Annotated in this window: 35 protein-coding genes and 4 pseudogenes; 29 read left to right on the plus strand and 10 right to left on the minus strand. The window is 58.4% G+C overall.

The features are described 5' to 3' along the window. Window positions 1-223, plus strand: a pseudogene (locus F591_RS32335) (group II intron reverse transcriptase/maturase); the annotation flags it as partial. Between the two features lie 275 nt (window positions 224-498). Here the strand turns inward: F591_RS32335 and F591_RS33305 are convergent. After that, a complete protein-coding gene (locus F591_RS33305) occupies window positions 499-624 on the minus strand; it encodes a hypothetical protein (protein WP_281166706.1) in 126 nt (41 codons plus the stop codon). A gap of 72 nt (window positions 625-696) precedes the next feature. On the opposite strand from F591_RS33305, the gene F591_RS0116790 reads away from it, so the two are divergent. From F591_RS0116790 to F591_RS0116830, 9 genes are all read left to right on the plus strand, one after another. After that, complete coding sequence (locus F591_RS0116790) at window positions 697-4002, plus strand: DUF4838 domain-containing protein (protein ID WP_019535785.1); 3306 nt, start codon at window positions 697-699, stop codon at window positions 4000-4002. Window positions 4003-4328: 326 nt separating this feature from the next. After that, window positions 4329-5147, plus strand: coding sequence for a response regulator transcription factor (locus tag F591_RS0116795; protein ID WP_019535786.1), 819 nt, complete (start codon window positions 4329-4331; stop codon window positions 5145-5147). Then, window positions 5144-6931, plus strand: a complete 1788-nt coding sequence (locus F591_RS0116800; protein ID WP_019535787.1) for a cache domain-containing sensor histidine kinase — start codon at window positions 5144-5146, stop codon at window positions 6929-6931. The genes F591_RS0116795 and F591_RS0116800 overlap by 4 nt, the downstream gene beginning before the upstream one ends. A 100-nt stretch (window positions 6932-7031) precedes the next feature. Then, window positions 7032-7988, plus strand: a complete 957-nt coding sequence (locus F591_RS0116805; RefSeq protein ID WP_019535788.1) for an ABC transporter permease — start codon at window positions 7032-7034, stop codon at window positions 7986-7988. Next, window positions 7982-8842 (plus strand): carbohydrate ABC transporter permease, encoded by an 861-nt coding sequence (locus F591_RS0116810; RefSeq protein ID WP_019535789.1) that lies wholly within the window; start codon window positions 7982-7984, stop codon window positions 8840-8842. The genes F591_RS0116805 and F591_RS0116810 overlap by 7 nt, the downstream gene beginning before the upstream one ends. A 23-nt stretch (window positions 8843-8865) precedes the next feature. Continuing rightward, entirely contained in the window at window positions 8866-10368 is a 1503-nt protein-coding gene (locus F591_RS0116815) for an extracellular solute-binding protein (protein WP_019535790.1), read from the plus strand. A 113-nt stretch (window positions 10369-10481) separates the two neighbouring features. Continuing rightward, the gene (locus tag F591_RS0116820) at window positions 10482-11318 is read left to right on the plus strand and encodes a phytanoyl-CoA dioxygenase family protein (protein ID WP_019535791.1); all 837 of its coding nucleotides are present in this window, start codon (window positions 10482-10484) and stop codon (window positions 11316-11318) included. 365 nt (window positions 11319-11683) lie between these two features. Continuing rightward, window positions 11684-12466 (plus strand): carbon-nitrogen hydrolase family protein, encoded by a 783-nt coding sequence (locus F591_RS0116825; protein WP_019535792.1) that lies wholly within the window; start codon window positions 11684-11686, stop codon window positions 12464-12466. Continuing rightward, window positions 12463-12792 (plus strand): antibiotic biosynthesis monooxygenase family protein, encoded by a 330-nt coding sequence (locus tag F591_RS0116830; RefSeq protein WP_019535793.1) that lies wholly within the window; start codon window positions 12463-12465, stop codon window positions 12790-12792. The genes F591_RS0116825 and F591_RS0116830 overlap by 4 nt, the downstream gene beginning before the upstream one ends. 162 nt (window positions 12793-12954) lie before the next feature. On the opposite strand, the gene F591_RS0116835 is transcribed toward F591_RS0116830, so the two are convergent. Further along, complete coding sequence (locus F591_RS0116835; RefSeq protein ID WP_019535794.1) at window positions 12955-13761, minus strand: helix-turn-helix domain-containing protein; 807 nt, start codon at window positions 13759-13761, stop codon at window positions 12955-12957. A gap of 125 nt (window positions 13762-13886) precedes the next feature. Here F591_RS0116835 and F591_RS0116840 point away from each other — a divergent pair, with 125 nt between their 5' ends. Next, entirely contained in the window at window positions 13887-15098 is a 1212-nt protein-coding gene (locus tag F591_RS0116840) for an MFS transporter (protein WP_040741901.1), read from the plus strand. A 5-nt stretch (window positions 15099-15103) separates the two neighbouring features. Here F591_RS0116840 and F591_RS0116845 read toward each other — a convergent pair whose 3' ends face one another. Continuing rightward, entirely contained in the window at window positions 15104-17308 is a 2205-nt protein-coding gene (locus F591_RS0116845; protein WP_019535796.1) for an AraC family transcriptional regulator, read from the minus strand. Window positions 17309-17630: 322 nt separating this feature from the next. On the opposite strand from F591_RS0116845, the gene F591_RS0116850 reads away from it, so the two are divergent. The 8 genes from F591_RS0116850 to F591_RS0116885 all read left to right on the plus strand — a co-directional run bounded on the left by F591_RS0116850 (window position 17631) and on the right by F591_RS0116885 (window position 30033). After that, complete coding sequence (locus tag F591_RS0116850; RefSeq protein WP_019535797.1) at window positions 17631-21830, plus strand: polysaccharide lyase family 8 super-sandwich domain-containing protein; 4200 nt, start codon at window positions 17631-17633, stop codon at window positions 21828-21830. Between the two features lie 90 nt (window positions 21831-21920). After that, window positions 21921-22835, plus strand: coding sequence for an ABC transporter permease (locus F591_RS0116855; protein WP_019535798.1), 915 nt, complete (start codon window positions 21921-21923; stop codon window positions 22833-22835). A gap of 30 nt (window positions 22836-22865) precedes the next feature. Further along, the gene (locus F591_RS0116860; protein WP_019535799.1) at window positions 22866-23741 is read left to right on the plus strand and encodes a carbohydrate ABC transporter permease; all 876 of its coding nucleotides are present in this window, start codon (window positions 22866-22868) and stop codon (window positions 23739-23741) included. Between the two features lie 56 nt (window positions 23742-23797). Beyond that, on the plus strand, window positions 23798-25387 hold the full coding sequence (locus tag F591_RS0116865; RefSeq protein WP_019535800.1) for an extracellular solute-binding protein: 1590 nt from the start codon (window positions 23798-23800) through the stop codon (window positions 25385-25387). Between the two features lie 379 nt (window positions 25388-25766). After that, on the plus strand, window positions 25767-26138 hold the full coding sequence (locus F591_RS0116870) for a YkvA family protein (RefSeq protein WP_211217597.1): 372 nt from the start codon (window positions 25767-25769) through the stop codon (window positions 26136-26138). A gap of 1263 nt (window positions 26139-27401) precedes the next feature. After that, window positions 27402-28184 (plus strand): TrmB family transcriptional regulator, encoded by a 783-nt coding sequence (locus F591_RS0116875; protein WP_019535802.1) that lies wholly within the window; start codon window positions 27402-27404, stop codon window positions 28182-28184. Between the two features lie 86 nt (window positions 28185-28270). Further along, window positions 28271-28984, plus strand: a complete 714-nt coding sequence (locus F591_RS0116880; RefSeq protein WP_019535803.1) for an inositol monophosphatase family protein — start codon at window positions 28271-28273, stop codon at window positions 28982-28984. A 134-nt stretch (window positions 28985-29118) separates the two neighbouring features. Next, window positions 29119-30033: an NADP-dependent oxidoreductase gene (locus F591_RS0116885; protein WP_019535804.1), complete on the plus strand. Its 915-nt coding sequence runs from the start codon at window positions 29119-29121 to the stop codon at window positions 30031-30033. A 145-nt stretch (window positions 30034-30178) separates the two neighbouring features. Here F591_RS0116885 and F591_RS0116890 read toward each other — a convergent pair whose 3' ends face one another. Together F591_RS0116890 and F591_RS0116895 are read right to left on the minus strand one after the other, a co-directional pair. Then, window positions 30179-30811: a nitroreductase family protein gene (locus F591_RS0116890; RefSeq protein WP_026326682.1), complete on the minus strand. Its 633-nt coding sequence runs from the start codon at window positions 30809-30811 to the stop codon at window positions 30179-30181. Between the two features lie 59 nt (window positions 30812-30870). Beyond that, the gene (locus F591_RS0116895; protein ID WP_019535806.1) at window positions 30871-31797 is read right to left on the minus strand and encodes a DMT family transporter; all 927 of its coding nucleotides are present in this window, start codon (window positions 31795-31797) and stop codon (window positions 30871-30873) included. A gap of 179 nt (window positions 31798-31976) precedes the next feature. On the opposite strand from F591_RS0116895, the gene F591_RS0116900 reads away from it, so the two are divergent. Further along, window positions 31977-33326 (plus strand): aminotransferase-like domain-containing protein, encoded by a 1350-nt coding sequence (locus tag F591_RS0116900; RefSeq protein ID WP_019535807.1) that lies wholly within the window; start codon window positions 31977-31979, stop codon window positions 33324-33326. A 117-nt stretch (window positions 33327-33443) separates the two neighbouring features. Here the strand turns inward: F591_RS0116900 and F591_RS33575 are convergent. Beyond that, a pseudogene (locus F591_RS33575) lies at window positions 33444-34807 on the minus strand (alanine/glycine:cation symporter family protein). 140 nt (window positions 34808-34947) lie between these two features. Between F591_RS33575 and F591_RS0116910 the strand changes: the two are divergent. Both F591_RS0116910 and F591_RS0116915 read left to right on the plus strand, forming a co-directional pair. Continuing rightward, window positions 34948-35340 (plus strand): annotated as a pseudogene (locus F591_RS0116910) (helix-turn-helix transcriptional regulator); the annotation flags it as partial. 113 nt (window positions 35341-35453) lie between these two features. Next, window positions 35454-35786, plus strand: coding sequence for a metal-sensitive transcriptional regulator (locus F591_RS0116915; protein WP_040741909.1), 333 nt, complete (start codon window positions 35454-35456; stop codon window positions 35784-35786). A gap of 361 nt (window positions 35787-36147) precedes the next feature. Here the strand turns inward: F591_RS0116915 and F591_RS32910 are convergent, their stop codons facing one another. Beyond that, window positions 36148-36354 (minus strand): hypothetical protein, encoded by a 207-nt coding sequence (locus F591_RS32910; protein ID WP_083935517.1) that lies wholly within the window; start codon window positions 36352-36354, stop codon window positions 36148-36150. A 257-nt stretch (window positions 36355-36611) separates the two neighbouring features. Here F591_RS32910 and F591_RS0116920 point away from each other — a divergent pair, with 257 nt between their 5' ends. From F591_RS0116920 to F591_RS28300, 5 genes are all read left to right on the plus strand, one after another. Continuing rightward, entirely contained in the window at window positions 36612-39047 is a 2436-nt protein-coding gene (locus F591_RS0116920) for a heavy metal translocating P-type ATPase (protein WP_019535810.1), read from the plus strand. Window positions 39048-39134: 87 nt separating this feature from the next. Next, window positions 39135-40187 carry a hypothetical protein gene (locus F591_RS31530; RefSeq protein ID WP_156829600.1) on the plus strand — a complete coding sequence of 351 codons (1053 nt, stop codon included), beginning with the start codon at window positions 39135-39137 and terminating at the stop codon, window positions 40185-40187. Between the two features lie 405 nt (window positions 40188-40592). After that, on the plus strand, window positions 40593-41078 hold the full coding sequence (locus tag F591_RS0116935) for a GNAT family N-acetyltransferase (protein ID WP_019535813.1): 486 nt from the start codon (window positions 40593-40595) through the stop codon (window positions 41076-41078). Between the two features lie 267 nt (window positions 41079-41345). Next, window positions 41346-43067: an arginine--tRNA ligase gene (argS, locus tag F591_RS0116940; protein ID WP_019535814.1), complete on the plus strand. Its 1722-nt coding sequence runs from the start codon at window positions 41346-41348 to the stop codon at window positions 43065-43067. An 843-nt stretch (window positions 43068-43910) separates the two neighbouring features. Further along, a complete protein-coding gene (locus F591_RS28300) occupies window positions 43911-44228 on the plus strand; it encodes a YqzE family protein (RefSeq protein WP_019535815.1) in 318 nt (105 codons plus the stop codon). Window positions 44229-44717: 489 nt separating this feature from the next. Here the strand turns inward: F591_RS28300 and F591_RS28305 are convergent, their stop codons facing one another. The 3 genes from F591_RS28305 to F591_RS0116960 all read right to left on the minus strand — a co-directional run bounded on the left by F591_RS28305 (window position 44718) and on the right by F591_RS0116960 (window position 48870). Next, entirely contained in the window at window positions 44718-45656 is a 939-nt protein-coding gene (locus tag F591_RS28305; protein ID WP_019535816.1) for a hypothetical protein, read from the minus strand. A 170-nt stretch (window positions 45657-45826) separates the two neighbouring features. Further along, entirely contained in the window at window positions 45827-47080 is a 1254-nt protein-coding gene (locus F591_RS0116955) for a YqhG family protein (protein ID WP_019535817.1), read from the minus strand. Further along, entirely contained in the window at window positions 47077-48870 is a 1794-nt protein-coding gene (locus tag F591_RS0116960) for a DEAD/DEAH box helicase (protein ID WP_019535818.1), read from the minus strand. The genes F591_RS0116955 and F591_RS0116960 overlap by 4 nt, the downstream gene beginning before the upstream one ends. A 228-nt stretch (window positions 48871-49098) precedes the next feature. Between F591_RS0116960 and F591_RS0116965 the strand changes: the two genes are divergently transcribed. Then, window positions 49099-49950 carry a lipoate--protein ligase family protein gene (locus tag F591_RS0116965; RefSeq protein ID WP_019535819.1) on the plus strand — a complete coding sequence of 284 codons (852 nt, stop codon included), beginning with the start codon at window positions 49099-49101 and terminating at the stop codon, window positions 49948-49950. 249 nt (window positions 49951-50199) lie between these two features. Continuing rightward, window positions 50200-50561 (plus strand): annotated as a pseudogene (locus F591_RS30525) (transposase); the annotation flags it as partial. Window positions 50562-50975 lie beyond the last annotated feature (414 nt).

Here is a 50975-nt window from a genome sequence, read left to right on the forward strand (position 1 = left end):
GAACTACTACGCGAGCATAGACCCGACCATGGCAAACCGATTCCTGACCAAAGTGGACTGGCATATCCGCAGAAGAATAAGTCTGTGGTGGAACAGAAAACACAAGAAGAGGAGAGCCAGTCAGGTAAATGTGTTCGAATTACTTCGGATGGCGGGTCTGAAAACCGTCGCGATTTGGGGCAAACGTACTGTCCAAGGTGAAGAACGTCGGAAAGCCGTATGAGGGAAAACTTCACGTACGGTTTGATGAGGAGGGGCTGGTACCCCCAGCCCTTCACTCTACAAAAACGGGGCAATAAACCTTATTCGCGGCTCAATGTTGCAATTTGTGCAACATTTCGGGTGATGATCCACGACTTGAAGCCATTTTCGCCTAAATTGTTGCACAAAATACAACATTCCCCTTCCTTTGGTGCGAAGAGGCCGGAAATTGTTGTATTTTTTGCAGGATTTGTCGCCTCATGTACCTGGGGAGGGGCTGCGCACTCTGGGTTATTTTCAAGAAAGACGTCTTTGGCGAGCGATTCCTATCGTCATCGGCGTCACCTGCGGTGTTGAAAATTCGCCGAAGGACTTCGTTGAATTTTCAAGAAAGACGTCTTTGGCGAGCAAATGCTTCGTCATCGGTCGTCACCTGAGGTGTTGAAATTTTGGTCGGCGGACTACCGCCAAATTTTCAAGTTAGGGGATGAAGCGATGAATAAATCGATGCAAGGCTTGTTTGCCCGCTTGCTCATATGGGTGCTTGTCGCAGCCGTCTCGCTCCCGGGCTCCTTCGCGTATGCCGCCGTCGAATCCGAGGGGACGCAAGCGGCTGTTCTAACCGGCAAGCCGGATCGTCCCGGCAAACCGGGCACGTCGGGCAAACCGGGCAAGCCGGATCGTCCCGGCAAGCCCCATGCCGCGGCGATGATCGTCAAGAACGGATCGCCCAATGCGGATATTTTCATCGCGGCGGACGCGGGCGAGCTGGAGCTGCTGGCGGCGCAGGAGCTGCAGCAGACGATTCGGGCGGTCAGCGGGGCCGAGCTGCCGATCCTTCGCGGCGATTTGAGCCGGCAGGTCAGCATCGAGCTGCGGGAGAAGGAGCTGAAGGCGACCCGAAGCGGCAGCGTCGATGTGCAGATCGATATCGTCAATAACGGCCGCAGACCGATCCGAGTAGAGTTTGCGACGGCCGAAGGCAGCGATCTGCCGCTTCAGCAAGCCGCAGGCGTCACCGTCAAGCAGCGGGAGGCCGCAAGCGTCACCGGCTCGGTGTACTTGCCTGCTTCCCTCGCGGAAGGGAAGTACCTGGCGCTGATCGAACCGACCGTGGACGGCGTGCCGGCGGACCCGCTGGCCCTGTCGATCGAGCTGGACCGCAACATGCTGTTTAATCCGGGCTTCGAGCTTCCGGTCTCCGAAGGCTGGTACGGGCCGCCGGGCGTCGCTTATCAGGATGACCAGGTCAAGCACGGCGGCGCGTATGCCATGCGGATGAACGTCGGCACGGTGCGCACCAACCAGACCTTAAGGCTGGAGCCGAATCAAGACTATATGCTGAGAGCCTGGATCAAAGGCAGTTCGCCGGGAAAAGTGACCGTCGAGATTCGGGAGATGAAATCCCCTTTCGTGACCCAGCATACGTATACCCGAACGTTTCCCGTCAGCGAAGCGTGGACGCTGCTGGAAATGCCCTACACCCAGGAGGAGCGCGACTATGACTACAACTGGATCGTCTTCCGCCATCAAAGCGTTGGCAGCCCGGGCACGCTCTGGATCGACGATGTCAGCCTGACGAAAATGGAAGCGGCGGCGCTGGCGGGCCAGCAGGGGAACGGCCACGCCGCATATCCTGAAGGGCGGGGCAAGGGACGCCGCGCGAACGAGAGGCTTCGCATCGTGCTCGGCACCGATAAGCAAATCGGCTCTCTTGCGGAGGATTACCCGAACGATGTCGCCTATCTGCAGCAGTCCGACGGCTTCGCCATTCGTCAAAACGGCAACACGATTTATATATTCGGCACGGAGCCCAAAGGCGTGCTGAACGGAGCATACGATTTCCTGGAGGAGAACGCCGGGGTGCTCTGGACGCGCTCGACCGATGTCGGCACCTTGTACGAACCGATGGCCGATATCGCCGCAGCCAAGGTAAACTATCGGGAGAAATCGCCGCTGCCGATTCGCGGCTGGCTGACGCTTGGGGTGAACTCCAGCGGAGAGGGCGGGGATTTCGGAACAGAGCGGCTGTCCGCCCGCAACAAAGGTAACGCGATCTTCGCGATGGTGAGCGGCAGGCGTTTGTGGGACCGCTACCGCGATTCCGGTCTCGAGCCGGTGATGCTCGGCCATAACCTCGGCTTCTGGCTGCCGAACGAGCTTTATTTTGAGGAGCACCCGGAATATTACAACGAAGTGGACGGAGTCCCGGTTCCGGTCAGCGATTCCACGCAAATCAATTTCTATCATCCGGATGTGCCGATCATTATCGGCGAACGGGCCAAGTCGCTCATCGCCGCGACATCGTTGAAATATGTCGGCATCGGCATCAACGACAACTCCAACTTCAATCAGGGCGAGCTGAACAGGCAGCCGTTTACGACCGAGGACGGCGTCGTCGTGCAGCCGGACGATCCGGCGTACCGGTCGACGGTGTTCTTCTCCTTCCTGAACAAAGTGGCGAGAGTCGTGAAGGAAACGTATCCCGACGTGAAAATCGTCTCTTACGCATACGCCTTCACCGACACTCCGCCCAAAGTGGAATTGGATGACAATATCGTCATCGTGTATGCGCCGCTGTACGAGGATGCGAGAACGCCGCTTGACACCGATAACCCCGGCAATCCGAATTATGCCTACAATGAGAAGCTGAAGGGCTGGGCGGAGAAAACGAAGAACATCATCGTGTACAATTATTACGGCTCATTTCCTTCCGAAGCTTACGAACGGCCGATTGCCGCGAAGGTGCAGGCCGATATGCAATATTACCGGGATTTAGGAATATTGGGCGTCCTCCCCGAAGGGAAGATCGATGCCGGCGATCCGGGCTGGGGCGTCAACGCTTTGCAGTATTGGCTGTTCAATCAGCTGTTCTGGAATCCGGATGCGGACATCGAGGCGCTGAAGGCCGAATTTATCCGCAAGGCGTACGGAGCGGCGGCGGAGGCGATGACCCGCTATTACGATTTGATCGAGCAGGGCTGGAATTACGATCAGGCGCAGCAGAGCTGGGCGACCAGCGGCGAGACGCTGGTCCGCCAATATATCGTCAGGGCGGGCATCAAGGACGAGGCCCAGGCTGCGCTGAACGAGGCCTACGCCTTGGCCGACGAGCAGGCGAGAGCGAGAATCGAGCCGATCAAGCGCACCTTCGAGCGCATGGTCGAGCTTGTCGGGGACGGCGAGGAGCTGTCGGCGAACGCCAAGCGAACGACCGCATCGAAAGAACAAATTTTGGCTCCCCTCGACTTCCAATCCGGACCGTGGGCCGAAGCTGAGCCGATCTCCAACTTCCTCGACATGACGACGAAAGAGCTGCCGCGGGTGGAAACGAGGGCGTATCTCTTATGGGATGACGAATATTTGTATGTCGGGTACGAAAACTTCGACAACGACATTTCCCAAATCATCGTCAGCGAGACCGCTCCGAACGAGTGGTGGCTGAGCGGGAAGGACGATTCGGTCGAGACGTATTTGACCGGGGATCTCACGGGAAGCGGCCCGTATTACGCCTTCATGACCAATCCGATCGCGCTTAACCTCGACTACCAAGGCCCGGCGATCGATCCTTCCTTCGAAGCGGATTGGGCTTCGAACGCGGAAATTCGTTTTGACCGCTGGAATGTCGTACAGGCGATCCCGTTTGCGAGCATCGGCGTCAATCCGCAGGAGACGACGACGCTGAAAGGGCTGCTGTTCCGCAATTTCCACCGCACCGGCTACGGCCTCGGCCTGTACGGCTGGGGCGGAGGAGCGGTATGGAACCCGGCCGATTTCAATGAGATCCGCCTGGTGCCCTGATAGCCGCCGCTCGAGTCGCTGAATAAAGCTTGCGCTTGCCTGCGGCGTTTCGCTGCAGGCAGGCGCATTCTGATTTGGAGCAATATCGCCTTACGCGAAGATTGCCCAAGTCAGGTTTTTTGCTTTTTAACGCAGCAGAAGAACCGCGCCTGTCCGGTAAATCCCTTCGCAATTCGCTTGACGGCTCTTCTTTCCATGCTTGACACGAATTTCAAATCTGCCTTATCTTTGAGAGGATGGGGCGGCCGCCCGGGCTTTTTCTCGGTCAGTACCGATTCCGGGCAGCGGCAGGCGAATGATCGATAAGGAGCGGGAGGTAGGCGCTGATGGCACAGTGCAGTTATTTGCAAGTGCTGGTCGTTGACGATGAGCTGCCGCTTCGGCAGGAGCTGCGGTTATTTCCTTGGAGGGAGCACGGATTCGAGCTTGCGGGCGAGGCGGAGAACGGCAGGGCGGCCCTCGACTTGTGCCGCAGATGGAAGCCTGACGTCGTCATTGCCGACATCACCATGCCGGTTATGAGCGGTCTGGAGCTGCTGCGCGCGCTGCAAGAAGAGCTGCCGGCGGCGAAGGTGATTTTGCTGACCTGTCATTCGGACTTTGAATACGCCCGGGAGGCGCTGCGGCTTGGAGCCGTCGAATATTTGCTGAAGGTAACGATGGACCCCGAGGAGCTGGCGGGCGCTCTCGCCAAAGCCAAAGCGGCGCACTTCCGCGAGCAGGCGTTGGGAGGCAATTTGGCCCAAATCGAAATGAAAGCGCATTCCGAAGCGCCGCATCAAGACGCGGCAGACTCCGCGGTGCGCATGGAGATCAAGGAGACGATCCGCTTTGTCAACGACAACCTGCATCGTCCCCTTACGCTGAATATCGTGGCGGAGCGCGTCCATTTGAGCCCCCATTATTTCAGCCGGCTGTTCAAGGAAGAAACAGGCATTTCGCTGCAGCACTACATCTCCCGCAAAAGAATGGAGAAGGCTGCAGATCTGCTCAGAACGACGCCGCTGCGGGTGTACGAGGTGGCGCATGAGGTAGGCATTCCGAGCTACCGCTACTTCGCCACCCTGTTCCGGGAATATGCCGGCGTCTCGCCTACGGAATACAAGCGGAGCGGACCGCTGACGTCTGCCGGGCAGAAGGGGTGAGCCTGCTGCTGAACCGCATTCGCGATTGGAGCATGGCGACGAAGCAGTTCGTGCTCTTGTTCGTTGTGACGCTGTCCATCTTCGCTTTTCTTGCCGCTGCCAATTACCAGCAGACGTCCAGGCTGTTCAAGGAGCAGCTCATTCAGGACGCCCAGACGCTGATGAACCGAACCAATCAGTTTCTCGATTCCTATCTGGACAACGGGCAAAATATTTTGCTGCTGCTGTCTTCCCGCACCGACTACTTGCAGACGGCGGGGGAGCGGGAAATCGGCGATTTTCTGCGATCGGTCGCGGAGATCAACAGCGCGATAGTGCGAAGGGTCTATATCGTCCGCAACGACGGGAAAGTGTTCAGCAGCTCGCAGGTGCTGTACGATGTGCTCGGCAACCCGGCGCTGTCGGACATCTACGAGCAGGCCAGGCTGAACTATGCGGCGATGATCAGCGAGCCCTACTGGTCCCCGCAATCGGGACATACCGTGGCGATAGCGCGGCCGATGGCGGACCGGCGCAACGAACAGATCGGGGTTGCAGTCGTCGAGCTGGATCTGGAGAAGCTTCGCCAGAAAATGTCCGATATCTCGTCGTCCAATCAGACGTTCGCGCTCATCTCCGGCAAGCAGGAGATCGTGCTTTACGATCCCCGCAACGAGCTGCTGCCGATGGTGCGGACCGTCTATCCGCCGGCGCTGCCTGATCAGTTCGCTGCGGACATGGCGGCGCTCCCCTATGGCACGAGCGAATACGAGGGGGCCGCAGGCCGGCTTGTCGCTATGAAGTCAGGCCAGAACCGGCTGGGCTGGTCGCTCGTTCTGTTCATGAAGGAAAGCTACTTCTACCAAAGCCTGCAAGGACTGTACGACAGCTATATGACCGCTGGGCTGATCATGCTGGTCATGCTGCTGATCATGGCCTACGTCATGTCCCGCTGCTTCACGCGGCCGATCCGGCTGCTGGCGCTGAGGATGGACCGGGTGCGCGACATGCCGCTCGCTACCCGCCTGCAAACGACGCGCAGCGACGAAATCGGGCGGCTCGCCCGCAGCTTCCATGCGATGATGGAGCGGATTCAAAGCTTGCTGAAGGAGACGAAGGAAATGGAGGAGCGCAAGAAGGAGCTGGAGCTGAAAGTGCTGCAAAGCCAGATCGCTCCCCATTTTTTGTACAATACATTGACCTGTATCGGCAGCCTGGCGCGCCAGCAGCGAAGCGGCGAGGTGACGGCAACGATCCGCTCGCTAGTCGGACTGTTGAAATTCACGTTCGATCGCATGAGTGAATATGTGTCCCTGGAAGAGGAGATCGAGGGCTTGCATCAGTATATGCAGATTCAGCGGGCGCGCTATGGGGACAAGGTGCGGTTCGCCTGTCAAATCGCGGAGGAAGCTCTCCCTATGTCCCTGCTCAAGCTGACGTTGCAGCCTATAGTCGAAAATGCGATCTTCCACGGCATTCTCCCCAAAGAGGGCGAGGACGGGCGAATCATCGTCAGGGGAGGCGTTCGCCGGGGAAGGCTGCGCCTTGTCGTGCGCGACAACGGAGCGGGCATGGACCCCGGGACATGCCGGGAGCTCGGCTTGCGGCGCCCGCTCCCCCTTCCCCGAGATCGCTTTACCGGCATCGGCATGTCCAACGTCTACGAACGAATCCGGCTCCATTACGGCCCGCCGTTCGGCCTGCGAATCCGCAGCGTGAAGAACGTAGGCACCGTAGCCGTCATCACGCTGCCGGCCGAGCCGTTCAGGGAGAGCCGCCGGCCAACATGTACGGATTACGCCTAATTTCGTAAGATTACTGCATAGAGCCCCCCTGAGCGGCGCTGCTATAATGTGATTATCATCACACAGGCCAGCAGATCCGGACACGAAGGGGGGACTCTCGATGGATCAACCGATTGCAGCCGACGCTTCGCCACAGGTGAACGCCGGGAAGGCATGGCGGCACAAACGCATCTGGCAAGCGAAAACGCTTTATCTGATGCTGCTGCCCGGAATCGCTTATTATCTCGTCTTCAAATACGCGCCGATGTATGGCGTGATCATCGCCTTCAAGGATTTTCATATTTTGGACGGGATTTTAGGCAGCCCGTGGGCCGAACCGTGGAACAAGCACTTTCTCGCCTTTTTCGAGTCACCTTACTTTTACCAGCTGCTCCGAAATACGATTCTCATCAGCGTCTACAAGCTGATCTTCGGCATTTTTCCTCCCATTCTGATGGCGATCCTGCTGAACGAATGCCGCCTGCGATGGTTCAGATCGCTGGTGCAGACGCTGACGTACATGCCGCATTTTTTGTCCTGGGTCATTATTTACGGCATTCTCATCGCCCTGCTGTCCCAAACCTCCGGACTGATCAACCATTGGATCAAGCTGCTCGGCGGCGAGGCGATTCCGTTCATGACCTCGACGACGTACTTCCGCTCCATTCTCGTCGGCTCGGAAATTTGGCAAAATCTCGGTTGGGGAGCGATCATTTATTTGGCGGCGATGTCGGGCATCGACCCTACCTTGTACGAAGCGGCCCGCGTGGACGGCGCGAGTCGGTTGCGGATGATCTGGCACATTACGCTGCCGGGAATCCGGCCGGTCGTCATCATGCTGTTCATTCTGAACCTCGGCCATATTCTGGACGCCGGCTTCGGGCAAATTTACGTGCTGTACAACCTGCAGGTGTACCCGGTCGCCGATATTCTCGATACGTGGGTGTTCCGCACCGGGCTGCATCAATTAAACTTCAGCCTCGCCTCGGCGGTCGGCCTGTTCAAGTCGGCGATCGGTCTGGTGCTCGTGCTCATCTCCAACAAAATCGCCAGACGATGGGGGGAAGGCATATGGTAAGGGGCGCGGGAGACCGTCTGTTCAACGCGGCGGTCATTCTCATCCTGTCGCTGTGCGGCATTGCGGCCGTATTTCCGCTGCTGTACGTCGTCTCCGTATCGCTGACGCCGCTCGGCGAAGTGCTGCGCAGCGGTTCTTTTCCGATTATTCCCAGGGAGATCACCTTCAGCGCTTACGAGACGCTGCTGCAGGAGAGCGGCATGCTCCGGGCGCTCGGCGTCACAGCGTTCGTCACCGTGGCCGGCACGGCGCTGAATATGCTGTTTACCGTATTCATGGCTTATCCGCTCAGCCGCAAATGGCTTCCCGGCCGCAGCCTGTTTCTGATGATGGTGCTGTTCACGATGCTGTTCTCCGGCGGCATTATCCCCACCTACCTGGTCGTCAAAGCGCTGGGGCTGCTCGATTCGTTATGGGCGCTCATTCTGCCGACGCTGATCGGCAGCTTTAACGTATTCATTGTCAAAAGCTTCTTCGAGCAGCTGCCCGAGGAAATTTTCGAATCCGCCAAAATGGACGGAGCCGGCGAGTTGCGCCTGCTCGCGCAGATCGCGCTGCCCCTGTCGCTGTCGGTCATTGCGACGATCTCGCTGTTCTATGCGGTCGGTCATTGGAACGACTTCTTTCAGGCCATTATGTATATTACCGACCGGAATCTGTTCCCGCTTCAGGTTATCGTGCGCGAAATTTTGATGCAGACCCAGCAGCCCCTGGAAAATGTGGAGAGCATGACGCCGACGCAAACGCTGCAAATGGCGGCGGTCGTGCTGGCCTCGCTGCCGATCATCGTCGTGTATCCTTTTTTGCAAAAGTACTTCACAAAAGGGATGCTGCTCGGTTCGATCAAAGGTTGATTCCAAGGAAGGGGTGTTCGATCATGATGAAGCAGAGAAAAGCAGCCGCTCTGCCCTCGGCGCTTGTGCTGCTGTCGGCTGCGCTGGCCGGCTGTACGGCCGGCGGCGGCTCCGGCTCCGGCGAAGAAGGCTCCGGCCAGGCGATGAAGCTGGAGATTATGCAGAGCGCGAGCGGCCTGCCTGCGCCGGACAAAGATTTTATCAAGCAGGAGCTGGACAAAGCGCTTCAGGCGGATATTGCGCTGTCGGCGTACGGCAGCGCGGACGACTATCAGAATCAGCTGAACGTTCGCATGGCTTCCGGCAATCTACCCGATCTGTTCGGGGTGAACAAGGCGCAGCTCCAGCAGTATCAGAAGCAAAATCTGCTGCTCGATTTGACGCCTTATTTGGACCGGTTGCAGCCGGTGATCGATTTCGTCGGCGAGGATACGCTGAAGAAAGGCATGATCGACGGCAAGGTGTACGCCATTCCGAAGGCGCCGGGCATTCCCAGCATGTCGATCTGGGTCCGCAAGGACTGGCTGGACAATCTGAAGCTGGACGTTCCCGAGACGCTGGACGAGTTTTTCGAGGTGGCCCGAGCATTCACCGAGGACGATCCGGACGGCAACGGCAAACACGATACGGTCGGCTACACCGGGGGCTCGCTGAGCACCTTCGCTCCGCTGTACGGCTCGTTCGGCACGGTGAATCCAGGCGAATTTTTCGTCAAGGACGGCAAAATCGTCAATTCGCTGTACGATCCGGCGATGAAGGAAGCGCTGGCCTTTTTCCGCAAAATGACCAAAAGCGGCGTGGTCGATCCGGAGATTATGGCGAATACCGGGCTATTGCATCAGGAAAAAGCGATCAAGGGCCAGGCCGGCATGCTGTTCATCGACTGGGCGAATATCAGCAAGGACGACATCGTGGAGCAGATCAAGACGGTCAATCCGCAGGCGGAGTGGATGCAGCTGGCCACGCCGCGGGGGCCGGGCGGAGCCTACGCCAACTCTTGGGATATCGGCAACGCCGGGGCGATGTACGCCATTCCGAGGTCGCTGGAGAAGAACCCGGAGAAGCTTGGCAAGCTTTTCGAGCTGCTGAACTACGTCTCCAGCGGCGAAGGCTCGCGGCTGGTGCAGTTCGGCATTGAGGGCAGGCATTACCGTATGGAAGGGGATACCGTCGTTCCGACCGAGCTTATGGGCAAGGAAGCGGGCTATACGTGGCTGTACCAGTTCACGGGACGTCCGGAAAGGGAATATTTGAAGGTCAAGTTCAAAAATCAGGCGGATTACATCGAGTTTGCCAGCCATTTGCCCCGCATCGAGGTGCTGAACGGCTTCGTCAGCTATCCGGAAGGCTATAACCCGGCCGACGCCAACCGGTATCTGGAAGAGGAATTTACCAAATTCGTGTACGGCCAGCGGCCGCTCTCCGAGTACGACGATTTCCTGAAGATGATGGAAACGACGATGAATTACAAGCTCTACGTGGAGTCCGCGACGGAGCAGCTGCAGGCGCTGGGGTACGGAAAATAAAGGTTGACAATCGGATCTACACGAGTAAAATAAAAGATGAGAAAGGGAGATGGCGCGTCTCTCCCTTTTCTTTAAGCAAAAATTTACACGAGTAAATCGGAGGGCGAGCGAGCATGAGCGCACTGAATCTGGATATTCCGTCGTTGGTGAAGCGGTTTGACGAAGAGGGCTATCTGCTGCTGAGAAGCGTGCTGTCTGAGGAGAAGGTCGCGGCATTGAATGCGGCGATCGACCGGATCGTCGCGGAAGAGCCGGAATCTCTCGCTTATAATGTGTACAACAGCGTGGAGCGGGACCCCGCGATTTTGTCGCTCATCGATCATCCCGACCTGCTGCCGCTGATGGTCAACCTGCTCGGATACAACATTCAGCTTCATATTTCCCACCTGACGGTCCGCAAGCCGAATCCGAACGATGTCAAGACGGCTACCAACAGCTTCATCAATTGGCACCAGGACGGCCCGCATCCGCAGTTTCCGAGAATCGCCGGGCTCACCTCCACGTACTATGTGAAAATATGCTACATTCTCAGCGATATGTCAGAGCCGGACCGCGGCAATACCAAAATTATCCCCGGCAGTCACCGCATACCGGGCTTCCATCCGGTGCAGACCGATGTGGATGTGCCGCTGGACAGCGAGCTGGCGATTTGCGGCAAGCCAGGCGACGCATTTATTTTCGCGCAAAGCTTGTGGCACGCCGGCTCGCATAATCGCTCCAGCTACGAGCGGCGGCAGCTGTTCATTGGCTACAGCCCGCTGTGGATTCGGCCGATCGACTACCACAAGGCTTCGCCGCAGCTGCTTAAGGGCGCCGATCCGGTCAGACGCCAGCTGCTGGGGGATATCAGCGACAACTGCTTCAAATACTACGTGCCGGAGGAATCCATGGTCCCGCTCAAGCGGTACTGGCTCGGATTGACCAGGGAAGGTGCGGAAGAGTCCGTTTAATAAGTAAGCTGCGCAAGCACGCCGATGAGGCTTGAGATCATGGGGAACGCTCCTCTCCCTTATGCCGATGTGCCCTATCTTGAAAATTCGGCGAATCCCTTCGGCGAATTTTTCAACACCGCAGGTGACGACCGATGACGGAAGGAAGCGCTCGTCATAGGCGTCTATCTTGAAAATTTGGCGGTAATCAAGCCGACAAAATTTCAACACCGCAGGTGACGACCGATGACGGAAGGAAGCGCTCGTCATAGGCGTCTATCATCCGAAGTGTTTCCGTCTAACTGCTAACCGCACTGGATTATTGTTATAAACATTGGTATAACGGAGGAAGATACCGGATACGCGAAGGATGAGGAGGAGCGTTCATGAAAGAGATTGGCATCGCGATGGTGCAAATGCGCTGCGACAAGACGGAGATCGATCGGAATCTTCAGTCCATGCAGGAGTATATCGAGGCAGCGCGGGCGAATGGGGCGGATTTCGTCTGTTTCCCGGAAATGAACATCACCGGCTATATGGATCCGGCGAAGCACCCGCACGCCGCGCTTTCTCGGGATCACGAAGCGATCCGCCAAGTGGTCGAGTGGAGCGGCCGTTACGCCGTCTGCGTCATCGCCGGCTTCGCGGAATCGAATCCCGCAGGCAAGCCGCACATTACCCAAATGGCCGCTCACCATGGGGAATTGCTGGGGTTCTACCGTAAGCGGACGATTCCGGCCGACGAGGCGGATTCGTTCGTCGCCGGCGATAGCGATGCCGGGCCTGTTTTTAACGTGGAGGGGCTGTCGTTCGGGCTGTCCATCTGCGCGGATATCGACGATCCGCAGATTTTTCGCAGCTACGCGCGGCAAGGCGCGACTATCGTATTCGAAAGCGCCGCTCCCGGATTGTACGGGGAGCAGGCGACGCGAGACTGGGCGTCCGGGTTCGCTTGGTGGCGAGGCGAATGCATGACGAAGCTGAGGAAGTACGCCGCCGAGAATTCGCTGTATATCGCCGTAGCCACGCAGGCCGGACGGACGATCGACGAAGATTTCCCCGGCGGCGGCTACCTGTTCGACCCGCAGGGAAGATGCATCGCCGAAACCGGCGATTGGAGCGAGGGCATACTGTACGGCCGGATCGCGGCGGGGAAGGAAGCCCCATGAGTTCAATCGCACGTACCCCCAGACCGCCCTACTATGCCGTTATTTTTACATCGGAACGAACCGACGGGGACAACGGCTATGCGGAGATGGCCGGGGAGATAGAGCGGCTTGCTTCCGCTCAACCCGGCTTCTTAGGCGCGGAGAGCGCCCGGGACGGCATCGGCATCACCGTATCCTACTGGGAGTCGCTGGAGGCGATCCGCAATCGGAAGCAGAACGAGCGGCATTTGATCGCCCAACAGCGCGGCAAGGCCGAATGGTACGCCAGGTACACAACAAGAATTTGCAAGGTTGAACGGGATTACGAGTTCGAGACATCGAACTGACGGTTCATGATGGGAAGGCTCGGCCCGCCGCGGACGCGAAGGCAAGCTGACCCCGAACGAGGGGAGCGATCATCTCGATCAGCGATACGGTTCGGCCGGCGGCATGCTCTTTGGCGCAAGCCTGGCAAGGGCCGGCCTTTCTTTGTGCTGCTCTGAACCGGGTCAAGTGAGGCGCCGAAAGCGCTCCGGCGAAACGCCCGCAGCTTTGACGAACACCCGATAAAACTGACTGGCGCTGGAAAATCCGAGGCGGAAGGCGATCTCCGTGACCGTCTGCTTCGTGTGCCGCAGCAACCGCTTGGCCTCTTCGACCCGCAGGCGGAGCACATATTGGTACGGCGTCTCGCCCACCTCCGCCTTGAAGGAGCGGATAAAATGAAACCGGCTCTGCAAGGCGATGCCGGCCAACTCTTCAACCGTAAGCTCCTCCGTATAGCGCTCGTGAATATAAGCCAACACTTGTCGCATCATCGGATCGCGGCTGGAGAAAGCCGGAGAACAGCGCTCCGGCCAGGCAGCGCGCTGATGGCTGCCCGATAAGGTGCGGGTGAGGAAGGACAGCACCTCCGCTTCCAGCTCCTCTTCGGCCAGTCTGCGGGCGCTGTCGCTCTCCAGCAGGGCGATCATCCACCTGCGGAACTTGTCGCTCATCAGCGCAGGGTTAAGCTGCTGGCGCAGCGAAAATTCCAGGCTGTCCTGACCGGTGAATTCCCGCATCCGCTGCTGCCTGATGCGAATAATCAGCACGGCGGAGCCGCCATCGATGGCAAAATAATGCCGGTCCCGCGGATGCTGCACGAGCGCCGTTCCGCCCTGCAGGCTGTACTGCCTGCTCTCCTGCGTGAATTGAAAAGCCCCTTGCAGGGGCACTGTAATCTGATATTCATCCTCGTGAAGATGAGGGGTATTGGAGAACTCGCCTTCAATGCGGTACAGCTCCATCTGAGGAGTGCCGATTTGCACGATCATACGCAATCACCTTCGCACATTATAGCATAAATTGCGGCCATTCCCAGCAATTTTCGCGACGACAGGAGAGGGAGCCGCACTTTATGATGGGGGATATCCTATCCGAGAAAAGAAAGGTGATTCGTATGTCTCAACCCGCCGCGGCTGCAGCGACCGCCAGACAAACGGCGAATATGATGCTGCTCGCCGTCAGCCTCGCTCATTTGCTCAACGACCTTATGCAAAACGCGGTTCCTGCCGTGTTCCCCGTGTTCCAGCAAACCCTTAGGCTCAGCTTTGCGCAGATCGGCTGGATCGCCTTCACGCTGAATGTGACGGCATCGGTGCTTCAGCCGCTGATCGGCTACTATACCGACCGCCGGCCGACGCCGGGCTTGCTGCCGCTCGGCATGCTCTTTACGCTGCTCGGGATGGCTGGTCTGGCGTACTCCAGCGGGTTCGCCATGCTGATCGTCTCCGCTGCGCTCATCGGCGTCGGCTCGTCCGTCCTGCACCCGGAATCGTCCCGCGTCGCTCACCTTGCCGCAGGCCGGCAAAAAGGGCTGGCGCAGTCGATTTTCCAGGTCGGCGGCAATACCGGCCAGGCGCTCGCCCCGCTGCTTGTCGCGCTGCTGATTGTTCCGCTGGGGCAGCAAGGCTTCGTCTGGTTCTGCCTGTTGGCGTTGGCCGGCATTGCGATTCAGATGAAGGTAAGCAAGTGGTACGCCCGGAAAATCGGCGAAGCATCGCGGCAGACGGGCCGCGCCGCTGCCACAGACGGCCGCAGCTTGTCCAGAGGCTTCGTTTTGTTCGTCATGATGCTGCTGATTGTGCTGCTGTTCTCCAAATTCGTGTATATTGCCTGCATGACCGGCTACTATTCCTTCTACTTTATGGAGCGCTACGGATTGCCGCTGGAGCGGGCGCAAATCGCCTTGTTCGCGCTGCAATTCGCCGGGATGATCGGAACCTTGCTGAGCGGTCCGCTGGCCGACCGCTTCGGCCGCAAAAAGATGATCTGGTTCTCCATCCTGGGCACCGCTCCGTTCTCGCTCCTGCTGCCGTATGCTGGGCCGAATATGGCGATCCTGCTCTGCGTCCTGATCGGAGCGATCCTGATGTCGGGCTTTTCCGTCATCATCGTGTATGCCCAGGGAATGCTGCCTGGCCGAGTCGGGATGATCGCCGGTCTGCTGTTCGGGCTGTCGTTCGGTATGGCCGGCCTCGGCTCTGTCGTGCTCGGATGGCTGATCGACCAGACCGGCGTCGATGTGATGGTTCGGATCTGCGCTTACCTCCCGCTGCTCGGCATGTTCGCCATGCTGCTGCCGAAGGATACGAAGCTGATGGGGGAATAAAGCACTTAAGAGGCCTGATGCCGCTTCTGATACTGCTTCGGCGTCAGGCCGTACCGCTCTTTGAACACGCGGATAAAATGGGGTGTCGAGCGGTAGCCGAGCAGCTCCGCAATCTCCTGCACGGTGCGCTTCGTCTCGATGAGCAGCTGGGATGCCCGCTGCATTTTCATATCCGTCACATACTCGATGAACGTTTTCCCCATCACCGTATGAAACAGCTTGCTGACATAGTTCGGATTCATTCCCAGGTAATCCGATAAACTTTCCAGAGATATATCATTGCACAAGTTGTTCTCGATATATTGCCGCAGCTTTTCTTCCGTCAGCGCCTCGCCCGCGCTGCGGCTTGCGTCGACCGCCGCCGTACAAGCGTCGAGCACCTCGTCCATCCAGCTTACATAACGACGTAGGGAGAACAGCCCCGCGCCGTGCTGCACGATATCGTACCCGAAGAGCTGCTCCGCATCCAGGCGCACGCCCTTCAAGCCTTTGACGACGGCCGCAGCGCTGCCGCGCATCATGCCGCGGATGAAGGCGGCCGTGTAAAGGTCGGCGTGCATTTCGGCCGCGATGTCGCGGACGACCTGCTTCCCCTTATCGCCGCTTCCCGCCCGCACCGCTTCTTCGAGCTGGGCATACAGATGGGCGCAGCTGCCGCCTTCCCGCCGTTCGGCGAGGCGAAGACGGTCGCAGGCAATGACGGCGTTCTCGTCCAGCATGCTGTACTCCGCCGCCGCGGCCGCTTCCTTGTACGACCTTGCCGCATGCTCGGGATGGCAGGGATATACGGAGCCTGTCACGATATTATAGGCTTCGATCTCCTCTTGACAGCGCAAACTCTCCTGCATGCAGGCAAGCAGCTCCGCGGCATCCCGGCCCGCAAAATGCAGCATGCCGCTAATTCGCTGCGGGTCCTGCTCCGTATATACGGCGTATATGCTTCCCGGCTTGAGGCCGTTTTCCAGCCCTTCGATAATGCGGTACGGCAGCAGCAGCTCGTCGCGGGATGACAGCTCTTTCCAGCGCAGCACAATGATGAAGGACAGGCAGCTTTCCCGGTCAAAGCGAATATTCATCAGCCGCTCCTTCTCGCCCGAGGAGCTTCCCTGTTCCCAATAACCGTGCAGCACCTTCAGCAAATAGTCCTGCCGGATAATCGACTTATGCTTGTCCCAGCGTTCCTTCATCTCATCCAAGGCGGAATCGTACTGCTTGATGATTTGGCGGATCGGCCTGTGCGCCCGCTGCGTGAACACGATCGCAAACAGCAAATTTCCGAGCAGCAGCAAGGTGCCGACGGCAATCAGCGCATTGCGCAGCTCGTCCGACTGCTTGTACAGCTCCGCTGCGGGAACGATCGATATGTAGTAGAACGGGCTAAACTCCGATTTGGAGTAAGAGACGACGCTTCGCTGCCCGTTCAGGCTGGCGGTCAACAATCCTTCTTCGGCCCCCGAGTTCACAATGGAGGCAATCAGGCTGTCGTCGGGCAGCGGAACATCCCGGGAATGAGTCATGATTCCCGAGCCGTCCGAGCCGGAAGGGTCCAGAATAAAGAGCCGCTGCTCGCCGGATACATCGTAATTTTGCAGAAATTCCAGCAAATACGCCTCGTTCAGGTTGATGGCCATCATGCCCCGGCGCTCGGCGCTGCCAGCGAAAAACGGATATCCCCGCACATAGGTCACGATGCGTTTGACGGCCGAATCCTCCGTTGACCGGTACAATTTCCAGCCGACCGTCCCGTCGGACGAGTGAAACCGGTCGAACCAGTCCTGGCGGTAATTCAAGTCGCACTGGCGCAAATTCATGAAGCAGACATTGGAGCCAAGGAAAAACAGGTTTCCTTCCCGGTAATACATGTCGACGGATTCGACGAACGGGTAGGCGGCCGCCAATTCCTTCAAATAGTTCGCGGTCTGCATAATTCTTGTCGTATTCGAGCTGATGTCATGGGCGAACGGATAGATGAGCAGGTCGTTGCTTTGCCGGTCCGACAAGAGTACATCCGTCAGCCGAATGACGTCCTTGATCACGGCATTGTCCAGCGTGTTGCGGAATTCCTTCACGACTTGCCGGTTCAAATGGTGCAGCTGCCCGTTGATTTCGTTGTTGAACATGCGCCAGTAGACGGCGGTGAGCAGCAGCGAGCTGAAGATCAATAAGGCCATATTTACCAGAAGCAATCGGAGCAAAACCTTGTTCAACATAGCCCCTCCAGTCGCAATGTGCTTCGTAAAATGTGAAAAAACCAATATCTTAAAATTTCGTTACTTTTGCCAAAAGGGTGCCACTGCTTAAGAAAACGCTACAATTTTAAGTTTTTGTCAATTGCCGCTAGACCGGCCGTGCATTATCCTAACCTTTGAAAGCGTTGTCCGTTGCTGGTACAACGACGGCAGGAAAGGAGCGATAGCCCATGTCCTATTTTTAATTCCATTATTGTAAGGCAGATGCCGGGATAACGTCAATCAGGGATCAAGGGATCTGGGGAAAGATCGGGGAAAATCGGAAAAAGGCGGGGATGATGGATTGATCAGATCGCGTTGGTTGTCCGATGTCACGTTGGCCGTAGCCTGTACCTTGCTGGGGACGGCGCTGCTCGCTTTCCTGCCGACGTCCGCCGCATCGGCCGCATCGGGGGAACTGTTCGGGGAGCTGCGTCAGCGCAGGGTGGAATGGCTGACCGGCGGATCTAACATCGATAAGAACGATCCGGATTTGGCGGCCAAAATTGCGGCAGTTACCGAAACGGCGCAGGGTTACTGGGATTTGCTGGTGCCGCCGGACGATCCGCGGCGCGGCGAGATTTTGTTCGCGGATAAATCGCCGACGGTGACCTCGGGGCTCGTCGTCAATTCGTTCGAGCGCCTGCGCGACATGGCTGTCGCTTATGCGACGGAAGGTAGCGCGCTGCAGGGGAGCGAAGCATTGAAGGAAGCGATCCTGGACGGCTACGACTGGATGTACGCTCATCAGTACAACGAGACGGTCGTCGCCTCGGACAACTGGTTTCATTGGCAAATATCCGGCCCGCGGGCGTTCCTTGACGGCCTGATGATCATGTACCCGCATTTGACGGAGACGCAGCGCGCCAATTTTGCCAAAGCGGTTGCAAGGTTTTCGCCGGATCCGAACTTGGCCGACGCCGGCGTGATGACGGGTGCCAATCGGGCGCAAAAAGCGTTCGTGGTCATGCTGAACGCCATTTTGTCCGAGGACAGGGAACTGCTCGGGCAGGCTGCCCAGGCGATCAGCGACAGCTCGGCGCTGCCTTCGGCTACCTGGGGCACCCATGATTTGTTCCAATATGCGGACACGCCGGGGCAGGACGGCATGCACCGGGACGGAACGTTCCTGCAGCACGGCGCTCACCCGCAGCTCGGCAGCTACGGGGTGCAGTATTTGCAGCTGTTCCCCGAGGTGTTCGATCTTCTCGCGGGGACGGAGGTCGATATTCGAAGGCATCCGAACGCCGCCAACGTATACCGCTGGATCTACGACAGCTACGCGCCCGCCATGTACAAAGGCAGCATGACCGATCTGTTCCGCGGCAGAAATATCGCCAACGGCACAACGGGAAGTCATGTCGTCGGCCATTGGGTGATCGAGGCCGTCATCGCTCTGGCCCGCCATGCTCCGCCCGAAGACGCCATGGCGTTCAAAAGCATGGTCAAAGCGTGGATCACGCAGGACACGTACCGCAATTTCCTGGCGACAGCCAAGCTGTACCACGCCAGCCTGGCGAAGCAGTGGATCGCCGACCCGTCCATCCCGGCGTATCAAGCATCGTACAGCAAAATCTACACGCAAGGGGACCGGGTCATCCACCACCGCCCGAGCTTCAGCTTCGCCATTGCGATGTCCTCGTCCCGGGTGTACCGGTACGAATCGATCAACCGCAACAATGTCCGCGGATGGCATACGGGCGCGGGCGCCACGTATTTGTTCAACGGCGATTTGGGCCATTACGACGATCACTATTGGCCGACCGCGGACATGTACCGCCTGCCCGGCACGACGGTGACGACCCGGCGGTACGGCGCTGCGGAAGGGCAGAGCAGCTATAACCCGCACGACTGGGTCGGAGGCAGCACGAACGGCGAATTCGCCGCAGTCGGAATGCGGTATACGCCGCAGGGCACGGATTTGACGGCGACGAAATCGTGGTTTCTGCTCGACGACGCGATCGTCGCCCTGGGAGCGGGAATTACCGGAAGCGATCCGGTCCATGCGGCGGAGACCATCGTCGAGAACCGGATGATCGCTGGCGACGGAAGCGGCGCGTTTACGGTGAACGGACAGCCGCAGGACGTGGCCTTGAGCGGAGAAGTACAGACGTATCCGAGCGTCAGCTGGGCGCATGTGCAGGGACGCACGGCCAGCTCGGATATCGGGTACATTTTCCCGGATCGGCCTGCGCTGAGCGCTGTCAGAGAGACGCGCAGCGGCAATTGGAGCGATATTTGGACAGGGCCGAGCAACGTGAGCGCCAGCTATCAGACGATCTGGCTGGATCACGGGGTGAGCCCGCAGGATGCCGCTTATTCCTACGCCATCCTGCCGAATGCGACGGCGGCGGAGACGCAGGAGCACGCGGCGAACCCGCGCTTTCGCATTCTGCATAACACGAAGGAGCTGCAGGCCGTCTCCAAGCCGGCGCTTGGCTATGTGGGCGCCAACTTTTGGACGAATGCGCGGCAGACGGTTCGGCTCGGCCATAAGCCGTGGATCACAACCGGCGCTCCGGCCTCGGTGGTGACGATGCTGAACGCGAAAACGCTGGAGGTCGCCGTCGCAGACCCGACCCAGCGGCAAAGCGAGCCGTTCGAGGTGGAAATTCATCGCGCTGCGGTGGGCGTCACAAGCATAGATCCAGGACTGACCGTAATCCGGCTGAAGCCGACGGTCGTGATCAAGGTGGACCCGCAAGGCGCCCTGGGCGCGTCGATGAAGGCCGTCCTGCGGCTGGCCGCAGGCCCCGACCGTGCTGCGCCGACGGCGCCGGATGCAGTAACGGCGGAGCCGCTCTCGCCGGCATCGGTTCGGCTGGAGTGGACGGATGCGCGGGACGATGGCGGGATTCGGGCGTATCGCGTTTATCGCGACGGCAAGCTTCGTGCCGAGCTATTGTCCCGCACCTATGTCGATACGGGACTCGCGCCAGGCACAACGTACGAATACCGGGTCGAGGCGGTCGATGCCGCCGGGAAGCGCTCGAAGCGCAGCGCCGGGGTGCAGGCGACGACGCCGACCGGCTTCGAGACGTTCCCGGTGGATGACGATTTCGAGGACAAATTGGCCGGCGACATGCCGTTCGGTTATGTCGTCGATGGCGGGCAAGGCTCTGCCTCCGTCGCCCCGCTGCCTGACGGCTCGGGCCAAGCGTTGAAACTGAGCGGCGCAGGGCTGGCCGTATCCAGACCTTTTCCGCAGCAAGCGGGGAAATTGGCCGTCTCCTTCCAGACGGTGCTGGAAGGAGTATACGGCGAGGCGACGTGGACCGTGCGGCAGGGAGACAAGGAGCTGCTCAGGCTTGCCGCCAGGAACGGCCATTTCTCTTACACGGACGGCGAAGGCCAGGAGCGGCTGCTGCAGGCGTGCGAGCCGCTGCGGACGTACGCGATCCATCTGTCGATCGATCCGGAATCGCAGACAAGCGATATTCTGATCGACGGCGTGCGCCGGGCGACAGGGGCGCCCTTCCTGACGGCAGCAGGCGGGATCGACCGCCTGGGCGTCGCGGCGGGGACGGATCAGGCCGTCTATATGGACCAGGTGGGCATCGCTCCGCTAACTTATTCGATCTACGAGACGTTTGATGAGCTGGAGACCGGATCGACGCCGCCCTCGTTCAATGTGAGAAAATATATCGGCAGCGCGGCGGTGGTCGAGCTGCCGAGCCGCGAAGACAAGAGTCTGCTCCTGCTCGACGACAGCGAGAAGCAGATGATGGAAATATCGAAATTTTTCCCGCAGCGCAATGAAGCGATGCGCTGGTCGATGCGGGTGATGCTGGCCATGGAAGGAGATAACCTGGCGGTCAAGCTGAGCGACAAGAACGGCGCGACGGTTCTGTGGTTGCTCGCGGAGGGCGGCGAGCTTCGCTTCAAGACGCAGGACGGCAGGAACTTGCCGCTGCAGCCGTACGAGCTTCACCGCTGGTACGACATCGAAATCGTGGCAGACCCTGCGACAGGCAAGGCCACCGTCTATATCGACGGAGTCGAGCGGGGCAAGGATCTGGCGATGTACCGCGCGACGAGCCACTTTTTCGGCACGTTCATCTCGACGGGCGGACCGACGGACGCGACCCAAATGACGCAGCTTGCCGAAAATTACGTCAGAGAGCTGATCGCCGCTTCCGACCGGCTGCTCGGGCTGCGCGGCTCCATGCACGCGCCGCAGGCCGACAGCGTGACGGTTCACGCGGCGCAGAGAGGCGCGGCGGCACTCTCGGCCCAGCACTTCGCGGCGCATTACCGCGGTTACCGCGGAGCTGCGCTCGAGGCCGTGCGCATCAAGACGCTGCCTACAGGCGGCACGCTGCTGCTGGGGGAGACGCCGGTGGCGCCCGGCCAGCTCGTTCCCGTCGCGGCGGCGGAGCGGCTCGCGTTCGTGCCTGACGGCGGCTTCAGCAGGATCGCCTCCTTCCGCTGGGAGGGCGTCAGCGGCGAGCGCGTCTCGAACGAAGCGGAGCTGTTCCTCGTGTACGAAGCGGGCGGCAACTAGCGATAGCGAACTATTATAGAGCAGCGGACGGCGGTGCGAGGCTCGGCCCAAAAGCCGCCGGTCCGCTGCGGCAGACGGAGATGGAGCAGATTGAAAAACAACAGCATCCTCAAGCAATATATGGCGAAAAAATATTTTTTCATCATGTTTTTTCCGGTCATCCTGTATTATCTTGTGTTTCATTACGGACCGATGTACGGCGTCATCATCGCCTTCCAGGATTACCAGTTTCTGAAAGGGATATTTGGCAGCCCGTGGGTCGGACTCGACAACTTCAGAGATTTGTTCAACAACGATTACTTTTGGGTCGTGCTGCGAAATACGTTGCTCATCAACGGCTACAAGCTGCTGTTCGGCTTTCCCGCACCGATCGTGATCGCCCTGATGATCAATGAGGTGGCGAGGCCGCTGCTGAAGAGGGCGATCCAAACGGTCAGCTACATTCCTCATTTTTTGTCATGGGTCGTGCTGAGCGGACTGGTGATCGAATTTTTGTCGCCGAGCCGCGGGCCGATCAACGATGTGCTGATGCAGCTTGGCATCGAGCCGGTCTATTTTATTACGGAGGAGTCGTGGTTTCGGTCCATCCTCGTCGCCAGCGACATCTGGAAGCATGTCGGGTTCAACACCATCATCTATTTGGCCGCTATCGCCGGGATTAATCCGGAGATGTACGAGGCGGCGGAGGTCGACGGAATCAGCCGCATTCAGAAGGCGCTGTACATTACGCTGCCGTCGATCGCGCCTGTCATCATCATCATGCTGATTTTGTCCACCGGCTCCATCATTAACGACGATTTCGAGCAGGTGTTCAATCTTCTGAACGTGAAGGTGATGAACGTCGGGGATGTGCTGTCCACCTACACCTATTCGGAGGGGCTTGTGCGGATGAACTACAGCTATGCCGCTGCCGTCGGACTGTTCAAAAATATCGTGGCGCTCATCCTCGTCTTGTCCGCCAACGCTTTGGCCCGCAGGGTGAACCGCGACAGCGCGATCTTCTAATTTCATGAAGCGACGAAAGGAGAGCATGCCTTGAACAAATATACGCATCTATCGGACAAAATCGCGATGTTCGTCGTCTATGCGACGCTGCTCCTGCTGGCGTGCTCCACGCTGCTCCCGCTGATGCAGGTCGTCACCGTCTCGATGAGCCCGTCGAGGGTCATTAACAGCTACGGGCTTCATTTTATCCCGCTCGAATTCGATTTTCACGGGTACCGGTCCGTCTTCGGCAACGAAGGTCTGTGGCGGGCGTACGGGATTACGATCCTGCGCACGGTGCTGGGCGTCTCGCTGACGATCGTTCTGACCTTCTGCGCCGCCTATCCGCTGACGAAGAAGGATTTGCCTCACCGCCGCTTTTGGACCGGATTTATCCTGCTGACGATGTTTTTCTCCGGCGGGCTGATTCCGTCCTACCTGCTGGTCAAAGCGCTGGGGCTGATGAATTCGCTGTGGGCGTTGATTTTGCCGAGCGCGATCAATACGTTCATGATGCTCGTCGTCCGCAACTTTATTATGGCGCTGCCGGCCAGCCTCGAGGAATCGGCCAAAATCGACGGCGCCAACGACATCGTCATCCTGTTTCGCATCGTGCTGCCGCTCTCCTTGCCGATCATCGCGACGGTGGGGCTGTACAGCGGGGTGCATCACTGGAATGCCTGGTTCGACAGCATGATCTACATCCAGGACGCGGATAAGCACGTGCTGCAGCTTGTGCTCAGAAACATCATTTTGCTCGGGAATACGGCGGAATTCGAGGTTACCGGCCAGCGGAACCATGCGCTCGATTCGGAAGCGATCAAGATGGCGGCGCTCGTCGTGTCGATCCTTCCGATTCTGCTCGTATACCCGTTTCTGCAAAAATATTTTATCAAAGGCAGCCTCATGGGCGCCGTAAAAGGGTAATCCGCCCGCTTGTCCGGCGTTGCCGGATGATACGATAGGTCAAGGGGGTTCTATGTATGATGAGACGCAGTATGAAGCTTGGGGCGCTGGCCGGGAACGCGCTGTTGATGGCGGCTTTCATAGCAGCCTGCAGCTCTCCCGAGGGGGAGCAGCCTGCGGCGACAGGCGGCGGTGAAGGGCCGGTCGAGATCGAATGGCTGGCGTATAACTCGTATGCCAAACCGAAGATCGACAATCCGATCGGGAAAATGGTGGAGGAGCGCTTTAACGCCAGGTTCAATGTGTGGTACATCGATCCGAAAAACTGGGAGGACAGCTTGACGGTGCGGCTGGGAGCGGGCGAGATGCCGGACATTATGAAAATCCAAAACGCGCAAAACATCCCGAAATACGTGAAGCAAGGCATTTTGGCGCCGATTTCGCGGGAGATGTTCGAGCAGTTCGCACCGGAGTATACGAAATTTCTGGACGAGAAGAAGGTGTGGGACCGGGTCACCCTGGACGGGCAAATCTACGCCATCCCGACGACGAACCCGGACGGCAATTATCCGACGGCTGTCATCTGGCGCGAGGACTGGCTGAAAAATGTCGGCATCGAGAAAGTGCCGGAGACGATCGAGGAGTACGAGGAGGCGCTGACCAAGTTCCGCAACGACGACCCGGACCGGAACGGCAAGAAGGATACGTACGGCATGTCCGATTTTGCCATCCCGAATATTTTGGGCGCGTTCGGGCATCCCGGCATCGTCGATTTCAGCGGAACGCAGAGCGGCGTGTCGCTCGAATTCGTGCGGAAGGACGGCGAGATCGTCTTCGCCGCCATCCAGCCGGAGATGAAGGAGGCGCTGGCGCTGCTGCAGCGGTGGTACAAGAACGGGCTGATCGATCCGGAATTTTTGACCTCGGAGAATACGACCGGCTACTGGCCGAACAGCCAGGCGTTCTTTAACGGCCGCATCGGCTTGACGGGCAAAGGCGCCCATTACCACTGGCGGACAGAGCTCGACCCGACGAATCCGGAGGACAAGGGCGGCAGCGCCTACCACCAGTTCAAGCAGAGCCAGCCGAACGGCTCGATCGCGGTCGGGGTGCCGGCGGTCGGTCCGCAGGGCAAATCGGGCGTCCCGCAGTGGGATATCGCCAGCACGCCGCTCGGCATTACGACCAAGGCGGCCAAGGACCCGCGCAAGGTAGAGACGCTGCTCAAGATGGTCGAGGCCAACGCGACGGACTTCGAGTTCCACCTGGCCATGCGTTCGGGCGAGGAAGGGAAGGATTACAAGGTCGACAACGGCCGGTACATCAGCCTGATCGACGATCCCAACAACCCGCGGGAATCGCGCGGGATCAACGTGTTCCATATGCTGATCGCCCGGGACGATTTCTACAAGACGATTTCCGGCAAGTTCAATTACGACTATGCCGATCGCGTATACACCTACAAAGGCTACCAGCCTGTCTTCGTGCCGCCGGTCGAGGCGTACCCGAAATATTTGGCCTCGCTGCACAAGCTGACGCTGGAGACGTACTTCAATATCATCACCGGAGACTTGCCGGTCGAGGCGTTCGACGATTACGTGCAGCGGTTCAAGGCGGGCGGCGGCGACGAGATCGAGAGGCAGATACGTGAGGCGGTTGGAAAATAAAGAGCGACGAGCCTGTTTAGGATGCCCGTCGACAAAGCTGGCTCTAAAGAATCCAAAGCCCCTAGATAAATCATCACTACAGCCTGAAAGTGAAGTCGAGCGTATGCAAGCTGACGAGGAGTCTAGAAAGCAACTGGAGAAGGACAGGGAACCAGGGCAGTGATTGTTGTATAATCCGATTCAATTGTAATTACGGAATAAACGCCATCTGATCTAAGTGATCATGTGGCGTTTTGTTATTATCGAGTGGAGAATGGCATTGCATTGCTCTACATATTTTATTGTGATCATGAAGGAGATCTTAACAAGTTGGCGAATAACGCATCATAGAAATGTATCCTAAGTCTTATTTATAGGAGTGAGATGGATGGCGGAGAAATTGAGCGATCACTATTCGGAAGATTCATTTTGGGAGAAGCTTCGGAAATTCGGGAAAAAGGCGGGCTATAAGGTCGTTTACGCCGCGCTGCTGCTGTTCTATTGCTTGAAGGACGGGAATGTGCCTGCATGGGCAAAGACCGTTATTATCGGTTCGCTGGCCTATTTTATCAGCCCTCTTGATGCGATTCCCGATATCGTGCCTGTCGCCGGCTTCACGGACGATCTGGGATCATTGGTTGCGGCCCTTGGGATCGTCGCTGTATATATCAATGAGGATATTCGCCAAAAAGCCAAGGTGAAATTGGCCGAATGGTTTGGCGATGACTGCCTTGACGATCTCGGGGATATCGACGACAAGTTTTCGAAATGAATGAAACGGGACGGACAGGCAACTGCAGCCGGGCTCAGCCTGAGCGCATGCCGCGCCCAGCTCGTGCGCATGCCGCGCTCAGCCCGAGCGCAGCCGGACCCAGCCTGAGCGCAGCCGGGCTCAGCCTGAGCGCATGTCATGCCTAGCCCGTGCGCATGCCGCGCCCAGCCCGAGCGCAGCGCTCCAGTCCGAGCGCAGCCGGGCTCAGCCTGAGCGCATGCCGCGCCCAGCCCGAGCGCAGCCGGACCCAGCCTGAGCGCATGCCGCGCCCAGCTCGTGCGCATGCCGCGCTCAGCCCGAGCGCAGCCGGGCTCAGCCTGAGCGCATGCCGCGCTCAGCCCGAGCGCAGCGCTCCATTCCGAGCGTAGCCGGACCCAGCCTGAGCGCATGTCATGCCCAGCCCGTGCGCATGCCGCGCTCAGCCCGAGCGCAGCCGGGCTCAGCCTGAGCGCATGCCATGCCCAGCTTGTGTGCAGCGCTCCAGTTCGTGCGCAGCCGGGCTCAGCCTGAGCGCATGCCGCGCCCAACTCGTGCGCAGCGCTCCAGTTCGTGCGCAGCCGGACCCAGCCCGAGTGCATGCCGCGCCCAGCTCGAGCGCAGCGCTCCAGTCCGAGCGCATGCCGCGCTCCAGGCTGGATTCCGCGCCCCGGCCGGGGCGCGGGGCCACAACCCTTGCCCCAATCCAATGGGCACTTTCAAATGTTGCATTTTGTACAACAAAAACGCGGGGATAAACCGCACTCGCCGCTCAAAGTTGTAAAATGTGCAACATTTCGGGCGATTTTCCCGGGTTTGCAGCCAATCTCCCCCAAATTGTTGCACAAAATGCAATATTCCCCTTCCTCTGGTGCGAAGAGGCCGGAAAATGTTGCATTTTTTGCAGGATTTGTCGGCTCATGTGCCCGAGGAGAAGCGTACAACCTGATGATCGGGGAGCGAACCGCTTCGATGCCCGGGTGCCCGGGGAAAGGCCGCGCTTACGCGGAGTTCGAACGCTAAAGACGAACGCTAATGCAGAGTTCGGGGGACGCCGTCTGAGCACCCCGGCTGCAGCAAAGCATCGGTTTGCACGATCAAGGAACCTCGGGCGGAGTGGAGGGGGCTCACGGCCCGCTTTGCCCAAGCGACTGCTAACAAGCTGGTGGCATGAGGCGTTCCGCAAGTCAAGTCAGCCCAAATATAGGATTGACTTTTCGCTATGCTATGCATTCATTAGTATTATTTTACGATACTACTAAAAATACGCCAAAGAGGAGCGCTGCAATGATCGATGAGCTGCGAAGCATCGGGCTGTCTGATCTGGAGGCCCGGATTTATTTGGCGCTGTACGAATCCCCCGAAATGTCGGGCTATGAAGTCGCCAAACGGGTATCCGTCTCCCGCACCAACGTTTATGCCGCTCTGCGGGCTATGACGGATAAAGGGGTATGCCGCGCGATCGAGGCCGATCCCGTATTATATGAGGCGGTGCCGATCGGGCAGTTGGTGCGCGCGATGAAATCGCGGTTCGACCGCACGGCGCAGACGCTGCTGCAGGAACTGGAGGGCCCTCCGAAATCGGCGGCTTCCTTTTATACCTGGAGGGGCGAGCAGGCGCTGCGCCAGGCGATCGAGCGGATGGCGGCCAATGCGAACCGCACGATTGCGGCGGATGTCTGGTCAGAGGATGTTCACTGGATGGCCGACGCGCTGCTGGATGCCGAGCGCCGGGGCGTGAAGGTGTTGGCGGTTGTCATTGGAGAGACGGCTCTTCCGCTGAAGCATCTGATTGGGCATAAACGCAGCGAGGCTTGGCGGCATCCGGTCTCGAGGAAATTTTCGCTGCTGTGCGATTCCCGCTCGGCGCTGATCGGGAGCTTCGGACGGTCGGTCCGGTTATCGGCGTTGGAGACGGATCATCCGTCCGTTATCGAGCTGCTGCGAAACGGGCTGTATCACGATCTGGTCATGGAGCAGACAGAGAAAGATTTTGCGGTCCAGTTCGAAGAAAAATACGGCCGGGATTACGAGCGCATCGTCGAACCGTGGAGGGAGCTGTTGGAATAGCGGGGGCTCCGCGCTTTTTTTGGATATTTAATAGTAGTATTTATGAATACATCTAATATCTATTCGAGAAAAAGGAGTGCAGTCGGATGTACAAAATCGATGCAAATGACATTCATCAGGCGCTGGTCCCGATTAGCCGGGAGGTGCTGCGTCGCTTCGGAGGGCTGCAGCCTGCGCTCACCCGCGAAGGGCTGATTGAGCGGTTCTCGGAAGCGAATCGTTGGGCGGAACCGAAGATTCGTGCGGCAGAGAATGCGCGGTACCCGGATCTCCCGTGGTCGGAGGCCGAACTGAATGCCGGCAAGCAGGCGGTTCCGGAATACGGCGGGGCTTATTGGGTGCTGGACCCGATCGACGGGGCGATCCATCTCCATCAGGGCTTCGGCTTCTGGTCCACTTCGCTGTGTCTTGTCCAGGACGGCAAGGCGGTTTTCTCCGCTGTGTACGGCGCGGGCCGGAACGAGTATTTCCATGCTGTGCGCGGGGAAGGAGCTTATTTGAACGGGCAGCGGATAACGGTATCGGCCAAAACCCGGCTCGCCGACGCTCTGCTGCTGACGACGCCGCCGAACAAGGTGGACGTCGATCCGGAGGATGTCAGACTAACCGCGTGGAGCGTGGCCAAGCTGCTTCCGGAATCGACCGCGCTGCGCATGCTCGGCTCGACCGCCCTGCAGATGGCTTACGTGGCCTGCGGCAGAATGGATGCTTATTGGGAGTACGGGGGCGCAAAAGCGGAGAGGTATGCGAATTCATGGCGTAAAAGCGAAAAGGTTTGCGAGTCCGCAGACGATGGCTAATATGGTTAATATGGTTAATAAAGCGGGGGGATTGATGTGTTAACAATGGGTATTCGTTGGGAAAACACGCGCCAGGGGCGAAGCGGCGGGGCAGGCGTCCAAGCGAAGAATCGCATCGAAGGGAGAGAGGCGTTATGAAAGCGGCGGCAATCGTTTCGATCGGGCCTCCCGGAGTGCTGCAGACGATGGAGCTGGACGAACCGCAGGCAGGCAAAGGCCATGTTCGGGTCAGAGTAAAGGCGGCCGGCGTTCAGCCGTTTGACTGCGCGGTGCGCAGCAGCGGATGGACGCCGCCGGGACTTCAACTTCGCTTCCCGCAAATTTTGGGCAATGAGTTTGCCGGCATCGTCGATCAGGTCGGGGAGGACGTTGCCGATTTTTCCGTCGGCGATGAAGTATTGGGCTGGGCTTTGCTGGCATGCTATGCCGAATATGTAGTCGTCCCTGCGGCGCAGATCGTGCGCAAGCCCAAAGCGATGCCTTGGGAGGAAGCCGGCGTCTTGTCCGCCTCCGGGCAAACCGCCCATACGGCGCTCAAGGAGCTGGGCGTCGGCTCGGGCGATACGGTGCTGATTCACGCTGCGGCCGGCGGGGTAGGCACCTTCGCCGTGCAGCTGGCCAAAGCGTGGGGAGCCGACGTCATCGGCACCGCCAGCGAGCGCAACCACGAATATCTCCGCTCGCTTGGCGCAATTCCCGTCGCCTACGGAGCCGGGCTCGAACAACGCGTGCAGGCCGTCGCGCCCAATGGCGTGGATGCCGCCCTGGATGCGGCCGGCGACGATGCGCTGCGCAGCTCTGTGGCGCTTGGGATCGATCGGCGCCGCATTGGCACGATCGTTTCGTTCGAGCTGGGGGAGCGGCTCGGCGTGCGCGCTATTCGCAGCGAGCGGTCGAAGGAGCGGCTTGCCGAGCTCGTCGCGCTGTACGCTCAAGGGAAGCTGCGCATCCCGATCCGCTGCGTGTTCCCGCTTGAAGAGGCCGCAAGCGCTCACCGCGAGATCGAGCCCGGGCACGGCTTCGGCAAAGTCGTTCTGACGATGTCATAAACCGGGAGGTTAAGCGCCCCGGTCCTCTTCATGACAAGCGAACAGCTCCTTCCGTGCCTGCTCTCGCCGCTTCAGCGAAACTCGCTGCTGAACAGGCACATCCTCCCGGGCTGGTTGCTCTTGCAAGGCGGGCGCTGCCCGTCGGTCAAAAGCCGTTCCAGACGATCGTCTGCTCCGCCGGGAAGCGGGCCGAAGGCCGGGCGGGAGCGGCGGCTTTGCCGATGGCGACGAGCAGCACCGGAATATACCGCGCCGGGACGTTGAACGCCTGGACGAACCGCTCGGCGTCGAAGCCGCCCATCGGGCATGAGTCGAGGCCGCGGGCTTTGGCCGCCAGCATGAGCTGCATCGCCGCCAGCGAGGCGTTGCGGATCGCTTCGTCGCGCGCGTAAGCGGGGGAAGCGGCGTACGCCTGCTCAATCTGGCCGATCAGCGCCGCCTTCACTTCCTCAGGCATGTGGCCTGCATTCACGGCAGGGTCGAAGACGGCTTCGGCGTTGCGGTTTGCCTCCAGATCACCGAGAATGGCGATGACGACGGACGCTTCCGCGGCCTGCTGTTGTCCGTAGGCGACAGGCAGCAGCTTGTCTTTCGCCGCCGGATCGGCGATGGCGAGAAACTTCCAATGCTGCAAATTCCAGGCCGACGGAGCGCTGCCCGCAAGCTCCAGCAGCTCGCGAATCTCCTGCGCGCTTAATGAATGCGCCGGATCGAAATGCTTGACCGAATGACGTTCCCGCATGACGGTGAACAGATCGGTTGAAATCATGGATGACATGTACCATTTCAACTCCTTGATCATGATCATGGTTTCGCTGCCCGGCTCGTCCAACAGCCTCAAGCGCTCTTGGCGTTAGCCGCCGGCTTGCGTCCGAGCCGCTGCGCGCCGATCACGCCAGCAATAATGAGCAGCGAGCCAATGAGATGATAAGCCTGGATCTCTTCCCCAAGCACGAGCGCTCCCGCCGCGATCGCTACGACCGTGGACAGGTTGGAGAACACGCTCACGGTCGACGCTTGCAGCTTGGACAGGGCGTAGTTGGCCGTCAGCGATGTGACGAGCGAGGACAGCACCCCGAGATAGAGGATCGACAAGATAAAAGAGCCTTCGGCCAGCGGCGCGAAGAAGCGGTCCATCGTTCCGGCAGCGGCATGGCCCGAGACCGATACAACGAGAAAAGCGATGAAGCCGATGCCGAGCATCAAATACGTGATCTCCAGCGGGCTGTAGGTTCTCAGCAGCGAGCGGGCCAATACGCTGTAGCCGGCGAAAGAGAGGCAGGACAGAAACAGCAGCACAATCCCCGCCATGCTCGACAGCTCGATGCCGCCTCCTTTCATCATGAAGACAAGCGCCACCCCGAACCCGGACAGAACAATAGATGCTCCTTGCAGCGCGGTCGTTCTTTCTTTTAAAAACAGCGAAGCCAGCAGCATCGTCAGCACCGGCACGAACGCGTGCAAAATGCCTCCCTCGGAAGATGTCGCCCGCTCCAGGCCGAACGCCTGAAAGGCGAAGAAGGCCAGCGGGTACAGCGAAGCCAGCAGCAGCACCGGATACAGCGGCTTGCCGCGGTAGTTCAGCCGCACCCGGCCCAGCGCGACCGGAATCGACATCGCTGCGAACGATACGGCAAAACGGTATGTTAACGTATCGATCGGCCCGGCGCTCTCCAGCGCGATTTTCGTAAACAGGAACGAAAGCCCGATAATCGCCGCGTTCAGCACCGCGCATCCGTATGCAAGTTTTAACCCCTTGGACATAGCTTAACCTCCTTTCCGGCATCCTTCGGTAACAGACGCCAGATCTACATTAGTATCGTACGGAGAAATCCGGTTGATCACAACGGCATTTTATCGCAACTGTATCGATACAGTTGGCTTGTTCATATATAATGAAAGGAGAGAGGCACGCGAATATAGAGCAATTGAGGCGAATCGGCATGAGAAAATATATGGACATTTTATCCGACCTGGAGAGCAAAATCGGCGGCGGACAGTACCGCCCGGGCCAAAAGCTGCCTTCGATCCGCGAAGCGGCCAAATCGTACGGCTGCAGCACAAGCACCATCGTGCGGGCTTACGCCGAGCTGGAGAAGCGTCACGCGATCTATTCGATGCCGCAAAGCGGCTATTACGTGGTCGGAATGGCGGACGAGCCTGCAGGCGGGGAGGACAATCCGACGATCGATTTTACATCGGCGTCGCCGGATGCCGGGGTATTCCCGTATTTGGATTTCCAACACTGCCTGAACAAGGCGATCGATACCTACAAGCATCAGCTGTTCACCTACGGAAATTCGCAGGGGCTGGACAAGCTTCGCCAGACGCTGGCAGCTCATTTGGCCGACGGCCAGGTGTTCGCCAAGGCGGAGCGGCTCGTCGTCACCTCCGGCGCGCAGCAGGCGTTGGACATTTTGGCCAAAATGCCGTTTCCGAACGGGAAAGCGGCGATTCTCGTCGAGCAGCCGGGCTACGATATTTACCTGCGCTTTCTGGAGAAGGAGAGGATACCTGTATACGGCATCGCCCGAACGGCGGAAGGCATCGATCTGCAGGAGCTGGAGAAGTGGTTCAAGCGCGGTGAGATCAAGTTTTTTTATACGATGCCCCGGTACCACAATCCGCTCGGCACGACCTATAACGCAGAGACGAGAAAATCGATTGCAAGCCTGGCCGACAAGTACGGCGTCTATGTGGTCGAGGACGATTACATGGCCGACCTCGGCGAGGAGCGCGGGTTCGATCCGATCTATACATACAGCCGCACAGACCGTGTCGTGTATGTGAAAAGCTTCTCGAAAATCGTGTTCCCGGGCCTGCGCCTCGGCGTCGCCGTGCTGCCGGAACAGCTTCTCGAGGCGTTCCGCCATTACAAGAGTAATGCCGATACGTCGCTATTGTCCCAGGCTGCGCTCGAGGTATATATCAAAAACGGCATGTACGAGCGGAACAAGCGCAGAATGAGCAGCCAATACGCGGAGCGGATGCGCGCGTTGAACGAAGCGCTGCAGCGGCACAACGAAGCAGGCCGCATCGTCGCGCCGCCCGTCCGCTCGGGCGTGTATTTGCCGCTGATGCTGCCCAGAGTCGTCAACCTGGAAAGGCTGTTGAAGCGGCTTGCCGCCAGGCGCGTCCTGGCTGTGTCGGGCAAACGGTTTTATTTGGCAGATAGTCTGGAAAAGGAGAAGTTTGTGCGGCTCAGCGTCTCGCGGACACGGCCGGAGCAGATCGAGGAGGGCGTGCGGACGATCATGGAGGAAATCGGACGGGAGCTGAGAGAGCTGTATTGATGGCAGGCGATGAGGGTGACGGATAAAGGGGGATGTCGCCCGATCGGAGCCGATCTGGTGCCGATCGGGCGGCTGGCGCGCGATGAAATTGCGGTTCAATCGCACGGCGGGAATCTCTCAATCCCATTTTGGTTCTTCGCTGCCTTCCTTCAATTGATGAACGAAATGCTTGAAGGCATAGCGGACATATTTGAATAGAGCAAACAAAGCGATGACGTTCAAAAATACAATGATTGCCAATAAAAAATCGACGGAAGCCCAAATTGTTGAAAGCGGAACGACGGAGCTAATCGTGAGCACAACAGCAGCAATGATTCTGTAAATCCAGATGGCAGGTTGGGCATGCTTTTTGAACATATATCTTAAGTTAGTTTCGCCATAAAACACATCGGCCAGCAAGGTAGTAAAGCCGAACAGGAACATAGCACCAAATACAATCCATTTGCCTAAAGGCCCCAAGGCAACATGGAACGCCTCTTGAAGAAGATTGATCCCGTCTTTTCCTGTTCCAAGGACATCTGTCATAAGGAGCGCAAACGCCGTGCACGAGCATATGATTCCTGTTGTTACAAAAGTCCCCAACATAGCCAAAAAGGATTGTTCAACAGGATGCTTTACATTGGCGGAAGCATGCATATATCCCGCACAGCCGTTACCGGCATCATTGGAAAATAACCCTCTTGCGACCCCATATCGGAATGCTTCCGTCACCGTATGGCCAGCTGCGCCTCCCACGACCGCCGTACTGGAAAAAGCGCTCTTCATAATTAATCCGAATATAGCCGGAACCGCTGTAATGTTAGAGATGACAATATAAATCGTGATTGCAATAAATCCGAGGGCCATCAAAGGAACAATAACCGCGGAGAAATCGGCAAGTCTTTTACTCCACCTACCGTTACGATCGCTGTTAGAATAACTACGGAAATCCCGGGAATAAGAGGATGCACGTCAACGACTCCAGTGAACGAGGCAGCGATGGAATTCGTTTGAATGGACGCGATAAACAGACCGAATGTCAATACATAACAGACAGACATTAGCATAGCCATCGGTTTATTTTTTAGTCCCTTTTCAATATAATAGGCAGAGCCTCCGCGGTAGGTGCCGTCTTCGATTTTTTCTCTAAACAGCTGCCCCAATATAGTCTCGGCAAAGGTAATGGCCATGCCAAACAATGCGGTCATCCACATCCAAAAAATGGCTCCAGGGCCTCCAGCGACCAAAGCGGTCGCTACTCCGACCAGGCTGCCTGTTCCGACTTGGCTCCCGACCGCTGCACATAATGCGGAAAAACCCGATATGCTTCCATCCTTGCTCTTCAAGTTTTTCTTCATAATCCCTATAGCGAGTTTGAAATATTTTAGCTGAGGAGCTCCCAGGCGTATTGAATAATATAAGCCAACGGCCAGCAAAATATAGGCAATTACCGAGCCCCATAATAAGTCAGTGATGTGTTTGAACAGCTCCATTAAATACATCCCTCCTTGTGGCTAAATAAAGCTTTACAACCTGCAGCAGAAAATGTGGATGATCAATTACTCGTAACAAGGGGCAGAAGAAAGCCCTTGCAATTTAGCCGGAAATGAAGAAGATGGCGAGTTTCTGAAGGTGACATCCGATGGCGTTCATTTGGAAAAATTTGATCATCAATGGATTTCAATTGGAATACAACCAGACCGAAATGGTAAAGAGCCAGCGAATGAAGCAAATGTTGAGTTGGGTACATCTGCATTACGCGGAAAAGATCGCGTTAGACGATATCGCAAGAGCCGGTCAATTAAGCCGTTCCGAATGCTGTCGATATTTCAAGCGCTATTTGAAATGTACCCCATTAAATTATGTGATAGACTATCGAATTCAAAAAAGCTTACATTTGCTGCAGCAGGGCGATTCGAATATTACCGAGGTTGCTTATAAGGTTGGATTTAGTAGCACAAGCTACTTTATTGATAAATTTCGCAAGGCGATGAATATGACGCCATTAGCCTACAAAAAATCCCAAAATGGATAAGCTGCAGGTGACGACCGGTGCTGATAGGAATTGTTTGTCCCGCTTGTATAGGGGTGGGGGGTATGTTATAATGTGAAATAAAGGAGGCGGGTCTGATGAGCATGGAGACGGAAATGCAGGAGCTGCGGGACGAATCAGAAGCGGATTGCTGCTCGCATGAAGGTTCGGAGAGAAAGAGCCATCATTCCGAGAAGGTGAAGAACAGCCTGATCAGCAGGCTGAACCGGATCGAAGGCCAGGTGCGCGGCATCAAAGGGATGATCGAGAAGGATACGTACTGCGACGACGTGCTGAACCAGATCGCCTCGGTGCAATCGGCCTTGAACGGGGTCGGAAAACTGCTCCTGGAACATCACCTGAAAAGCTGCGTCATCGAGCGGATTCAGGAAGGGGATACCGAAGTGATTACCGAACTGATGACGACCATGAACAAGTTGATGAGATAGGATGAAGCAGCGGCTGCTGCTTTTTTCGTTACCTAATAGACGCCTGTGCCGAGCACTTCCTGCCGGCATTGAAAATTCAACGTTTAGATAGCGCTGAATTTTCAAGATAAGACGCCCATGCCGCTTGCACGGCACCATCAGAGGATGAAAATGGGCTGCGGCGTACCAAGCGCTATTTCCATGATAGACCCCCATGCCGCTGGCGCAGCACCATCAGATGGTGAAAACGGGCCGCGGGGCTGGGCGCTATTTTCAAGATAGACGCCCATGCTGCTGGCGCAGCACCATCAGAAGATGAAAACGGGCCGCGCACCAAGCGCTATTTTCAAGATAGACGTCCTATGACGAGCAATTCCTTTCGTCATCGGTCGTCACCTTCGGTGCCTGAAAATTCGCCGGAGGGTTCCGTCCAATTTTTCAAGATAGCCAGCAAATATTGTATTTTGTACAACAAAAACGGGGCAATCACAGGCACTCGCGGCTCAATGTTGTAGAAAGTGCAACATTTTGGGCGATATACCCGGGTTTGAAGCCCATCGCCCCCAAATTGTTGCACAAAATACAACAATACCCTGTCCTTTGTGCAAAGGGGCCAGAAAATGTTGCATTTTTTGCAGGATTCGTCGCCACATGCGCCTGGGGAGGAGCCGCGGGCCCTGGGCTATTTTCAAGCCAGCTAAAATTCCGGGGATTGCAAAAAAAGAATTTGACTATAATAGGGTAGGGGGGTATACTAAAAATGTCATAGGAATCGGAAAATGATTCGATTGAGGAACAAGGTTACGACGTTGTGTGACGGATTCGACTGCCAAGGAGTGAAGCAGGATGGGAGCAACCGATGCTAGTGCAACGAAACAGACGACGCTGCAGATTACGGGGATGACCTGCGCGGCTTGTGCCAATCGGATTGAGAAAGGACTCGGCAAAATCGACGGAGTCGCTGCCGTCAATGTAAATTTCGCTATGGAGCAAGCGAGTGTCCATTACGATCCGGCGAAGGTCGATAGAAGCCGTTTGGAAGAGACGATCAAGAAGCTCGGCTACGATACAGTCAAAGAAGTCGTCCAGTTCAAGCTGGAAGGGATGACGTGCGCCGCCTGCGCCAGCCGGATCGAGAAGGGGCTCAGCCGAATGCCGGGCGTCACGAGCGCCACCGTCAACTTTGCCATGGAAACAGCCCGCGTCGAATATTCGCCTGCCGAGGTATCAGCCGAGGATATGCAGCGCAAGGTGCAGCAGCTCGGCTACCGGGCGATTGCGGAGCAGGAGAACGATAACGCGGAAGATCGCCGCGGCCGCGACATCCGGCGGCAGCAGCGGAGGCTGCTTCTGTCGGCTGCGCTCTCTCTGCCGCTGCTGTGGAGCATGGTCGCCCACTTCTCGTTCACGTCGTGGATTTACGCTCCGGAATGGGTCATGAATCCGTGGATTCAGCTTATTTTGGCCACTCCCGTGCAGTTTTATGTCGGCTGGCCGTTCTATGCCGGCGCTTATAAGGCGCTGCGCAACGGCAGCGCGAACATGGATGTGCTGATCTCGCTCGGCACGTCGGCCGCATACTTATACAGCTTGTATTTGACGCTCGATTGGTTCGCCCGCGGCGCCGATGCGCATCACGGGCCGCCTTTGTACTTCGAGACGAGCGCAATCCTGATTACGCTCGTCGTCCTGGGCAAGCTGTTCGAGTCGCTGGCGAAGGGCCGCACCTCGGAAGCGATCCAATCGCTCATGGGGCTGCAGGCAAAGACGGCGCTCGTCGAGCGCAGCGGCCAGGAGCTGACGATTCCGGTAGAAGAAGTGCTCGCGGGAGATATCGTGCTCGTGCGTCCCGGCGATAAAGTGCCGGTGGACGGCGTCGTGCTTGAAGGGGAATCGGCGGTGGACGAATCGATGCTGACCGGCGAAAGCCTGCCTGTCGGGAAGAAGGCCGGCGATACCGTCATCGGCGCGACGATCAACGGGAACGGCGTGCTGCGGGTGCGGGCGACGAAGGTCGGCAAAGACACAGCGCTGGCGCAAATTATTAAAGTCGTGGAAGAAGCGCAGGGCTCCAAGGCGCCGATCCAGCGCATCGCCGACGTTATCTCCGGCATTTTCGTCCCGATCGTCGCAGGAATTGCCGTCGTCGCCTTTCTCGTCTGGTACTTCGTTGTGACGCCGGGCGATTTTGCCGGAGCGCTGGAGAAGGCGATCGCCATTCTCGTCATTGCCTGCCCCTGCGCGCTCGGACTGGCTACACCGACCTCGATTATGGCCGGGTCCGGCCGCGCCGCCGAGCTCGGCATCCTGTTCAAGGGCGGCGAGCATCTGGAGCAGACGCATCGGATCGACGCTGTTATTTTGGATAAAACGGGAACAGTAACCAAAGGGAAGCCGGAGCTGACCGATGTGGCTGCGGAAGGGGACGAGACGGAATTGCTCCGGCTCGTCGGCGCGGCGGAGAAAAATTCGGAGCACCCGCTGGCGGAAGCGATCGTCGCCGGCATTCGCGATCTGCGGATCGAGCTGCCGGGAACCGAATCGTTCGAAGCGATTCCAGGCTATGGCATCCGGGCTGCGGTCGAAGGTAAGGAGGTGCTGATCGGCACGCGCCGGCTCATGGAGCGGTACAATGTCGATGCGAGTCGGGCATACGAACGGATGGCGCGGCTGGAGGAAGCGGGCAAGACCGCGATGCTGGTCGCAGTGGACAGGCGCTATGCCGGCATCGTCGCCGTGGCCGATACGATCAAGGAATCGTCGAAAGCCGCCGTCAGCCGCTTGAAGGCGATGGGCCTTGAGGTGATCATGATTACCGGCGACAACAAGCGGACGGCCAAGGCGATCGCCGCGCAGGTCGGCATCGACCGGGTGCTTGCCGAGGTGCTGCCGGAAGGCAAGGCGGAGGAAGTGAAGAAGCTGCAGGCACAAGGACGCAAGGTGGCCATGGTCGGCGATGGTATCAACGACGCGCCGGCTTTGGCGACAGCCGACATCGGCATGGCGATCGGCACCGGCACCGACGTGGCGATGGAAGCGGCGGACGTCACGCTGATGCGCGGCGATCTGACCGGCATCCCGGACGCGATCGAGATGAGCCGCAGAACGATGCGGAATATCAAGCAAAATTTGTTTTGGGCGCTCGGCTACAACACGCTTGGCATTCCGATCGCGGCGATTGGCCTCCTGGCTCCTTGGGTCGCGGGCGCGGCGATGGCGCTCAGCTCCGTCTCTGTCGTTCTGAACGCCCTTCGCCTGCAACGCGTGAAACTGCGGGGATAAGCATTACCTGAACGTGACGAACGGGCAACCCGCGGCGATATGCATGGGCTTGAAACTTGACAACCGAAACGGAGAGATTGGATTCAAATGCCAGAAAAAATGAACAAAAACGTCTTATGGATGTCCGGCATGCTGGCTCTCAGTTTGTTAACCGCGTGCGGCGGTGGTGCCGGCAATCAGCCGGCGTCGGCTGGCCATGAAGCGAACGGGCATCCGGCAGGCGCGGCGAAGCCCGCCGGAGGACACGAAGCCGAGGCAAAGGACCAGCATGCCGACGGCTACGAAACTACCGGACATGAAATTGACGAGCGTGGAATTGGCGGGCATGGAACCTCCGGACACGAAACTGACGGGCATGGAACCTCCGGACACGGGACACGCAACAGTCACGGAGATCATGATGGTCAAGGGAGCCACGGCGGTCATGGGGCGGACGGGCAGGCAGAGGCGGAACGGTTGAAAGCTTCCTTCTCGTTCGCCCCCGGGTCCGCGAAGGCCGGCGAATCGGTCAAGCTGACCGTGCAAATTGCCGATAGCGAAGGCAAGCCAGTGAGCGATTTTGAAGTCAATCATGAGAAGCTGCTGCATCTGATCATCGTAAGCCGCGACCTTTCCTTTTTTAAACACATTCACCCGGAGTACGAAGGAAACGGACAGTTCGCGATCGATACCTCGTTTCCGGCGGGCGGCGATTACAACATTTTCGCGGATTTCGTCCCGAAGGGCGGGACTGCGGCAACGCTCAGCGAATGGGTGAAGGTCGAGGGCGAAGCAGGGCAGCAGGCGGTTGTTCAGGCGGATCGGACGCTTGTCCAGGTTACGGCCGGCAAGGAGGTGGAGCTGACCTTAAGCGGCGCGAAGGCGGGCGAAGAGGTCACGCTGACGTTCGATATACGGGATGCGCAGAGCAAGGAAGGCATCGCTAACCTGGAGCCGTATTTGGGCGCTGTCGGGCATGTGGTCATCCTGTCTGCTGACGCGAAGCAGTATCTTCACGTCCATCCGACCGACGAGCGGGCGACCGGCCCGAAGGCGCAATTCGCCACCGTGTTCCCGAAGAGTGGCGTTTATAAAATGTGGGGGCAGTTCCAGCATAACGGCCAATTGTTTACGGTGCCTTTTGCCGTTGAGGTGAAGTGATTTGAAGCTTGCGACTCGCGGGGAACCGTCATGGGAGCAGCAGCGCAAACGCCGCGAGCGAGCCGCTTCAAGCCGGAGGCAGCTGTTCACAGCAGAGCGGCTTGCCGCGCTTGCGCTGCCGGTTCGAGCGATCTTATCCGGCGGGCAAGTCGGTGCAACGCGGCGGTTGAGTCGCGCAGCACGTGACGGGCAAGCCGCGCCCCTCGGCGGTCGAGCCGCGTAATCCGGCGGGCAAGCTCTGCCCCCGGCAGGCGAGCCGCGCACAACCCGAAGGGCAAGCACGCGCAACTCGGCGGATGTCGGCAGTCGTTGCCGGCTTACGCCTGTCAAGCGACGAGGCTGCACGCTCATGGCGGCGAGAATCCAGGCGGAAAATTGTGACAGGGAGGAGGGGGCGAGTGAATCATGAACATTCGCCGCGCGATGAGAACGGATTTGTCCGCCATTACGGAAATATATAACGAAGCGGTGCTGCACACGACTGCCACGTTCGATACGGTTCCGCGCACGCTGGAGCAGCAGGAGCAATGGTACGCGCAGCACGGCCGCGAATATCCGGTGCTCGTGGCGGAGGCGGACGGCACGGTCGTCGGCTGGTCATCCTTGAACCGTTATTCGGACAGGCCCGCTTACGCGCGCACGGCTGAGCTGTCCTTGTACATTCATTCCGATCGGCGGGGGCAAGGCATCGGCAAAACGCTGCTCGGACGCACGCTGGAGGAAGGCCGGACCGCCGGTTTGCATACGGTGATATCCCGGATCACAGGGGGCAACGACAGCAGCATTCATCTGCATCGCATATACGGCTTCGAGACGGTTGGTACGATGCGCGAGGTCGGAATCAAATTTGGCCAATGGCTGGATGTTGTCATCATGCAAAAACTGCTGTAGGCAAGGGGGCGCCAAGCGCAAAGGGCGGGATCGGCGAAGCGGCCTGCGCGTCCGCCGCTCCGCTCGCCACAAAGGCCAGACAGCCGCTTCAGGCGAGGCTTGACTCGCGCAGGCAGCGGCATATATAATGGTGCATATGCAAAGGTTGCCAACACCTTTAATCATGCGCTTCGCACAGCACCCCACGATGGGGTGCTTTGTTGCATAAAGCGGCGCTCTAGTGCGTATGCTCCGGGCGCCGAGACGAGAAAGGGGCTACTTGACACAATGAATGTAAAGCAACAACTGGCCGAATTGCTGGCCGAACGGCTGGAGGGCGTTACGGCGGAGCAGCTGGCCGAGACGATCGAATATCCGCCTAATCCGCAAATGGGCGATTTGTCGCTGCCCTGCTTCAAGCTGAGCAAGCTGCTGCGCAAATCGCCGCAGGCGATTGCCGAAGGACTGGCCGGCGAATGGAGCGCGCATCCACTGTTCTCACGGATCGAGGCGGTGAACGGGTACTTCAACGTCTTTCTGGAGCCAGGCGCGTTCATCGGCAGTGTGCTGGGCGAGGTTCTCTCGCAGAAGGACAGCTACGGCTCGCAAAATATCGGGCAGGGCCGCAGCATCGTCATCGATTTCTCCTCGCCGAACATCGCCAAGACGTTCCACATCGGACACCTGCGGTCGACGGTGATCGGCAACGCTCTTTATAACATTTTTCAGTTCCTGGGATACCGCTGTGTCGGGGTCAATCATCTTGGCGACTGGGGCACACAGTTCGGCAAGCTGATCGTCGCCTATAAGCTGTGGGGCGATAAGGCTGCGGTTGAAGCCGACGGTATCGCGGAGCTGCAGCGAATTTACGTCAAGTTCCATGACGAGGCGGAAGCGAAGCCGGAGCTGGAGGACGAAGCCCGCTCCTGGTTCGTCCGGCTGGAGCAGGGCGACGAGGAAGCGTTGGCGCTGTGGCGTTGGTTCGTCGATATCAGCCTGAAGGAATTTCACAAGATGTACGACCTGCTCGGGGTCAAATTCGATTCGTACGCCGGCGAAAGCTTCTATAATGACAAGATGGCCGCCGTGCTGGACGAGCTGAAGGAGAAGCAGCTGCTGGAAGAGGACGACGGCGCGTTGCTCGTCCGGCTCGACGATTACGATATGCCGCCGGCGCTGATGGTGAAGAAGGACGGAGGCACGCTGTACCATACGCGCGACGTGACGGCGGCCATTTACCGCAAAAACACGTATGATTTTGAAAAAGCGATCTACGTGACGGACGCCGGGCAGAGCCTGCATTTTAACCAATGGTTCAAGGTCATCGAGCTGATGGGCTACGACTGGGCGAAGCAGCTCGTGCACGTGCCGTTCGGCAAGGTCAGCCTCGAAGGGGCGAAGCTGTCTACCCGCAAGGGCAATGTCATCAATCTGGAGGAGCTGCTGACCAAGGCGATTGAGAAGACGCGCGAAATCATCGACGAGAAAAATCCGGACATGCCGAACAAGGATGAGGTCGCCCGCAAGGTCGGCGTCGGGGCGATCATTTTCAACGATCTGAGCAACAACCGGATTAAAAATATCGTCTTCTCCTGGGACGAAGCGCTGAACTTCGATGGCGAGACGGGTCCGTACGTGCAATACACGCACGCCCGAGCCTGCAGCGTCCTGCGCAAGGCAGGCATCAGCACTTCCGAGGGGCTCGGCTTCGGCATCGAGCAGGTGGACGCCGGCCTGCTGGCCAACGAGGAAGCGTTCGCCGCGGTGAAGGAGATCTACCTGTTCCGCGAGCGGGTAGAGCAGGCGATGTACAAGCTGGAGCCGTCCATCATCAGCCGCTATCTGGTCGACCTGGCGCAAGCGTTCAACCGCTTCTATCACGAATGCTCGATCCTGAACGTGGAGGACGAGGCGCTGCGCAAAGCGCGGCTTACGCTTGTCAAAGGCGTGCAGCAGACGCTGAAGAACGGCCTCGCCCTGATCGGTCTGGAAGCGCCTGAGCAAATTTAATGCACGCCCGGGCCCGGCCCAAATGGTTTTGGTATACGCTATAGCAGTGCGATTGGCAGAAGCGACGTATTCCCTTGATGAGGGATGCGTCGCTTTTGATCGTTACAGAAAGTTAATTTCGCTAAAGCATTAAAGCGAAGTGCGACTTTCTGTACAAGGAAAAACGACCGCTGAACCGCGGTTGCTCCAGCGCGCCGGAGCCCGTCCCCGGGCGTCAGGTTGCATCCAGCGCGGATGAGTGCCAGCCGCGTTCTACGCGCTGGACCGTCGCCGGCTCGCCAACCGCTCCCTGCGCGCCGGGGCCCGTCCCCGGGGCGTCAGTCGCATCCAGCGCGGACGGGTCCTGGGCCCGGGTCGCCATCCGCGCCCAGCGTGCCGGAGCCCGTCCCCGGGCGTCAGTTTGCATCCAGCGCGGATGAGTGCCAGCCGCGTTCTACGCGCTGGACCGTCGCCGGCCCGCCAACCGCTCCCTGCGCGCCGGGTTCCTCTCCGGCTCATCGTCCGCCTCCCTCGTTCGGCAGCCCTACTACTCGCAATGGCATTCCACGATCTCGTTCGTATAGATCGCTCACATGTTGCAGTAAGTACAACATTTTTGCCCAATTCGATGGGGGGCTAGCATGATTGTTGTATTTCGTGCAAAATTTTGGGCCGTTTGCAGCAGATGTGGAAGTTTTTTGCTAAAATTGCTGCACTTTTTACAACTTTTCGCGGCAAACTGGCGGTTTTTCTCCAAAATGTTGTATAAAGTGCAGTATTTTCTTGATCACAGCTGGTTGTATCGCTTTCGGCAGCGTTTGAATTGGGGCGTATTGGTGCAAACTGGTATCAGAGGTGACCATTATGGCCAAAACGGAGGATTTCGTCAAATATGTGACGGTGCAGATTGTCAAATATATCGACACCCCTAAAGAAGTGCGCAGGCAGCACCGGGCAATCCGCAGGGAGATGAGGGAGCATTGGAGCGTGCGCTGGTTCGGGATGGTGCCGCTTTCGCTATCGATCTGGTTCGGACGGCTGCGAGAGGGTATGTGGGGTTGGCGGCGGTCCGGCGTCGGCCACGACGCGGCAGACAAGCTGGAGACAGACAAAGCCGGAATAAAAAGGCCTGAGGCATACAAGGACGGAGTAAACCAGCTGGACAGAACAAAGCCGGAATAAATAGGCTTGGAGCAGACAAAGCCGGAGTAAACCAACTGGACAGAACAAAGCTGGAATAAATAGGCTTGAGGCATACAAGGACGGAGTAAACAAGTTAGACAGACAAAGCCGGAGTAAACCAGTCGGACCAGACAAGGCCGGAGCAAACAGGCTTGAACCGGGCAAAGGCGCAGCTAACAAGCTCAAGCCAATAAACATGGGGCACACGCTATCCTGATCATTCGAGCCATTCCGTCGGCGAATGCTCCGTATCGAAGGGGCGATCGACGACGGGGGGCATCGCCCTTCACAGGCGCCTAAACTGGAGCGGACGAACACCGGAACGAGCAAAACGGGTGTGGAACAAGCAGCCCCAACAGCCCCAGTAGGCCAAATAGCCGTAGAAAAAAAGGAAAAGCTTCTCCCCCTGCCAGAGCGAGGCGCTACAGCCGCGTTACGGCAAGGAGCGGGGAAGCTTTTCTATATAGGAAAGAGAGAGAGGAGAAAAACCTAAGGGAAAAATGCGCCGGATTCCTGCAGCAGCGAGAACGGGATGAACCGGTCGTCGTCCTGCTGTACCCGGATAAATGCCTCGCCTCCGGACCAAACCTGGTAGCCGGTTACGGGAAAAGGCACCATAATGCGCTTGCCGAACGGTTCAGTCGTCACGACGACGCGCTGGCCTTCCGCCAGCCACTCCTTAAGCGTGTCGAAGGGCGGGGCAGCGGGAGGCGTCTTGCCCACCCAGGACAACCGTCCGTATACGTCGAACGGAGGGAGTTGTTCGCTTGCCGTTATTGTATGAGCCGGCTGGACGTTGGTGAACGGTTTCACCAGTCCTGCAAGGGGTGGCATCGGGTTAGGATGGGCGATGCCGATGGAGTCCAGCGGCAGCTGCTCGCCTGTTTTGGCGTCAATATAGACGATCCCGGGGACCTGCTGATCTCGGGCGGTGACCTGCCAAACCGCATGCAGCGGGTCCAGATACAGACGCTCAAGCGTATAATCCGATGAGATAAGTTCCAGCTGCACCAAGGAGCGGTACAGCGTCTGCAGGCTGAACAGCGGGTACGGGCCCAAGCCGTATTCCGTAAGCCGGTACGTATCCGGGCCTGCGGCGTGGACGACCATGTATCCGATCTCTTGTCCGCCTGACTGGAGCAAAATGATCCATCCGTGCGTTCCCGGACCGAGCGGCTGGCTTGTCCAGCTCGCTTGCCGCCAAGACTCGAAGCCCGCCTGGGCCGCTACATGTTCGATGAACTGGTTCACCGCTTCGGCCAGCCTGGGAGCCTGCACGTCGGGCTGTCTGGATTCGGGGAGCTTCTGCTGCACCGCTCTAATGTCTGCGGAGACCGGCTCTTCAAGCGCCGTTCCCGTTGCTGGACAAAGTCCGAGCAGCATGCCGCCGATGATCGCGACGGCGAGCCCCAGCTTCGATGTGTTCATGAATTCACCGCCTGCGTGGAATGAATGCACATTCAGCACTATGCGGATGTCGGTGCGAATATGCCTTTATTTTAATAGATATGTTTTGAAAAGATTGTTAGAACCTGTAGCCTGTCTGCAAAAACTTTTCCCGAAAATGCGCGGAGATGGCGCGGCATTCGTCAAGGCTCTCACCCGTTCGCGCTGGAAAGGTGAAACAAACCGCAATTGATGGCGGATATTTGCACCCGCGGCCGGTACTGCCATTCGATCTCTTCGCGGCGGCCGGTATATTGCGCCTCAATCTCCGCTTTCTGCTCGCTGCTTGCTGCCTTTAGCAGCGGCTCGTAATAGCTGCTGACGCGATTCAGCTCTTCCTCCAGGCGAAGCTGCGCTTCCTCGGCCCAGCGGTGATCGTACGTCTTCAGCTTGCGCTCCACATGCTCCTCCAGATACAGCAGGGCGCGGGGGAGCGTGATGCGGTCGGGCGTCACGTAGATATGGGCGGGAAGTCGCGGCGTCAGCGTCTTGGCGCTCAGCCAGTCGTGAACGTTCTCGCGGATTTCGGTTGTGCCCATATGGATGCCGAGCGAGTGGATCTCGCTTTTTTTCATGTCGCAGACGAGCTCGACCTTGAAGTTGACGACGAACCAGGTCTCGTAAGGCACCGTTTGGCTGGCCTTCGGCGATTCAGGCTTGTACGCCTCGAACAGCCGGACGTAACGGCCTTTGCTGCGGGCGGCGGCGAACATTTGCTCGAGCCGGCGGCTGCCGAAGGTGACTTCATCGCGGGGCACCCGCGCCGTGAAGGAGGTCGGCACGAAGCCGAAATAGCGGCCGAGGATGCTGTCGCCCTGCGGCGCAGCGCTGGCTCCGGCAGCCGCCGGGCTGCCCGCCGCCGCTGCGCCGTCCGCGGCGCCTGGCTGCTGCGCGCCGCCGGCTGTCGGCGCGGCGCTTGCGGCTGGCGCAGCTTCCGCGGTCGGCGCAGCTGACGCGCCCTGCGGCATCGCGCCGCCGGGCCCCGCTGCCGCCGCCGAAGCGGCGTCCCGCTGCGCGCCGCCGGCTGCCGCTGCGCCGCCAGAATGCGGCGCGGCTGCCCCGGCTGGGCTCGGCTGCGCCGTCCCGCCGCCCGCCTGGGCAGCTGCGCCGGGGGCCGGCGGGCCGCTCGGCCCGGGCGCGGCCGTGCTGACGGCGCCGTACGGCCCCGGCTGCGGCGGGTGCAGCTCGCGGTATGCGTCCGGGTCGAAGATGAACGTGCACGTCATCGTTTCGGCCGGTGCGCCTGTCCGTTCGACGAAGCTCCAGTAATACGGGCGGTTCGTCAGCTCCTTGTCGGCGGAAGGCGACAGCTTGACGGTGACGTAAGCCGGATGCTTCTCCAGTACGTCGCACTGCTCGGCCTCCAGATACCGCAGGACGAATGCCCGGATCTGCTCGGTATTCATGTTCCGGGGGACACCTCCTGAACGATTTCGCCGCTGCCGTCCAGAAGCGATTCGAGCCGGGCAGCCTCGCGCGTTTCCTCTTCAAGCTCGCTGCGCGCCTGGGCGAACGTGCGGCCAAGCTCGTCGAGCTGGCTGCGAATATCGTCGTCGCTTTTGGACGAGAGCAGCAGCTTGGCGATATGGGATTCCAGGCTGGTCTTCTTCTCGATCCGCTCCAGGATCGTATCCAGCTCGCCGATGACCATCTCGAACATGTTGATTTTTTCATGCAGCAGCGAGACGATGTGCTCCTCGATCGTGCCGAGCGTCGACAGGTTGTATATTTTGACGTCCTGCTGCTGGCCGAGTCGGTGCACCCGGCCGATCCGCTGCTCGACGCGCATCGGATTCCACGGCAGATCGAAGTTGATCATATGGTGGCAAAACTGCAGGTTGATGCCTTCGCCGCCGGCTTCGGTGGCGACAAGCACCTGCGCCCGGTTGCGGAACAGGTCCATCATCCAGTCCTTCTTGCCCCGGTTCATCCCGCCGCGGTACGGCACAGCCGAAATGCCGTGCTCCTTCAAATACTGCAGCAAATACTCCTGCGAGGCGCGGTATTCCGTGAAAATGATCGTCTTGTCGCCGATTTCCTGCAGCAGCTCGATCACCTTCTCCGCCTTGGTGTTGGCTTTGATGCCGCGGATCAGCTCGACGAGCTCCCAAATTTTCGGCCGGAGCGGCGAATCCTCGGCCGTCTTCTTGAACAGGTTCACCAGCGTAATGAATACGGCGTCCCGGCTGGAGCAGACCTCGCGCTGCAGCGTTACCATGGACAGCACGCTGCTGATGTCGCCCCCGGATTCCTCGTAGCGTCCTTTGACGAACTGGGTCACCCCGTCGTAGAGCGCTTGTTCTTCGGGGGAGAGCGTAAGCGGAATGTTGCGCACGATGCGCTTGGTGAAGCTGACGCCGCCGTCGCTGCGGCGGTTGCGGATCATCACCTTGGACAGCTCCTGCTGAAGCTGCTCCTCGTTCTTCGGGATGCGCTTGCCGACGACATAATTCGCCTGAAAGCTGCCCTGGGCTCCGAGCTGGCCGGGCTTGAGCAGCGTGATCAGATTGTACAGCTCCTTCAGATCGTTCTGGACCGGCGTCGCCGTCAGCAGCAGGCAATATTTTTTGCGCAGGTCGCTAACGAATTTGTAATTGGTCGTTTTTTTGTTTTTCAGCTTGTGGGCCTCGTCGATGATCAGCATGTCGTACTCGAGCCCGAGCACGATATCGCGGTGCGGATCGCGCTTCGCCGTATCCATGGAAGCGACGACGATATCGCTTTGCACCCACATATACTCCTTCTTTTGGGCGACTGCCGGGATGCCGAATTTCTGGTTCAGCTCGCGCACCCACTGCAGCACCAGCGAAGCGGGCACGAGGATCAGCACCTTTTTGACCAGACCGCGGATCATGTATTCCTTCAAAATCAGCCCGGCCTCGATCGTCTTGCCGAGCCCGACCTCGTCGGCGAGAATGGCCCGCCCGCGCATTTCGGTCAGCACCTTTTTGGCCGTATCGATCTGATGGGCCATCGGCACCAGCTGGGGGAGATGCGCCAGGCACTGCAGCTCGTCGAACTCACGGATCAATGTCGAGCTTTCGGCCTCGTATGCGAGCCGATACATCGTCCAATCGTCCCAGGGGCCGTTCCTCAGCGCGCGGGCGTGCAGCTCCTCGAACCATTCCCTGTCAAAATGAAGCTGGACATGCCGGTTCAATGTTTTGATGTGCTCGTTTCGCTCTTGTTGTTGCATCCGGCTCCACCCTTTCCCGTCATCTCGGAAGTGTTAAATATCAGTATGGACGAAAAAGGGCGCTTTCAAACGGCTCCGGAGCAGCCAGAAACGAGGTGCGGCAGCATCTCGGGCGCAATCGGATTGCCTCCGGAGGCTGCTTCATCTATAATGAGAGATAGGAGAACAGGCGGCCCCCGGCAACGGGACTCGCCTTTTTTTCTTCGGATCAGGGCGCAGGAGGGGGAGATGACGATGGAACAGCAATGGCGTTTTCTTGCTTCGGGGCTTTGTTCCCCGGCTTACAATATGGCGGTGGACGAGGCGATTTTGACCGCGCACAGCGAGGGGAAGGCGCCGCCGACCGTCCGCTTTTACGGCTGGCAGCCGGCAACGCTGTCGGTCGGGTATTTTCAGAAGGCGCGCGAGGAGATTGACTTCGCGGCGCTGGAGCGCGAAGGCATCGGCTTCGTTCGCCGGCCTACCGGAGGCCGGGCGGTGCTGCATGACCGCGAGCTGACGTATAGCATCATCGTCTCGGAGCAGTATCCCGGCATTCCGCGCAGCGTGACCGAGGCGTACCGGGTGCTCAGCGTCGGCCTGCTTCACGGCTTCCGCAGGCTGGGGCTGGACGCGCGAATGGTGCAGCTCGACACCGGCGAGGAGAAGGCCCAATACGCCTCGCTCGGCTCGGCCGCCTGCTTCGATTCGCCGTCGTGGTATGAGCTCGTCGTCGAAGGCCGCAAAATCGCCGGCAGCGCGCAAACTCGGGCCAAGGGCGTCGTGCTGCAGCACGGCTCGATCCTGCTCGAGCTGGACGCCGAGCAGTTGTTTCGCCTGCTGCGCTTCTCGAGCGAGCGCGTCCGCGACCGGATGATGCAGCAGTTTTTGCGCAAGGCGGTGGCGATCAACGACTTGCGCCGGGGGCTCGGTCTTGAGCCTGTGGAGATGGCGGAGACCGAGGCGGCGTTCCGCGCCGGTATCGCCGAAGGGCTGGAAGCGGGGCTCGAGGAAGGGGAACTGACCCCGTACGAGGCCGAGCTGGCGGACAAGCTGATGCGGGAAAAATACGATAACGAGGAATGGAACATGAGAAGATGACCTGCGGGCCGTCTTCTTTTTTTGCGCTGCGCTGCTTGCGGCTCAAAACCATGTTCGGAGAACGTCCGGCCTTTCGGATTACGTAAGAGAGTCCGCAAATGTTGTATTTTGTACAACAAAAATGAGGGGATAATCCGCCAATGCGGCTCAATGTTGCACTTTGTGCAACATTTTGGGGATTTTCCTATGTGAAGAAACGTTCCCCGCGTTAAAAAAGGGTTGAATCGGGCGGAATTTGATATATTTTAGTACACTGCGAAAACCTTCCTAGTCTTCTTGCATCAAGTGCTGGCAGCATATCCAACAGGCACGATCACCATGGTGTTAGATAACGCTCGAATTCACCATGCCAAGTGCTTCAGCCGTTTTGGCGGAACATCCACGACTGACCTTTGTGTGGTCCCGCCGCCCTACAGTCCACAACTCAATCTTGTAGAGGGACTCTGGAAATGGCTGAAATCAGATGTGATTAACAATGTGTTCTACTACAGGTCGCGGACATCCGCCGCCATGTGCACGAGTTCATGACGTCCATCATGAAGAAGCCGATGGAGATCATTGATCGTTTATGTGTTCGAATGGAATCAGATGACGTATGGGAAGGTTTCTAGTTCAACTTATATAGCACCTCATATGAAGTGAAATACTAACTATTTTATGGTCCGAGCTGGCATAGGAATAGAGAAGCGTATCCCTTTCCTCCGACTGTACGACATTTGAGAACGATATTGTTACCAAACAAACTTGATAAACTTTCAACATGAATTCGGAATGTAGCCTAGCCAAAATCTGAGAGATTCACGTTGTGACAAGGCATTTTCGTCATAAAAAGTTGCCAATTTTTTTGCAAAATAAACAGGACACTGCAAGCCTCTTGTCAAAGGTTAAACCACCACGAATAACCAACGAGAGGAAGTGTCCCTAGCAACATGGTACCACAAGCAACGAACCATGCGCCAGAACGAAAATCACGCCGCGAACGCCGAATTGAAATTCTTGCGGAGCGTCGCCGAATCAAGCAGATC

The sequence above is a fragment of the Paenibacillus ginsengihumi DSM 21568 genome (assembly GCF_000380965.1).
GTDB classification, from domain to species: Bacteria; Bacillota; Bacilli; order Paenibacillales; family NBRC-103111; genus Paenibacillus_G; species Paenibacillus_G ginsengihumi.

Excerpts from the sequence above, each read along its gene's own strand:
- F591_RS33305 (WP_281166706.1), bottom strand. The coding sequence starts at position 624 with ATGACGAAGCATTTGCTCGCCAAAGACGTCTTTCTTGAAAATTCAACG.
- F591_RS0116790 (WP_019535785.1), top strand. The coding sequence starts at position 697 with ATGAATAAATCGATGCAAGGCTTGTTTGCCCGCTTGCTCATATGGGTG.
- F591_RS0116795 (WP_019535786.1), top strand. The coding sequence starts at position 4,329 with ATGGCACAGTGCAGTTATTTGCAAGTGCTGGTCGTTGACGATGAGCTG.
- F591_RS0116805 (WP_019535788.1), top strand. The coding sequence starts at position 7,032 with ATGGATCAACCGATTGCAGCCGACGCTTCGCCACAGGTGAACGCCGGG.
- F591_RS0116810 (WP_019535789.1), top strand. The coding sequence starts at position 7,982 with ATGGTAAGGGGCGCGGGAGACCGTCTGTTCAACGCGGCGGTCATTCTC.
- F591_RS0116815 (WP_019535790.1), top strand. The coding sequence starts at position 8,866 with ATGATGAAGCAGAGAAAAGCAGCCGCTCTGCCCTCGGCGCTTGTGCTG.
- F591_RS0116820 (WP_019535791.1), top strand. The coding sequence starts at position 10,482 with ATGAGCGCACTGAATCTGGATATTCCGTCGTTGGTGAAGCGGTTTGAC.
- F591_RS0116825 (WP_019535792.1), top strand. The coding sequence starts at position 11,684 with ATGAAAGAGATTGGCATCGCGATGGTGCAAATGCGCTGCGACAAGACG.
- F591_RS0116830 (WP_019535793.1), top strand. The coding sequence starts at position 12,463 with ATGAGTTCAATCGCACGTACCCCCAGACCGCCCTACTATGCCGTTATT.
- F591_RS0116835 (WP_019535794.1), bottom strand. The coding sequence starts at position 13,761 with ATGATCGTGCAAATCGGCACTCCTCAGATGGAGCTGTACCGCATTGAA.
- F591_RS0116840 (WP_040741901.1), top strand. The coding sequence starts at position 13,887 with ATGTCTCAACCCGCCGCGGCTGCAGCGACCGCCAGACAAACGGCGAAT.
- F591_RS0116845 (WP_019535796.1), bottom strand. The coding sequence starts at position 17,308 with ATGTTGAACAAGGTTTTGCTCCGATTGCTTCTGGTAAATATGGCCTTA.
- F591_RS0116865 (WP_019535800.1), top strand. The coding sequence starts at position 23,798 with ATGATGAGACGCAGTATGAAGCTTGGGGCGCTGGCCGGGAACGCGCTG.
- F591_RS0116875 (WP_019535802.1), top strand. The coding sequence starts at position 27,402 with ATGATCGATGAGCTGCGAAGCATCGGGCTGTCTGATCTGGAGGCCCGG.
- F591_RS0116880 (WP_019535803.1), top strand. The coding sequence starts at position 28,271 with ATGTACAAAATCGATGCAAATGACATTCATCAGGCGCTGGTCCCGATT.
- F591_RS0116885 (WP_019535804.1), top strand. The coding sequence starts at position 29,119 with ATGAAAGCGGCGGCAATCGTTTCGATCGGGCCTCCCGGAGTGCTGCAG.
- F591_RS0116890 (WP_026326682.1), bottom strand. The coding sequence starts at position 30,811 with ATGTCATCCATGATTTCAACCGATCTGTTCACCGTCATGCGGGAACGT.
- F591_RS0116895 (WP_019535806.1), bottom strand. The coding sequence starts at position 31,797 with ATGTCCAAGGGGTTAAAACTTGCATACGGATGCGCGGTGCTGAACGCG.
- F591_RS0116900 (WP_019535807.1), top strand. The coding sequence starts at position 31,977 with ATGAGAAAATATATGGACATTTTATCCGACCTGGAGAGCAAAATCGGC.
- F591_RS0116915 (WP_040741909.1), top strand. The coding sequence starts at position 35,454 with ATGCAGGAGCTGCGGGACGAATCAGAAGCGGATTGCTGCTCGCATGAA.
- F591_RS0116920 (WP_019535810.1), top strand. The coding sequence starts at position 36,612 with ATGGGAGCAACCGATGCTAGTGCAACGAAACAGACGACGCTGCAGATT.
- F591_RS31530 (WP_156829600.1), top strand. The coding sequence starts at position 39,135 with ATGCCAGAAAAAATGAACAAAAACGTCTTATGGATGTCCGGCATGCTG.
- F591_RS0116935 (WP_019535813.1), top strand. The coding sequence starts at position 40,593 with ATGAACATTCGCCGCGCGATGAGAACGGATTTGTCCGCCATTACGGAA.
- argS (WP_019535814.1), top strand. The coding sequence starts at position 41,346 with ATGAATGTAAAGCAACAACTGGCCGAATTGCTGGCCGAACGGCTGGAG.
- F591_RS28300 (WP_019535815.1), top strand. The coding sequence starts at position 43,911 with ATGGCCAAAACGGAGGATTTCGTCAAATATGTGACGGTGCAGATTGTC.
- F591_RS28305 (WP_019535816.1), bottom strand. The coding sequence starts at position 45,656 with ATGAACACATCGAAGCTGGGGCTCGCCGTCGCGATCATCGGCGGCATG.
- F591_RS0116955 (WP_019535817.1), bottom strand. The coding sequence starts at position 47,080 with ATGAATACCGAGCAGATCCGGGCATTCGTCCTGCGGTATCTGGAGGCC.
- F591_RS0116960 (WP_019535818.1), bottom strand. The coding sequence starts at position 48,870 with ATGCAACAACAAGAGCGAAACGAGCACATCAAAACATTGAACCGGCAT.
- F591_RS0116965 (WP_019535819.1), top strand. The coding sequence starts at position 49,099 with ATGACGATGGAACAGCAATGGCGTTTTCTTGCTTCGGGGCTTTGTTCC.